Source organism: Pseudomonas mosselii (genome assembly GCF_005796105.1).
Lineage (GTDB): Bacteria > Pseudomonadota > Gammaproteobacteria > Pseudomonadales > Pseudomonadaceae > Aquipseudomonas > Aquipseudomonas mosselii_C.
Genome location: NZ_VAUO01000005.1, coordinates 111147 through 167991, shown reverse-complemented (window position 1 = coordinate 167991; position 56845 = coordinate 111147). Strand labels below are relative to the sequence as shown.

54 protein-coding genes (2 of these 54 only partly in view) are annotated in these 56845 nt (G+C 62.4%); 24 read left to right on the top strand and 30 right to left on the bottom strand.

Annotated features, from left to right (window positions below; genetic code table 11):
- The 4 genes from FEM01_RS13035 to FEM01_RS13020 all read left to right on the top strand — a co-directional run.
- A protein-coding gene (locus FEM01_RS13035) for a YraN family protein (RefSeq protein ID WP_138219900.1) crosses the window boundary here: on the top strand, nucleotides 1–158 show its 3' end. Its footprint begins 214 nt before the window's first position; 158 of the gene's 372 nt are visible here — the last part of the coding sequence; its start codon lies beyond the left edge, outside the window; it ends in the stop codon at nucleotides 156–158.
- 88 nt (nucleotides 159–246) lie between these two features.
- A complete protein-coding gene (locus tag FEM01_RS13030; protein ID WP_138219899.1) occupies nucleotides 247–840 on the top strand; it encodes a phosphoheptose isomerase in 594 nt (197 codons plus the stop codon).
- Nucleotides 837–1415, top strand: a complete 579-nt coding sequence (locus FEM01_RS13025) for a BON domain-containing protein (RefSeq protein ID WP_138219898.1) — start codon at nucleotides 837–839, stop codon at nucleotides 1413–1415. The genes FEM01_RS13030 and FEM01_RS13025 overlap by 4 nt, the downstream gene beginning before the upstream one ends.
- A gap of 100 nt (nucleotides 1416–1515) precedes the next feature.
- A complete protein-coding gene (locus FEM01_RS13020; RefSeq protein ID WP_138219897.1) occupies nucleotides 1516–1731 on the top strand; it encodes a YgdI/YgdR family lipoprotein in 216 nt (71 codons plus the stop codon).
- Between the two features lie 50 nt (nucleotides 1732–1781).
- On the opposite strand, the gene FEM01_RS13015 is transcribed toward FEM01_RS13020, so the two are convergent.
- The 7 genes from FEM01_RS13015 to rplM all read right to left on the bottom strand — a co-directional run bounded on the left by FEM01_RS13015 (nucleotide 1782) and on the right by rplM (nucleotide 6634).
- A complete protein-coding gene (locus FEM01_RS13015; protein ID WP_138219896.1) occupies nucleotides 1782–2198 on the bottom strand; it encodes a ClpXP protease specificity-enhancing factor in 417 nt (138 codons plus the stop codon).
- 11 nt (nucleotides 2199–2209) lie between these two features.
- Nucleotides 2210–2833: a glutathione S-transferase N-terminal domain-containing protein gene (locus FEM01_RS13010; RefSeq protein ID WP_138219895.1), complete on the bottom strand. Its 624-nt coding sequence runs from the start codon at nucleotides 2831–2833 to the stop codon at nucleotides 2210–2212.
- A 119-nt stretch (nucleotides 2834–2952) separates the two neighbouring features.
- A complete protein-coding gene (locus tag FEM01_RS13005) occupies nucleotides 2953–3732 on the bottom strand; it encodes a cytochrome c1 (protein WP_138219894.1) in 780 nt (259 codons plus the stop codon).
- Entirely contained in the window at nucleotides 3732–4943 is a 1212-nt protein-coding gene (locus FEM01_RS13000; RefSeq protein ID WP_138220045.1) for a cytochrome b, read from the bottom strand. The genes FEM01_RS13005 and FEM01_RS13000 overlap by 1 nt, the downstream gene beginning before the upstream one ends.
- Nucleotides 4943–5536, bottom strand: a complete 594-nt coding sequence (petA, locus tag FEM01_RS12995; RefSeq protein WP_138219893.1) for a ubiquinol-cytochrome c reductase iron-sulfur subunit — start codon at nucleotides 5534–5536, stop codon at nucleotides 4943–4945. Before petA ends, FEM01_RS13000 begins: the two co-directional genes overlap by 1 nt.
- Nucleotides 5537–5798: 262 nt before the next feature.
- On the bottom strand, nucleotides 5799–6191 hold the full coding sequence (gene rpsI, locus FEM01_RS12990) for a 30S ribosomal protein S9 (RefSeq protein ID WP_003260797.1): 393 nt from the start codon (nucleotides 6189–6191) through the stop codon (nucleotides 5799–5801).
- A 14-nt stretch (nucleotides 6192–6205) separates the two neighbouring features.
- Entirely contained in the window at nucleotides 6206–6634 is a 429-nt protein-coding gene (gene rplM, locus FEM01_RS12985; protein WP_138219892.1) for a 50S ribosomal protein L13, read from the bottom strand.
- A gap of 260 nt (nucleotides 6635–6894) precedes the next feature.
- Here rplM and FEM01_RS12980 point away from each other — a divergent pair, with 260 nt between their 5' ends.
- Both FEM01_RS12980 and FEM01_RS12975 read left to right on the top strand, forming a co-directional pair.
- Nucleotides 6895–7935: an NADP(H)-dependent aldo-keto reductase gene (locus tag FEM01_RS12980; RefSeq protein WP_138219891.1), complete on the top strand. Its 1041-nt coding sequence runs from the start codon at nucleotides 6895–6897 to the stop codon at nucleotides 7933–7935.
- Between the two features lie 259 nt (nucleotides 7936–8194).
- Nucleotides 8195–9091, top strand: a complete 897-nt coding sequence (locus FEM01_RS12975; RefSeq protein ID WP_171030958.1) for a GlxA family transcriptional regulator — start codon at nucleotides 8195–8197, stop codon at nucleotides 9089–9091.
- A 112-nt stretch (nucleotides 9092–9203) separates the two neighbouring features.
- On the opposite strand, the gene zapE is transcribed toward FEM01_RS12975, so the two are convergent.
- The 3 genes from zapE to FEM01_RS12960 form a co-directional block, all read right to left on the bottom strand.
- A complete protein-coding gene (gene zapE, locus FEM01_RS12970; protein ID WP_138219890.1) occupies nucleotides 9204–10298 on the bottom strand; it encodes a cell division protein ZapE in 1095 nt (364 codons plus the stop codon).
- Between the two features lie 171 nt (nucleotides 10299–10469).
- Nucleotides 10470–11819: a tryptophan--tRNA ligase gene (locus FEM01_RS12965; protein WP_138219889.1), complete on the bottom strand. Its 1350-nt coding sequence runs from the start codon at nucleotides 11817–11819 to the stop codon at nucleotides 10470–10472.
- Between the two features lie 24 nt (nucleotides 11820–11843).
- Entirely contained in the window at nucleotides 11844–12479 is a 636-nt protein-coding gene (locus FEM01_RS12960) for an alpha/beta hydrolase (RefSeq protein ID WP_138219888.1), read from the bottom strand.
- A gap of 135 nt (nucleotides 12480–12614) precedes the next feature.
- On the opposite strand from FEM01_RS12960, the gene FEM01_RS12955 reads away from it, so the two are divergent.
- The gene (locus FEM01_RS12955; protein WP_138219887.1) at nucleotides 12615–13052 is read left to right on the top strand and encodes a YhcB family protein; all 438 of its coding nucleotides are present in this window, start codon (nucleotides 12615–12617) and stop codon (nucleotides 13050–13052) included.
- A 76-nt stretch (nucleotides 13053–13128) separates the two neighbouring features.
- Here the strand turns inward: FEM01_RS12955 and FEM01_RS12950 are convergent, their stop codons facing one another.
- Nucleotides 13129–14319 carry a methionine gamma-lyase gene (locus FEM01_RS12950; RefSeq protein WP_138219886.1) on the bottom strand — a complete coding sequence of 397 codons (1191 nt, stop codon included), beginning with the start codon at nucleotides 14317–14319 and terminating at the stop codon, nucleotides 13129–13131.
- Between the two features lie 127 nt (nucleotides 14320–14446).
- Between FEM01_RS12950 and FEM01_RS12945 the strand changes: the two genes are divergently transcribed.
- Complete coding sequence (locus tag FEM01_RS12945; RefSeq protein ID WP_138219885.1) at nucleotides 14447–14926, top strand: Lrp/AsnC family transcriptional regulator; 480 nt, start codon at nucleotides 14447–14449, stop codon at nucleotides 14924–14926.
- 155 nt (nucleotides 14927–15081) lie between these two features.
- Here the strand turns inward: FEM01_RS12945 and cysN are convergent, their stop codons facing one another.
- The 3 genes from cysN to FEM01_RS12930 form a co-directional block, all read right to left on the bottom strand.
- Nucleotides 15082–16983, bottom strand: a complete 1902-nt coding sequence (cysN, locus tag FEM01_RS12940; RefSeq protein ID WP_138219884.1) for a sulfate adenylyltransferase subunit CysN — start codon at nucleotides 16981–16983, stop codon at nucleotides 15082–15084.
- 15 nt (nucleotides 16984–16998) lie between these two features.
- Nucleotides 16999–17916, bottom strand: coding sequence for a sulfate adenylyltransferase subunit CysD (cysD, locus tag FEM01_RS12935; RefSeq protein ID WP_138219883.1), 918 nt, complete (start codon nucleotides 17914–17916; stop codon nucleotides 16999–17001).
- A gap of 150 nt (nucleotides 17917–18066) precedes the next feature.
- Nucleotides 18067–18825: a Nif3-like dinuclear metal center hexameric protein gene (locus tag FEM01_RS12930; RefSeq protein WP_138219882.1), complete on the bottom strand. Its 759-nt coding sequence runs from the start codon at nucleotides 18823–18825 to the stop codon at nucleotides 18067–18069.
- Nucleotides 18826–19096: 271 nt separating this feature from the next.
- Between FEM01_RS12930 and algW the strand changes: the two genes are divergently transcribed.
- Nucleotides 19097–20257 carry a Do family serine endopeptidase AlgW gene (algW, locus tag FEM01_RS12925; RefSeq protein WP_138219880.1) on the top strand — a complete coding sequence of 387 codons (1161 nt, stop codon included), beginning with the start codon at nucleotides 19097–19099 and terminating at the stop codon, nucleotides 20255–20257.
- A 186-nt stretch (nucleotides 20258–20443) separates the two neighbouring features.
- Here the strand turns inward: algW and FEM01_RS12920 are convergent, their stop codons facing one another.
- The 4 genes from FEM01_RS12920 to FEM01_RS12905 form a co-directional block, all read right to left on the bottom strand.
- Nucleotides 20444–21208, bottom strand: coding sequence for an amino acid ABC transporter ATP-binding protein (locus FEM01_RS12920; RefSeq protein ID WP_138219878.1), 765 nt, complete (start codon nucleotides 21206–21208; stop codon nucleotides 20444–20446).
- Between the two features lie 10 nt (nucleotides 21209–21218).
- Complete coding sequence (locus FEM01_RS12915; protein ID WP_138219876.1) at nucleotides 21219–22316, bottom strand: amino acid ABC transporter permease; 1098 nt, start codon at nucleotides 22314–22316, stop codon at nucleotides 21219–21221.
- A gap of 10 nt (nucleotides 22317–22326) precedes the next feature.
- A complete protein-coding gene (locus tag FEM01_RS12910; RefSeq protein ID WP_138219874.1) occupies nucleotides 22327–23505 on the bottom strand; it encodes an amino acid ABC transporter permease in 1179 nt (392 codons plus the stop codon).
- A gap of 67 nt (nucleotides 23506–23572) precedes the next feature.
- The gene (locus tag FEM01_RS12905; RefSeq protein ID WP_138219873.1) at nucleotides 23573–24601 is read right to left on the bottom strand and encodes an amino acid ABC transporter substrate-binding protein; all 1029 of its coding nucleotides are present in this window, start codon (nucleotides 24599–24601) and stop codon (nucleotides 23573–23575) included.
- A gap of 337 nt (nucleotides 24602–24938) precedes the next feature.
- Between FEM01_RS12905 and FEM01_RS12900 the strand changes: the two genes are divergently transcribed.
- Both FEM01_RS12900 and rhlB read left to right on the top strand, forming a co-directional pair.
- A complete protein-coding gene (locus FEM01_RS12900) occupies nucleotides 24939–25595 on the top strand; it encodes an alpha/beta hydrolase (protein WP_138219871.1) in 657 nt (218 codons plus the stop codon).
- A gap of 92 nt (nucleotides 25596–25687) precedes the next feature.
- A complete protein-coding gene (gene rhlB, locus FEM01_RS12895; protein ID WP_138219869.1) occupies nucleotides 25688–27136 on the top strand; it encodes an ATP-dependent RNA helicase RhlB in 1449 nt (482 codons plus the stop codon).
- Between the two features lie 56 nt (nucleotides 27137–27192).
- Here the strand turns inward: rhlB and moaE are convergent, their stop codons facing one another.
- From moaE to moaC, 3 genes are read right to left on the bottom strand one after another with little or no spacing between them, the layout of a single operon-like run.
- The gene (gene moaE, locus FEM01_RS12890; protein WP_138219867.1) at nucleotides 27193–27639 is read right to left on the bottom strand and encodes a molybdopterin synthase catalytic subunit MoaE; all 447 of its coding nucleotides are present in this window, start codon (nucleotides 27637–27639) and stop codon (nucleotides 27193–27195) included.
- Between the two features lie 2 nt (nucleotides 27640–27641).
- Entirely contained in the window at nucleotides 27642–27887 is a 246-nt protein-coding gene (moaD, locus tag FEM01_RS12885) for a molybdopterin converting factor subunit 1 (RefSeq protein WP_138219865.1), read from the bottom strand.
- On the bottom strand, nucleotides 27887–28357 hold the full coding sequence (gene moaC / locus FEM01_RS12880) for a cyclic pyranopterin monophosphate synthase MoaC (protein ID WP_138219863.1): 471 nt from the start codon (nucleotides 28355–28357) through the stop codon (nucleotides 27887–27889). The genes moaD and moaC overlap by 1 nt, the downstream gene beginning before the upstream one ends.
- Nucleotides 28358–28659: 302 nt before the next feature.
- Between moaC and FEM01_RS12875 the strand changes: the two genes are divergently transcribed.
- Nucleotides 28660–31077: a TonB-dependent receptor plug domain-containing protein gene (locus tag FEM01_RS12875; protein ID WP_240791752.1), complete on the top strand. Its 2418-nt coding sequence runs from the start codon at nucleotides 28660–28662 to the stop codon at nucleotides 31075–31077.
- Between the two features lie 72 nt (nucleotides 31078–31149).
- On the opposite strand, the gene FEM01_RS12870 is transcribed toward FEM01_RS12875, so the two are convergent.
- Both FEM01_RS12870 and FEM01_RS12865 read right to left on the bottom strand, forming a co-directional pair.
- Nucleotides 31150–32544, bottom strand: a complete 1395-nt coding sequence (locus FEM01_RS12870; RefSeq protein WP_138219860.1) for a PhoH family protein — start codon at nucleotides 32542–32544, stop codon at nucleotides 31150–31152.
- A 365-nt stretch (nucleotides 32545–32909) separates the two neighbouring features.
- Nucleotides 32910–34028 carry a polysaccharide deacetylase family protein gene (locus FEM01_RS12865; protein WP_138219858.1) on the bottom strand — a complete coding sequence of 373 codons (1119 nt, stop codon included), beginning with the start codon at nucleotides 34026–34028 and terminating at the stop codon, nucleotides 32910–32912.
- A 137-nt stretch (nucleotides 34029–34165) separates the two neighbouring features.
- Between FEM01_RS12865 and yaaA the strand changes: the two genes are divergently transcribed.
- Nucleotides 34166–34945 (top strand): peroxide stress protein YaaA, encoded by a 780-nt coding sequence (gene yaaA / locus FEM01_RS12860; protein WP_138219856.1) that lies wholly within the window; start codon nucleotides 34166–34168, stop codon nucleotides 34943–34945.
- A gap of 17 nt (nucleotides 34946–34962) precedes the next feature.
- Here the strand turns inward: yaaA and FEM01_RS12855 are convergent, their stop codons facing one another.
- From FEM01_RS12855 to FEM01_RS12825, 7 genes are all read right to left on the bottom strand, one after another.
- Nucleotides 34963–36198 (bottom strand): efflux RND transporter periplasmic adaptor subunit, encoded by a 1236-nt coding sequence (locus FEM01_RS12855; RefSeq protein ID WP_138219854.1) that lies wholly within the window; start codon nucleotides 36196–36198, stop codon nucleotides 34963–34965.
- Entirely contained in the window at nucleotides 36191–37639 is a 1449-nt protein-coding gene (locus tag FEM01_RS12850; protein ID WP_138219852.1) for a TolC family protein, read from the bottom strand. The genes FEM01_RS12855 and FEM01_RS12850 overlap by 8 nt, the downstream gene beginning before the upstream one ends.
- Nucleotides 37632–38807, bottom strand: coding sequence for an ABC transporter permease (locus FEM01_RS12845; RefSeq protein WP_138219850.1), 1176 nt, complete (start codon nucleotides 38805–38807; stop codon nucleotides 37632–37634). The genes FEM01_RS12850 and FEM01_RS12845 overlap by 8 nt, the downstream gene beginning before the upstream one ends.
- Nucleotides 38797–39471, bottom strand: a complete 675-nt coding sequence (locus tag FEM01_RS12840) for an ABC transporter ATP-binding protein (protein ID WP_138219848.1) — start codon at nucleotides 39469–39471, stop codon at nucleotides 38797–38799. The genes FEM01_RS12845 and FEM01_RS12840 overlap by 11 nt, the downstream gene beginning before the upstream one ends.
- Nucleotides 39471–40259 (bottom strand): hypothetical protein, encoded by a 789-nt coding sequence (locus tag FEM01_RS12835; RefSeq protein ID WP_138219846.1) that lies wholly within the window; start codon nucleotides 40257–40259, stop codon nucleotides 39471–39473. Before FEM01_RS12835 ends, FEM01_RS12840 begins: the two co-directional genes overlap by 1 nt.
- Before the next feature lie 36 nt (nucleotides 40260–40295).
- On the bottom strand, nucleotides 40296–41084 hold the full coding sequence (locus FEM01_RS12830) for a hypothetical protein (protein WP_138219845.1): 789 nt from the start codon (nucleotides 41082–41084) through the stop codon (nucleotides 40296–40298).
- An 89-nt stretch (nucleotides 41085–41173) separates the two neighbouring features.
- Complete coding sequence (locus FEM01_RS12825; protein ID WP_240791751.1) at nucleotides 41174–41644, bottom strand: hypothetical protein; 471 nt, start codon at nucleotides 41642–41644, stop codon at nucleotides 41174–41176.
- Nucleotides 41645–42523: 879 nt separating this feature from the next.
- Between FEM01_RS12825 and FEM01_RS12820 the strand changes: the two genes are divergently transcribed.
- The 11 genes from FEM01_RS12820 to FEM01_RS12770 form a co-directional block, all read left to right on the top strand.
- Nucleotides 42524–43840, top strand: a complete 1317-nt coding sequence (locus tag FEM01_RS12820; RefSeq protein ID WP_138219843.1) for a nucleotide sugar dehydrogenase — start codon at nucleotides 42524–42526, stop codon at nucleotides 43838–43840.
- Nucleotides 43841–43911: 71 nt separating this feature from the next.
- Entirely contained in the window at nucleotides 43912–45393 is a 1482-nt protein-coding gene (locus tag FEM01_RS12815) for a glycosyltransferase family 2 protein (protein WP_416781447.1), read from the top strand.
- Nucleotides 45394–45428: 35 nt separating this feature from the next.
- Nucleotides 45429–46595 carry an alginate biosynthesis protein Alg44 gene (locus tag FEM01_RS12810; protein ID WP_138219840.1) on the top strand — a complete coding sequence of 389 codons (1167 nt, stop codon included), beginning with the start codon at nucleotides 45429–45431 and terminating at the stop codon, nucleotides 46593–46595.
- A 147-nt stretch (nucleotides 46596–46742) separates the two neighbouring features.
- Nucleotides 46743–48143 (top strand): alginate biosynthesis TPR repeat lipoprotein AlgK, encoded by a 1401-nt coding sequence (gene algK, locus FEM01_RS12805; RefSeq protein WP_138220042.1) that lies wholly within the window; start codon nucleotides 46743–46745, stop codon nucleotides 48141–48143.
- The gene (locus FEM01_RS12800; protein WP_138219838.1) at nucleotides 48140–49618 is read left to right on the top strand and encodes an alginate export family protein; all 1479 of its coding nucleotides are present in this window, start codon (nucleotides 48140–48142) and stop codon (nucleotides 49616–49618) included. Before algK ends, FEM01_RS12800 begins: the two co-directional genes overlap by 4 nt.
- An 18-nt stretch (nucleotides 49619–49636) precedes the next feature.
- Nucleotides 49637–51196, top strand: coding sequence for a mannuronan 5-epimerase AlgG (gene algG / locus FEM01_RS12795; RefSeq protein ID WP_138219836.1), 1560 nt, complete (start codon nucleotides 49637–49639; stop codon nucleotides 51194–51196).
- Between the two features lie 19 nt (nucleotides 51197–51215).
- Nucleotides 51216–52661, top strand: a complete 1446-nt coding sequence (locus tag FEM01_RS12790; RefSeq protein WP_138220041.1) for an alginate O-acetyltransferase — start codon at nucleotides 51216–51218, stop codon at nucleotides 52659–52661.
- Between the two features lie 7 nt (nucleotides 52662–52668).
- Nucleotides 52669–53772 carry a mannuronate-specific alginate lyase gene (locus FEM01_RS12785; protein ID WP_138219834.1) on the top strand — a complete coding sequence of 368 codons (1104 nt, stop codon included), beginning with the start codon at nucleotides 52669–52671 and terminating at the stop codon, nucleotides 53770–53772.
- 217 nt (nucleotides 53773–53989) lie between these two features.
- The gene (locus FEM01_RS12780) at nucleotides 53990–55447 is read left to right on the top strand and encodes an MBOAT family O-acyltransferase (RefSeq protein ID WP_138219833.1); all 1458 of its coding nucleotides are present in this window, start codon (nucleotides 53990–53992) and stop codon (nucleotides 55445–55447) included.
- Nucleotides 55448–55457: 10 nt separating this feature from the next.
- Nucleotides 55458–56615, top strand: a complete 1158-nt coding sequence (locus tag FEM01_RS12775) for an alginate O-acetyltransferase (RefSeq protein ID WP_138219831.1) — start codon at nucleotides 55458–55460, stop codon at nucleotides 56613–56615.
- 20 nt (nucleotides 56616–56635) lie between these two features.
- Nucleotides 56636–56845, top strand: partial view of an alginate O-acetyltransferase AlgF gene (locus FEM01_RS12770; protein ID WP_138219829.1) — the 5' portion only. Its footprint extends 438 nt past the window's final position; the window shows 210 of its 648 coding nt (coding positions 1–210); it begins with the start codon at nucleotides 56636–56638; its stop codon lies off the right edge, out of view.

The following is a 56845-nucleotide window of genomic DNA, read 5'->3' as shown; positions in this document are numbered from 1 at the left end:
GGCGCAAGCAGAAGCGTCTGGTGCTTGCCGCCAACCTTTTCCTGCAACATGAACCCCGCTGGGCCGCCCACCCCTGCCGCTTCGACGTTGTCGCCCTGCAGGGCCAAGGGCATGCTGGGCAACCGCTCCTTTGGCTCAAAAACGCCTTCGAGTGCTGAACCCATACCGATTTTTTTGCTCTATGTTTCGCGGGCTGGTCCTTGTTGCGCGTAGCAAAGGCCACCGCCCCTCTTAAGGTCACACCAGATGGACATGCAATCCCGAATTCGCCGGCTATTCCAGGCCAGCATCGACACCAAGCAACAGGCAATGGACATCCTGGCACCTCACATCGAGCAGGCCAGCCTGGTCATGGTCAACGCCCTGCTCAGCGAGGGCAAGATCCTCACCTGTGGCAACGGCGGCTCTGCCGGCGACGCTCAGCACTTTTCCTCGGAGTTGCTCAACCGCTTCGAGCGCGAGCGTCCGAGCCTGCCAGCCATCGCCCTGACCACCGACAGCGCCACCCTCACCTCGATCGCCAACGACTACAGCTACAACGAAGTCTTCTCCAAGCAGATCCGCGCCCTGGGCCAACCCGGCGACGTTCTGCTGGCGATCTCCACTAGCGGCAACTCGGCCAACGTGATTCAGGCGATCCAGGCCGCACATGACCGCGAAATGATTGTCGTAGCATTGACCGGACGTGACGGCGGCGGTATGGCTTCGCTGCTGCTGCCCGAGGACGTGGAGATTCGCGTGCCCTCTTCGGTCACTGCACGTATTCAGGAAGTCCACCTGCTGGCGATCCACTGTCTGTGCGACTTGATCGACAGCCAACTGTTCGGGAGTGAAGAATGATCCCCAAGCACCTCGGCCTGATAACCCTGACCCTATGCCTGAGCATTTCTGGCTGCAGTTCGGTACTGACGTCGGCCCGCGACTCACCCATCGAGGATGACCGTGGCACCCGCACCATCGGCAGCAAGATCGACGACTCGCTGATCGAAACCAAGGCGGCGGTCAACATCGCCAAGGCCAACCCGGACCTGGACACCGGCTCGCACATCGTTGTCAGCAGCTACAACGGCGTCGTGCTACTGGCCGGCCAAACCCCGCGCGCCGACCTCAAGGCCCTCGCCGAGCAGACAGCCAGCCAGGTTCAACGGGTCAAGAAAGTCCACAACGAACTGCAAGTCATGCAGCCCTCCTCGATCCTGGCGCGTAACAACGACGCCTGGCTGACCACCAAGATCAAGACCCAGATGCTGGCTGACGCCAATGTCCCTGGCTCGCGCGTCAAAGTGATTACCGAGAATGGCATCGTCTACCTGCTGGGCCTCGTGACCCAGCGCGAAGGCAACGCCGCCACCAGCGTGGTACAGGGTGTTTCCGGCGTGCAGAAGATCGTCCGTCTGTTCGAGTACATCGACTGATTTCATCATTGCCGTACAGGCCCGCCCTTACAATCTGTCGCAAGGGCGGGCCCACCCGCACTGATCCCGAAACACACCTTGAAACCCCAGGATACCCACCATGAACAAGCTCCTGCCTGCCCTGCTGATCGGCGCATTCGCCACCCTGGCCGGCTGCTCCACCCCGAGCATCATCACCCTCAACGATGGCCGCGAACTGCAGACCACCGACACCCCCGAGTTCGACCGCCATTCGGGCTTTTACGAGTTCAAGCAACTCGACGGCAAGCTGAACCGCGTCAACAAGGACCAGGTGCAGAGCATCAAGGACCTGTAAGCCCAAACGGCAGACACAAAAAAGGCGATCCAACTGGATCGCCTTTTTTGTTACTTGACCACCTTCAGGCTGGGTCGGCCACTTGGGCGCGGCGGCTCTGGCGGAACATCGTCACCTGGCTGCACATCATCGCCTGGCAGATCGCCTTCATCATCGGCAGGCTCAAGTTCGAAGACCATGCCCTGACCGTTCTCCCGAGCATAGATGCCCATGATCGCGCCGACAGGCACGAAGAGCGAGTGGGAAACCCCACCAAAACGCCCCTCGAAACTCACGGCGTCATTGTCCATGTGCAAGCTGCGCACGGCGCTAGGGGAGATGTTCAGGACGATCTGACCATCACTGGCGAAACCTTGGGGCACCTGGACTGCCGGAAAATCGGCATTGACCAGCATATGCGGCGTGCAATCGTTGTCGACGATCCACTCGTACAGTGCTCGAACCAGATAGGGGCGACTGGAGTTCATCAACGGGTCCTCTATACCTTGCGCATTTCGCGTTCTGTAGCGGACAGGCTCGCCTGGAAAGGCTCGCGGGCGAACTGTCGCTCCATGTAATCCAGCAGCGGCTTGGCCTGCCGCGGCAATTCGATCCCCATCAGCGGCAATCGCCAGAGGATGGGCAGTAGACAGCAATCGACCAGGCTTTGCTCCTCGCTCATGAAACACGCCATCTCGCCAAACAAGGGCGCCACGCCGGTCAGGCTTTCGCGCAGCTCCTTGCGCGCCTGGACGCGCGCCGCTTCGCTGCTGCGCGCATCGAGCAGGGTATCGACCAGCCTGCACCAGTCACGCTGGATACGGTGAATCAGCAGGCGAGTGTTACCCCGCGCCACCGGGTACACCGGCATCAGGGGCGGATGTGGGTAGCGTTCTTCGAGGTACTCCATCACCACGGTCGACTCGTACAGCGCCAGGTCACGGTCGACCAGTGTCGGCACACTGCCGTAGGGGTTCACTTCCACCAGTTTGGGCGGCAGACGATTGGCGTCGACATCGATGATCTGTACTGCCACGCCCTTCTCGGCGAGCACCAGGCGTACCCGGTGGGAGTAGTGATCAGCGGGATCGGAATAGCAGGCTAACCTGTTGGTTGCGCCCATGTAGCGCCTCCTCGCACGGGATGCTTTGTAAAACTCTAAATGAAAACGCGCCCGGCTTCCCCTAGCAATGCTGCTTGGGGGAAGCCGGGCGCGTTCAACTACCAGAAACTACTGCGTGATCAGTGCACGTCCTTCCAGTATTCGCGCTTGAGCAAGTAGGCGAACACGAAGAAGAAAGCCAGGAACAGCAAGACATAGGTGCCGATGCGCTGACTTTCCAGTTTGACCGGGTTGGCCGAATAGGCCAGGAAGGTCACCAGGTTCTTGACCTTCTCGTCGAACTGCTCGGTGGTCAGGGTACCGGATTTCTCTTCCACGGTCAGCTGGTCACACGCTTCATGGGTCAGCGGGCTGCCCGTCAGCGGATCGAACTGCTTCTTGCCATCGATCACCGTCTGCACCTGCTTGCAACCGATCACCTGGTTACCCTGCAGCCCCACCAACACGTTCGGCATGCCCACGTTCGGGAATACCTTGTTGTTCACCCCCCAGGGGCGCGATTTGTCCTCGTAGAAACTGCGCAGGTAGCTGTACAGCCAGTCGTTGCCACGCACACGGGCAACCAGCGTCAGATCCGGCGGTGCAGCGCCGAACCAGGTCTTGGCATCGTTGGGCTGCATGCCAATCTGCATGTGATCGCCGATCTTGGCGCCGGTGAACACCAGCTTCTCCAGCATCAGTTCATGAGGAATGCCGAGGTCATCGGCAACCCGCTCGTAACGCTGGAACTTGGCGCTGTGGCAGCCCATGCAATAGTTGGCGAAGGTGCGCGCACCGTCTTGCAGGGCGGCTTTGTCAGTCAGGTCGATATCGACCTTGTCCAGCTCCAGGCCATGCTCGGCAGCGAAGGAAAGGCCAGGCATCAGTGCCAGCAACAGTACTGCAATCAACTTTTTCATCAGCCAGTCACCCTTTCCGGAACCGGTTTGGTCTTCTCAAGCCTTGTGTAGAACGGCATCAGCAGGAAGTAGGCGAAGTACAGCACCGTGCACACCTGCGACAGCAAGGTACGCCCAGGCGTCGGCGCCAGTACCCCCAAAATACCCAGGATGACGAAGGCCACGCAGAACACCAACAGCCAGACCTTGCTCAGCCAGCCCTTGTAGCGCATGGAGCGCACGGGGCTACGGTCGAGCCAGGGCAACACGAACAGTACGGCGATAGCGGCCCCCATGGCGATCACGCCGAACAGCTTGTCAGGCACTGCACGCAAGATCGCGTAGAACGGTGTGAAGTACCAGACCGGCGCGATGTGCTCAGGCGTCTTGAAGGCGTTGGCCTGCTCGAAGTTCGGTTTTTCCAGGAAATAACCCCCCATTTCCGGGAAGAAGAACACCACGGCACAGAACACGAAGAGGAACACCACCACACCCACGATGTCTTTTACGGTGTAGTACGGGTGGAACGGGATACCGTCGAGCGGAATGCCGTTTTCGTCCTTTTTCTTCTTGATGTCGACACCATCGGGGTTGTTCGACCCCACTTCATGCAGCGCCAGGATATGCAGGACCACCAGGCCAAGGATCACGATAGGTAGAGCAACCACGTGCAAGGCGAAGAAGCGGTTCAAGGTGATCCCCGAGATCAGGTAGTCACCGCGAATCCATTGGGTGAGGTCACCGCCAATCACCGGAATCGCACCGAACAGCGAGATGATCACCTGGGCCCCCCAGTACGACATCTGGCCCCAAGGCAGCAGGTAACCCATGAACGCCTCGGCCATCAGCGCCAGATAGATCAGCATGCCGAACAGCCACACCAACTCACGGGGCTTCTGGTAGGAGCCGTACAGCAGCCCACGGAACATGTGCAGATAGACCACGATGAAGAACGCCGAAGCACCAGTGGAGTGCAGGTAACGCAAGATCCAGCCGTATTCAACGTCACGCATGATGTACTCGACCGAGGCGAACGCCTCTTCGGCCGAAGGGGTGAAACTCATGGTCAGCCACACACCGGTGACGATCTGATTGACCAGCACCAGAAGCGCCAGAGAGCCAAAGAAGTACAGGAAGTTGAAGTTCTTGGGCGCGTAGTACTTACTCAGGTGGTCTTCCCACATCTTGGTGGCGGGGAAGCGCGCATCGATCCACTCCATGAACTTGCTCATCATGCTTTCTCCTGGTCGACGCCGATGACGATGACATCGTCCGACTCGTACGAGTGCGGCGGCACAGGCAGGTTCAGCGGTGCCGGCTGGGACTTGTAGACGCGCCCGGCCAAGTCGTAGTGCGAGCCATGGCAAGGGCAGAAGTAGCCCCCGACCCATTTCGGGCCAAGGTCGGCCGGAGCGACTTCAGGACGGAAGGTGGGCGAGCAGCCCAGGTGGGTGCACAGGCCGACGAGGATGAGGATCTCGGGTTTGATCGAACGCACTTCGGGATCGACATAGGCCGGTTGCACCGAGGCCTTGGACTGTGGATCGGAAAGATCGCCCTCGATCTTCTTGAGATTCCCGAGGATCTCCTGCGTTCGCCGCACGATGAATACAGGCTGGCCACGCCATTCGGCGACCATCTGTTGTCCCGCTTCGACCTTGGCAATGTTGACCTTCACCGGTGCACCGGCCGCCTTGGCCTTGGCACTGGGAAACCATGACCCCACGAACGGTACCGCTGCCCCCACTGCCCCCGCCGCCCCGACCACGGATGTCGCGGCTACGAGGAAGCGGCGCCGGCCTGCGTTGACGCCGTCATTGCTCATTCAGTCCTCTCCCATCAGCTTGCTTGGCCTGTTGAAACAGGCATCTCTTTAGGTACGTCTGTGGCACTAAAAATTGGCCGCCATGGTAAGAAACAAAACCACACACTGACAAGGTGATTACCCGCCAGACGAGCTACAACCCTCGCTTTGCTTGATCTGCGTCTATGTGGCAACGTGTCACGGACATGCTGACAGGTTAGTCGAAGCCATAAAAAAAGCCCGGTTCCAAGGAACCGGGCTTTTTTTGACTGCCGAAGCGGTATTAACGCTTGGAGTACTGAGGACGCTTACGCGCTTTACGCAGACCCACTTTCTTACGCTCGACTTCACGAGCGTCGCGGGTGACGTAACCAGCACGACGCAGAGCGCCACGCAGGGTTTCGTCGTATTCCATCAGAGCGCGGGTGATACCGTGACGGATCGCACCAGCTTGACCGCTAACACCACCACCGGAAACGGTGACGTAGATGTCGAACTTCTCAACGGTCTCGGTCAGTTCCAGCGGCTGGCGAACAACCATGCGAGCAGTTTCGCGGCCGAAGAACACGTCCAGAGAACGGTTGTTGATGGAGATGTTACCGGTGCCCGGACGCAGGAAAACGCGTGCGGTTGCGGTCTTGCGACGGCCAGTGCCGTAGTTTTGAGTCGCCGACATAATGAACTATCCCGTTAGATCTTCAGTTCTTGAGGCTGCTGAGCAGTGTGTGGGTGAGCTGCACCCGCGTACACTTTCAGCTTGCGGTACATGTCGCGACCCAGCGGGTTCTTCGGCAGCATGCCTTTGACCGCGGTTTCGATGACACGCTCAGGGGCCTTGGCGATCAGCTTCTCGAAGCTGATTTCCTTGATACCGCCCGGGAAGCCGGAGTGGGAGTAGTACATTTTGTCCGAGGACTTTGCACCAGTTACACGAACCTGCTCGGCGTTGATAACGACGATGTAGTCGCCGGTGTCAACGTGAGGGGTGTATTCTGCTTTGTGCTTGCCGCGCAGACGCAGAGCGATTTCGGTAGCCAGACGACCCAGGGTCTGACCAGCGGCGTCGACTACGTACCAGTCGCGCTTTACTGTTTCTGGTTTAGCAGTAAAAGTTTTCATTCTCTAAAGCCTCAGAGGCCGCCCAGCGAAAATAGACGGCGAATCTTACTGGATAGTGCACAGCTTGCCAAGGGCAGGCGCGCAGCCTCACACGGACGCAAGTTGGGGGCTCGGGTCGGAGCGTCCAGTGTTCGACAAAGGTTTCCTCATTCGTGGTGGTGCATCACTTCCGCCACGCGAAGAGCTGCAGAATTATCCAGATTGCACGAAAAATATCAACCTGCTTTTATGGGCATCTTTGCCAAGGAGAGTCCTCCCCGATGCAAACCCGCAAGCTCGGCCGTACCGACCTCAACGTCAGCGCCCTGTGCCTCGGCACCATGACCTGGGGCGAGCAGAACACTCAAGCAGAGGCTTTCGAGCAAATCGCCCTGGCCAAGGGCCACGGCATCAATTTCATCGACACCGCCGAAATGTACCCGGTGCCGCCGCGCCCCGAGACCTATGCCGCCACCGAGCGCATCATAGGCAACTGGTTCACCGCCAACCGCGACCGTGACGACTGGATCCTAGCCAGCAAAGTCGCTGGCCCTGGCAACGGCATCAGCCACATCCGCGACGGCCAGCTCAAGCACAACCGCCAGCACATCGTCGCAGCGCTCGACGCAAGCCTCGAGCGCCTGCAGACCGACCGCATCGACCTGTACCAGTTGCACTGGCCCGAACGCAGCACCAATTTCTTCGGCAAGCTCGGCTACCAGCACCTGCCCAACGACCTGTTCACCCCCCTGGAAGAAACCCTCGAGGTGCTCGACGAACAGGTCCGTGCCGGCAAGATCCGTCACATCGGCCTGTCCAACGAAACGCCCTGGGGCACGATGAAGTTCCTGCAACTGGCCGAGGCGCGCGGCTGGCCAAGGGCGGTGTCGATCCAGAACCCCTACAACCTGCTCAACCGGAGCTTCGAAGTAGGCCTGGCGGAGGTCGCGATCCGCGAACAATGCGGATTGCTGGCCTACTCGCCGCTGGCGTTCGGCATGCTCTCGGGCAAGTACGAAGATGGTGCCCGCCCAGAGAACGCACGACTGACCCTGTTCAGCCGCTTCGCCCGCTACTCCAACCCGCAAACGGTGGCGGCGTGCAGCCGCTACGTGCAGGTGGCCCGCGAGCATGGCCTGGACCCGGCACAGATGGCCCTGGCCTTCGTCACTCGCCAGCCGTTCGTGACCAGCAACATCATTGGCGCCACCACGCTTGCGCAGCTGCAAAGCAACCTCGACAGCCAAGCGCTGAACCTCAGCGACGAGCTACTGGCGGCGATCGAGGCGATTCATCAGGCGCAACCGAATCCGGCGCCCTGAAGGCAGGCCAAGCTTCAAGCTGCAAGTGCCAAGACAGAGCGGTCGTACCACGGCCAGCTTTTTTCTTCTCGCTTACCGCTTGAAGCTTGCAGCTCGCGCCAAAACATAAGACGATCCAGCCGGTGTTTGACCACTATCCCTTATAAGAACAATGACAATGATGTTTACCCAACCCCCCGCGTCGCTGCGGCGCGTCAGCATCCTGGCCATTGATAACGTGTTCGCTTCGACACTGATGCAGGCCAAGGACTTCTTCCACCTGGCCAGCCTGCGCTACAGCAAGCAACTGGGCCTGGGCCTGCAACCGATGTTCGAAATCGGCCTGGTGAGCCCGGACGGCCTGCCGGTGGACAGTTTCAGTCGTGTGCAGTTACCGGTGGACGGTGGCCTGGACGATGCCGATGTGATCATTCTCCCGGCGTTCTGGGACGACTTCGACAACCTGCTGCAACGCTACCCGCAGGTGCTGCCTTGGCTGCGCGCCCAGCACGCGCGTGGCGCTGTGCTGTGCGCCGAGGCCAGCGGGGTGTTCTGGCTGGCTGAGTCCGGTCTGCTCGATGGCAAGGAAGCGACCACCTACTGGCGCTTCTTCGCCAGTTTCCAGGAGCGCTTTCCCAAGGTCCGGCTGAATCAGGACAAGCACCTGACCGACGCCGACAACCTGTACTGCGCCGGTGGAACCACCTCAGCGTGCGACCTGTATATCTATTTGATCGAGCGCTTCTGTGGCGCCAACGTGGCCCGTGCCGTGGCCCGCGATATCCTCTACGAGGTGCAGCGCAGCTATACGCCGGGGCGCATGGGTTTTGGCGGGCAAAAGCTGCACCAGGACCTGATCATCCTGCAGATCCAGCATTGGCTCGAAGAGCATTTCGCCGACAAGTTCCGTTTCGAGGACGTGGCGCGCAACCACGGCATGAGCATTCGCAACTTCATGCGCCGCTTCCAGAGTGCCACCGGCGACAAGCCGCTGCACTACCTGCAACGGCTGCGGATCGAGACTGCCAAGGGCCTGCTGTCGAGCACGCGCAAGAGCATCAAGACGATCAGCTATGAGGTGGGCTACGACGACGCGAGTTTCTTCGCCCGCTTGTTCCGTCAGCATACGGAGCTGTCGCCGAACCAATATCGGCAGCAGTTCATGCAGGAGGCCTAGGGCCTCCTGAAGCTGCAAGTTGTGAGCTGCAAGCTGCAAGAAAAAGCGAAAAGCCAGAGCAGATCGCGGTCTGCTCTGGCTTTTTCTTGTAGCTTGCAGCTTCGAGCCGCCCTCAGGGCTTGTGCGCCCGCGCCAGGAACTCGTGGGACTGCATCTCCAACAAGCGGCTCAGCGTGCGCTGGAACTCGAAGCTCAGGCGCCCACCGGTATACAGGTCCTTCAACTCCACCTCGGCCGAGATGATCAGCTTGACGTTGCGGTCATAGAACTCGTCGACCATGTTGATGAAGCGGCGCGCGATATCATCGGTGGCTACGCCCATCTGTTCCACGTTGCTCAACAATACAGCATGGAAAATCTTACCCAGCTCGATGTAGTCGTTCTGGCTACGCGGCCCATCGCACAGGGCACGGAAGTCGAACCAGGCCACGTCGTCGCATGTGCGTAGGGCTTGGATCGGGCGGTTTTCGATCATCAGCACGTCGTTCTCGACCGCCTGGGTGCACTCCGGCGTCAACGCCTTGAAGCTCGCGCGCAAGCTCTGGTGCGCGGCATCGTCGAGCGGGAAATGGAACAGCTCAGCCTGCTCCAGGTGGCGCAGACGGTAATCCACGCCACTGTCCACGTTCACCACATCGGTGTACTGCTTGATCATCGCGATCGCTGGCAGGAAGCGCGCACGCTGCAGGCCATCCTTGTACAGGCCATCCGGCACGATGTTGGAAGTAGCCACCAGCGATACGCCGTTCTTGAACAGCTCTTCCATCAACGTACCGAGGATCATCGCATCGGTGATGTCCGAGACGAAGAACTCATCGAAACAGATCACCTTGGCTTCCTGGGAGAAGCGCTTGGCGATGAGGGTCAAAGGATTCTTCTCGCCCTTGAGGGTCTTCATCTCTTCGTGCACACGCTTCATGAAGCGGTGGAAGTGCGTACGCATCTTCTCTTTGAACGGCAGCGCTTCGAAGAAGGTATCGACCAGGTAGGTCTTGCCTCGCCCTACCCCACCCCAGAAGTACAAGCCCTTGACCGGGACCTGCTCTTTCTTGCCGAACAGCTTGCCGAACACGCCCGGCTTGTTGTTCTGCGCCGCGACCAGGTCGTCGTACAGGCGCTGCAAGTGACGCACCGCAGTTTCCTGCGCCGCGTCATGGAAAAAGTCGGGACGTTTCAGATCTGCTTGATAGCGTTCTAAGGGAGTCATGATTCGTTAGCGAGGCAACAAAAAACGGGCCGTCACTGTAGCGACCGGCCCGCCTTATAGCAATGATACATGCGGCCATTTGACTCATCGGCCGCAATACGCCTGCCCTGTAGGAGCGGCCTCGTGCCGCGAAAGGGCCGCAAAGCGGCCCGAGCACCTACCGCAGATGCGTCACTCCTGGGCCGGCTGCAGCGCGTCGCGCAGGCTCTGCACCGCCGCATCACGCGCATCGCTGCTGGCGAACTGCGGCCCCTCGGCCACTTGCTCGCCGCCCAGCCACAGGCTGAAGCCCAGGCCGTCGACGCGCACATCGACCTCACCGCCCTGCTGCAATTGCTTGCTCACCGCACCTGCGCTCTTGCCGTCGGCAAAACTGCGCGACAGCAGCAACTGTTCGCCGTCGGCGGCCAGCAGGCGGAAGCGGAAGCTGCCGTCGTCATCGCGGAAGCTCACGAAACGGGCGCTCTTGGCAGCCTTCTTCTTCACCTCAGCATTGGCCTGCACGCTACTGCGGAACGAGCGCAGGCCCACCGCTTCACGCAGTTGCTCGAGGAACGGGGTAGCGGTCTTGCGCGCCTTGGCGGCACCGGCCAGGAGGATGTCTTCCAGATCCGACGGGCGGGCAATCAACTGATGGTAGTGCTCGCGTTTTTCGGCGAGCTGCCCATCGAGCAGTTGGAACAGGCGCTGCTTGGCTTCACCCCAGCCCAAGCCTTGCAACAGCTCTTCGCGGAACTCCGCGCACTGCGCCGGGGTGGAGAAGGCTTGGAACAGGGTGAACAGGTGGGCGTTATCTGGATCTTTCGCCTCACCCGGGGCACGCGAATCGGTGACGATGCGCGAGATGGCGTCCTTCATGTCCTTGGCGCTGGTGAACAACGGGATCGTGTTGTCATAGCTCTTGGACATCTTGCGACCGTCCAGGCCCGGCAGCGTCGCCACGCTCTCCTCGATCACCGCCTCTGGCAGGGCGAAGAAGTCCTTGCCCTGGCCGAACAAGTGGTTGAAGCGCTGGCCGATGTCGCGGGCCATTTCCACGTGCTGGATCTGGTCGCGGCCCACCGGCACCTTGTTGGCGTTGAACATCAGGATATCGGCGGCCATCAGCACCGGGTAGCTGAACAGGCCCATGGTCACGCCCGCATCCGGGTCTTCACCGGCCTCGACGTTCTTGTCCACCGACGCCTTGTAGGCGTGGGCGCGGTTGAGCAAGCCCTTGGCGGCGACGCAGGTCAGCAGCCAGGTAAGCTCGGGGATTTCCGGGATGTCGGACTGGCGGTAGAACGTGACCTTGTCAGGATCCAGGCCGCCAGCCAGCCAGGTAGCGGCGATTTCCAGACGCGACCGCTGGATCCGCAGCGGGTCGTCGCACTTGATCAGCGCATGGTAGTCGGCCAGGAAGTAGAACGAGTCGGCACCGGGCTGCTGGCTGGCGAGAATCGCCGGACGGATGGCCCCGGCGTAGTTGCCCAGGTGCGGAGTGCCGGTGGTGGTGATACCGGTGAGGATGCGCGTGGTCATGGTGTTCGCTTATTCAGGCTTGGCTCAATTCGAAAGGCGCGGCAGCAGCAGATCCTTCAGATCGGTCAGCTTGCCATGGAAGAAGTGTCCGCATTCTGCCACTTTCAGCAGCTCGTGGGGGCGCGACAGGGCGTCAGACCAATCGTATACCAGCTGTGGATCGACGACCTCGTCGGTGTCAGGCTGAACCACGGTCAGGGTCACGCCCTCAGGCAGCGGGAACTGCTCGGTCAGGCGCATCACCGCCGGCGCGATCATGAACAACTGCTGTAGCGCGACACCCTCGGCCTCCAACTGGCCGGCCAGGCTCGCGGCGACGAAACCACCGAACGAGAAGCCCATCAGCACCAGTGGCAACTGCGGATGCTGCTCACGCAGCCAAGCCGCAGCCGCTTGGGCGTCGGCCACTTCACCGGCGCCCATGTCGTGGCTGCCAGCGCTCTGGCCAACACCGCGATAATTGAAGCGTAGCGTCACGTAGCCAGCATCGCGGGCGGTGCGTTGCAGGGTCGAGACTACCTTGTTGAGCATGGTGCCGCCCTGGACCGGGTTGGGATGGCAGATCAGCACCGCGCCACGGGCGTCGGCCACGTCCAGGTACAAGGCTTCCAGCGGGCCGCTCGGGCCATCGATGAACAAGGGTGTTTCGCGGATAAGCAAGGCACTACTCCGTGACCTCGGGAAGGGTCGACTCGTCTAGCTGAGGAATTCTGTTCTGATTTGCGATCGCTCGCGGTATACAGCGCAGGTCTGAGCCGTTAACGTAAAGCAAAGCCGTTTATAGAGGAAGGACTCGTGGAACACTCGCTCCTTGTTTGGTTGCTGCCGACCCTGGCACTGGTCGTCGGTGTCGTCGTTGGTTTCGCGCTGGCCCGCCTGCTGCCCAATGCGGCCCCCAGCAATACACAGCGCCAGCTGGATGACATCCAGCAGCGTTTCGACACGTATCAGAACGAAGTGGTCACCCACTTCAACAGCACTGCCTCGCTGGTGCGCAAACTGACCCAAAGCTATCAGGACGTTCAGGATCATCTGGCCGATGGTGCAAACCGCCTGGCCCTGGACGAACTGACTCGTCAGCGCCTGCTGGCCTCCTTGCATTCCGAAGCCGCCCAGGGTCAGCGCGACCGCCTGACGCCGCCGAAGGACACTGCCGAAGTGCCGCGCGACTACGCACCTAAGGTGCCAAACTCGCCGGGCATGCTCGACGAGAGCTACGGCCTCAAGCGTTGATGCAGCGATAGACCAAAAGGCCGCGCAAGCGGCCTTTTTCATGGGTCAAATTCACGATCAACCCGCACAACACCGCTCAACACACCTTCAGCGCCTGCCCCACATCCGCCAGCAAGTCCTCGATATCCTCCAACCCCACGGACAAGCGCACCAGCCCCTCCGAAATCCCGTGCTCAGCCCGCTGATCGGGCGTGTAACTGGAGTGGGTCATGCTCGCCGGATGCTGTGCCAGCGACTCGGCATCACCCAGGCTCACCGCCCGACTGAACAGTTGCAGCGCATTCATGAAGCGCCGCCCCGCCGCAATGCCACCCTTGAGCTCGAACGCGATCATCCCGCCTGGCAGACGCATCTGCCGCTGGGCCAGCGCATGCTGGGGGAAAGACGGCAGGCCTGGATAGCGAATCAGCTCGACCTGCGCTTGGCGTGCCAGGTAATCAGCCATCTGCTCGGCATTCTCGCAGTGGCGATCCATGCGCAGGGCGAGGGTCTTGATACCGCGCATCAACAGCGACGCATCGTGCGGCGACAGCACCGCGCCGGTCATGTCCTTGAGCCCCTCCAGGCGGATCCGGTCGATCAACGCCTTGCGCCCGACCACCAGCCCTGCGGTGATATCACCGTGGCCAGACAGGTACTTGGTCGCCGAATGCACCACCAAGTCTGCCCCAAGCTCCAGCGGCCGCTGCAGGTAAGGCGTGCAGTAGGTATTGTCGACCACCAGGGTCAGATCACAACCATGCACCGCCTCGGCCACGGCAGCGATATCCACCATCTGCATGTTGGGGTTGGCTGGCGTTTCGAAGTAGATCACCCGTGTTTTAGGGGTAATGGCTGCCTTGAGTGACTGTACATCGTTCAAGTCGACATGCCGGATCGTCACGCCGAACGCGCCGATACCGTGGTGCATGAAAGCGAAGGTGCAGCCATACAGTGTACGCCCGACGATCAACTCATCCCCGGGACGCAGCAAGGTCCACAGGGTCGCGGTGATCGCGCCCATCCCCGAAGCCAGGGCCAGGGCAGCCTCCCCGCCTTCGAGCGAGGCCATGCGCTGCTCCAGCAGGGCCAAGGTGGGGTTGGAGATGCGGCTGTAGAAATGCCCACCCTCCTCACCAGCAAAGCACGCCGCGCCGTACTCGACACTGGGAAAGGCATAAGTCGCGGTCTGGTACACCGGCGGCACCAGAGCACCGCCGTGCGAAAGCGGGTCGTAGCCGTGGTGGATGGCCCGCGTGGAAAAACCAGTGGAGTGGGAGTCGTCCATGCCAACAGCCTCTGAGGGTTTGTTATAAGCTTATGCCACTAACCCGCCGCGATTTTTCCAATTTTGCCCCGTGAATCGCGGCTGCTCGGCAATCAAAACAATAAAAAACCCGACTGGAGGGCAAGACATGCCTTCGACCCTCGACCGTACCGACCGCGCTTTGCTCGCTGCCCTGCAAGACAACGCGCGCCTGACCATCGCCGAACTCGCCGACCAGGTCGCCCTGACCACATCGCCGTGCTGGCGGCGGGTCAAGCTGCTGGAGGACAACGGCTACATCACCGGCTACCAAGCCGTGCTCTCGCCCAAGTCGCTGGGCTTCGGCATCACGGCGTTCGTCAGCATCATGATGGAGTCGCACACCAAGGACATGGCCCTGGCGTTCGAGCAGCGGCTCATGGAAATTCCCGAAATCGTCGCCTGCCACAACATTTCAGGCCGCTATGACTTCCTGCTGGAGATCCTGGCGCGGGATCTGGAGTCGTTTGGCGAATTCACCCGGGAGGTGCTGCAGCGACTGCCGGGGGTGAAGGAGATCTATTCGAGCTTTTCGTACAAGGCGGTGAAGGAGCGGCGAGTGATTCCGGTATCGGAAAAGCATATTTGAGAAACCGATGCTTCGGACCTGATCCATCACCCGGTATCCGACACGCAACGTTGCGCCCAGGTAAGGCATTGCACAAGACCGGAGCCTCCCTACACTGGGAGTGGACACAAAACAAAAACCCCGCCGAAGCGGGGTTTTCATTACGACCCTAGCGGTTAGATCGCGCCGCGCTGACGCAGCACATCCAGCACCAGCTTCACGCCTTCATCAACGCTGACCGACTGGGTGTCGATCACCAGGTCCGCATCCAGCGGCACGTCGAACGGGAAGCTTTCGCCCGGAATGTTGTCGCCACCGGCAGCGTACAGGCCTTGCGGATCGCGCTCGCGGCAGGCCAGCGGGGAGGCCTGGACGTAAACGGTCACCAGGCGCTCCTTGCCAATCAGCGCCTTGGCCTGTTCGCGGCCTTCGGCATCCGGGGCGACGAACGCTGCCAAGGTCAGCAGGCCGGCTTCGTTGAACTGGCGCGCCACATGGGCGGCGCGGCGCCAGTTCTCGGTGCGACCAGCGCGGTCTTGCGGCAGGCCTTTGTTCAGGTCGTGGCGCAGGTTCTGGCCATCGAGCACGTAGACCGCACGGCCCATGTCGAACAGCTTGCGCTCCACGGCGTAGGCCAGGGTGCTCTTGCCCGCGCCGGACAGGCCGCTGAACAGCACGGTGGCTGGCTGCTGGCCGAAACGCAGGGCGCGCTCTTCGGTGGAGACGTGGGCCAGCTTGCCGTGCTGACCGCTGCTACCGTGCGGCAGCACCGGAGGCGCGATGATCATGCCGGCGCCGACGGTGCCGTTGGTCAGGCGGTCGATAACGATGAACGCGCCCGTGGTGCGGTTGCTCTCGTAGCCGTCCAGGGCGATGGCGCTGTCCAGCGAAACCTTCACCCGGCCAATCTCGTTCAGTTGCAGGGCACTGGCAGCGCCCTGCTCCAGGGTGTTCACATCGACCTTGTGGGTGATGCTGGCGATCGAGCCTGGCACGTAGCTGGTGGCGCGCTTGATGTCGTACTTCTTGCCTGGGAGCATCGGCTCCTCGGCCATCCACACCAGCATGGCGTCGAACTGGTCGGCCACCTGCGGCACGTTGTCGGCATGCACCAGCAGGTCGCCACGGGAGATGTCGATCTCGTCTTCCATGGTCAGGGTGACCGCCTGGCCTGGGCCTGCGTTCTCCAGCTCACCTTCGTAGGTGACGATCGACTTGACCCGGCTGCTCTTGCCCGACGGCAGCACGACGATTTCATCGCCCTTGTGCACCACGCCACCGGCGATGGTACCGGCGAAGCCACGGAAGTTCAGGTTCGGGCGGTTGACGTACTGCACCGGGAAACGCAGGTCGGTGACGTTGCGGTCGGCGGCGATCTCGACGGTCTCGAGGATTTCCATCAGCGCCGGCCCGGTGTACCACGGCGAACGCTCGCTGCGGTTGACCACGTTGTCGCCCTTGAGCGCCGACATCGGTACGAAGTGCAGGCTCGAAGGCTTGAGGTTGATGCCCTCGGCAAACTTCAGGTAGTCGGCCTTGATGGACTCGAACACCTGCTCGTCGAAGTTCTTCAGGTCCATCTTGTTGATGGCCACGACGATGTGCTTGATGCCCAGCAGGGACGCGATGTAGCTGTGGCGGCGGGTCTGGGTCTGCACGCCGTAGCGGGCATCAACCAGGATGATCGCCAGGTCACAAGTGGACGCACCGGTGGCCATGTTGCGGGTGTACTGCTCGTGGCCCGGGGTGTCGGCGATGATGAACTTGCGCTTGGCGGTGGAGAAGTAGCGGTACGCGACATCGATGGTGATGCCCTGCTCGCGCTCGGCCTGCAGGCCATCCACCAGCAATGCCAGGTCGACTTCCTCGCCCGTGGTGCCGGATTTCTTGGAGTCGCGGGTGATGGCCTCGAGGTGGTCCTCGTAGATCATCTTGGAGTCGTGCAGCAGGCGCCCAATCAGGGTGCTCTTGCCGTCATCCACGTTGCCGCAGGTCAGGAAGCGCAGCAGTTCTTTGCGCTCGTGCTGGGCCAGGTAGGCGAGGATATCCTCGCTGATCAGATCAGATTGGTGCGACATGGAGTAACCCTGAAATTAGAAGTAGCCCTGACGTTTCTTGTCTTCCATGGAGCCTGCGCCATCGTGATCGATGACCCGGCCCTGACGCTCGGAAGTACGCGTCAGCAGCATTTCCTGAATGATGTCGGTCAGCGTTTCGGCCTCGGACTCGACAGCGCCCGTCAACGGGTAGCAGCCAAGGGTACGGAAACGCACCTTCTTCTTGACGATGCGGGCTTTCTCTTCCTCGGACAGGTGCTCGAGGATACGTTCGTCGTCGATCATGATCAGGGTGCCGTTCTTCTCGATGACTTCACGCTCGGCAGCGAAGTACAGCGGTACGATCGGGATGCCTTCGAGGTAGATGTACTGCCAGATGTCCAGCTCGGTCCAGTTCGACAGCGGGAAGACGCGAATCGATTCGCCCTTGTTGACCTTGCCGTTGTAGATGTTCCACAGCTCCGGGCGCTGGTTCTTTGGGTCCCAGCGGTGCTTGCTGTCGCGGAACGAGTAGACGCGCTCCTTGGCGCGGGACTTCTCTTCATCGCGACGCGCACCACCGAAGGCGGCATCGAAGCCATGCTTGTCCAGCGCCTGCTTCAGGCCCTGGGTCTTCATGATGTCAGTGTGCTTGGAACTGCCATGGGTGAACGGGTTGATGCCCTGCGCCACACCCTCAGGGTTGACGTGAGTGATCAGATCCAGGCCCATGTCCTCGACCATCTTGTCGCGGAAACGGTACATCTCCTGGAATTTCCACTGGGTATCGACGTGCATCACCGGGAACGGCAGCTTGCCTGGGAAGAAGGCCTTGCGCGCCAGGTGCAGCATGACCGCGGAATCCTTGCCGATCGAGTACAGCATCACCGGGTTATCGAACTCGGCGGCCACCTCGCGGATGATGTGGATGCTCTCCGCCTCCAGCTGTTTCAAGTGCGTCAGATTGTCGACCATGGCTACTCACGTAAAACGATCTTATGGACGGCCTGCGGGCCGTGTTCGAGCGAGCCACTTTATCACAGCGCCTGATTCTATTTAGACGGCGAGCTAGATCGAAACAATCTAACCATATGACTGGGGGTTTGGCTCAAGCCCACGGAGGGCTTAGATAGGATTGGGACAGTCGATGAACAGATGCTCCAGGGCGAATCGGCGCGCTAGGTATTCGCCCAGCGCCTGCACGCCATAGCGCTCGGTAGCGTGGTGCCCGGCGGCGATGAAACTGATACCGTTCTCACGCGCGCTGTGGAAGGTCTGCTCGGAGGCCTCGCCGCTGATGAACAGGTCAACGCCAGCGGCGATGGCCGTATCGATATAGCCCTGCCCACCGCCTGTGCACCAGCCGACCCTGCGGATCATCTGCTCGCCTTCGATGAGCAGCGGCTCACGCCCCATCGCCTCCTGCACCCGACGGGCGAAGTCGCGCGCCGAGAGCGGTTCGGCCAGCGACCCTACCAGGCCGACGACCTTGGGATTGGCAGGATCCAACGGTCCTTCGACGGTAATCTCCAACTGCCGCGCCAGTTGCACGTTGTTACCGACGTCCGGGTGTACGTCCAGCGGCAGGTGGTAGGCCAGCAGGCTGATATCGTGCTTGAGCAGGGTTTTCAGGCGGCGCTGCTTCATGCCGGTGATGCAAGGGTTTTCGCCCTTCCAGAAATACCCGTGATGGACCAATACCAGGTCTGCATCCGCCTCGACCGCGGCATCCAGCAGTGCCTGGCTGGCGGTGACGCCGCTGACGATACGGCTGACCTGCGGACGGCCCTCGACCTGCAAGCCATTGGGGCAGTAGTCCTGGATCTTCGCGCTGCCCAGGTAGCGCTCGGCTTCCTCGACCAGGGTATTGAGGGCGACGGCCATGAAAATCTCCTCGAAATCTGCGTTTTTGCGGGTTTCAACACCCGTATAATGGCCGCCATTATGGGCCGTCGCCGACCTCGGGGGAACCGCTGCCAGGTTCTCCGTACACCGCGTACACTCGCCCCCATGCCACGCTTGCGGGCGCCGTGGGCCGGGCTTGCGCGATGATATCGCAAGCCGTCGCCGCCCGACTTTTTCAGGTGTATCATCGCGCGCGCTTGCGCCCTGGGCCGCACTGAAGCGGCCCGCGCCCTACTTCCAGGACTCGTTCATGTTCAAGGCTCTGCGTTACTTCGGCTGGCCCCTGCTTACCGGCGTACTGATCGCCATCCTGATCATCCAGCGTTTCCCGCAATGGGTCGGCCTGCCGAGCCAGGACGTCAACCTGCAGCAGGCGCCACAGACCACTCGCATCATGCAGGGCCCGGTGTCCTACGCCGATGCCGTGACACTTGCCGCCCCAGCGGTGGTCAACCTGTACACCACCAAGGTGGTGAACAAGAGCACCCATCCACTGTTCGAAGACCCCCAGTTCCGCCGCTTCTTCGGTGACAACCTGCCTAAGCAGAAACGCTGGGAGTCGAGCCTGGGTTCGGCGGTGATCATGAGCCCCGAAGGCTACCTGTTGACCAACAACCACGTTACCAGCGGCGCCGATCAGATCGTCGTTGCCCTGAAGGATGGCCGCGAAACCCTGGCTCGGGTCATCGGCAGCGACCCGGAAACCGACCTGGCGGTACTGAAGATCGACCTGAAGAACCTGCCAGCGATCACCATCGGCCGCTCCGACACTATTCATATCGGCGACGTCACCCTGGCCATCGGCAACCCATTCGGGGTTGGCCAGACCGTGACCATGGGCATCATCAGTGCCACAGGCCGCAACCAACTGGGCCTTAACAACTACGAAGACTTCATACAGACCGACGCGGCAATCAACCCGGGCAACTCGGGCGGCGCGCTGGTCGACGCCAATGGCAATCTGGTGGGCATCAACACGGCGATCTTCTCCAAGTCTGGCGGCTCCCAGGGCATCGGCTTCGCCATCCCGGTCAAGCTGGCACTGGAGGTGATGAAGTCGATCGTCGAGCATGGCCAGGTGATCCGTGGCTGGCTCGGCATCGAGGTGCAGCCGCTGAGCCAGGAACTGGCCGAGTCGTTCGGCATGCAGGGGCGTCCGGGCATCGTGGTGGCAGGGATCTTCCGCGACGGGCCGGCTGCGCATGCGGGCCTACAGCTAGGCGATGTGATTTTGAGCATCAACGGCGAACCGGCTGGCGACGGACGCAAGTCGATGAACCAGGTGGCACGGATCAAGCCGACCGACAAAATCACCATCGAGGTGATGCGCAACGGCAAGCAGATCAAGTTGATCGCCGAGGTGGGGCTGCGTCCGCCACCGGCGCCGGTGACTGCGCAGGAAGAGAAGTAAGCACATTGCCTGGGGCTGCTGTGCAGCCCTGTAGGAGCGGCCTTGTGCCGCAATGGGGCGCGTAGCGGCCCCAAGGATTCAGCTTCGCAGCCAATACCCCCGGGGCCGCTTTGCGGCCCTTTCCGGCCGGTCCGGCGCCCCGGCAAGGCCGCTCCTACAGTTGATCGTGTCAGCTACCCATTCGCATCAATGCAGGATCTGGCTCAGGAACAGCTTGGTCCGATCACTGCGCGGCCGGTCGAAGAAATCATCCGGCGCGGCCTGCTCGACGATCTCGCCTTTGTCCATGAAGATCACCCGGTTCGCTACGGTGCGGGCAAAGCCCATCTCATGGGTCACGCAGAGCATGGTCATGCCGTCTTCGGCCAGGCTGACCATGGTGTCGAGCACCTCCTTCACCATCTCCGGGTCCAGCGCCGAGGTCGGCTCGTCGAACAGCATGATCTTCGGCTTCATGCACAGTGCCCGGGCAATCGCCACGCGCTGCTGCTGACCACCGGACAACTGCCCCGGATACTTGTTTGCCTGCTCTGGAATGCGCACGCGCTCAAGGAAGTGCATGGCGATTTCCTCGGCCTTGCGCCGCGGCATCTTGCGCACCCACATCGGCGCCAGGGTGCAGTTTTCCAGGATGGTCAGGTGCGGGAACAGGTTGAAGTGCTGGAACACCATGCCCACCTCGCGGCGGATGGCCTCGATCTGCTTGAGGTCGTTGGTCAGCTCCACGCCATCGACGACGATGCGCCCTTGTTGATGCTCCTCCAGCCGATTGAGGCAACGGATGGTGGTGGACTTGCCCGAGCCCGATGGCCCGCACAGCACGATGCGCTCGCCCTGACGCACGTTCAGGTTGATGTCCTTGAGCACGTGGAACTGGCCATACCACTTGTTCACGCCCTGCATCTGGATGATGCCTTCGGGGCCGGCAGGCTGCTTGATCGCTTCACTCATTTCGAAACTCCTAACGCTTGTGGCCAGTGTCCAGCTTGCGCTCCAGGTGCATGGAGTAGCGGGACATACCGAAACAGAAAATCCAGAACACCAGGGCCGCGAACACGTAGCCCTCGGTAGCCATGCCCAGCCAGGCCGGGTCTGCGGCGGCTTGCTTGACGCTGTTGAGCAGGTCGAACAGGCCGATGATGATCACAAGGCTGGTGTCCTTGAACAGGGCGATGAAGGTGTTGACGATACCGGGGATCACCAGCTTGAGCGCCTGGGGCAGGATGACCAGGCCCATCGCCCGCCAGTAGCCCAGCCCCATGGCAGCGGCTGCTTCGTACTGGCCCTTGGGGATGGCCTGCAAGCCACCGCGCACCACTTCGGCGATGTACGCCGACTGGAACAGGATCACGCCGATCATCGCCCGCAGCAGCTTGTCGAAGCTCATGCCTTCTGGCAGGAACAGCGGCAGCATCACCGAGGACATGAACAGCACGGTGATCAACGGCACGCCGCGCCAGAACTCGATGAAGGTCACGCAGACCACCTTCACCGCCGGCAGGTTGGAGCGCCGCCCCAGCGCCAGCAGGATACCCAGCGGCAAGGCGCCGACGATGCCCACAGTGGCGATCACCAAGGTCAGCATCAAGCCGCCCCATTGGCTGGTGGACACGTTGTCGAGCCCCAGCGCACCGCCGTGCAGCAGGGTGTAGGCGATGATCGGGTACAGCACCAGGAAACCCAGGCCGTATACCGCCTTGCGCGGGAAGCGCTTGATGAACAACGGCGCAGCACCGAGCACCGCCAGCCAGACGGTCAGATCGACCCGCCAGCGCAACTCTGCCGGGTAGTAGCCGTACATGAACTGACCGAAGCGTTGTTGCACGAACACCCAGCAGGCGCCTTCCTTGGTGCAATCGGCACGGGTGGTGCCCACCCAGTTGGCGTCGATGAACGCCCATTGCACCAGCGGCGGCACGATCAGCCACACCAGGTACAGCGCGAACAACGTCAGCAGTGTGTTGAGCCAGTTGGAGAACAGGTTCGCCCGCATCCAGGCGAGCACGCCCACGGTTTTCACCGGTGGCGGCATATCAGGTTTGAAAACATGGGCTGTCACGGTTGGACCCTCACCGCTCGATCAGCGCGATGCGCTTGTTGTACCAGTTCATCAGCAGCGAAATGCTGATGCTGATGGCGAGATAGACGCTCATGGTGATGGCGATCACCTCGATGGCCTGGCCGGTCTGGTTGAGCACGGTACCGGCGAACAGCGAGACCATCTCGGGGTAGCCGATACCGGCGGCCAGCGAGGAGTTCTTCGCCAGGTTCAGGTACTGGCTGGTCAGCGGCGGAATGATCACCCGCAGCGCCTGCGGGATGATCACCTTGCGCAGCGTCGGGCCTTCGCGCAGCCCCAGCGAGCGGGCAGCCTCGGTCTGGCCGTGACTGACCGAGCGGATGCCCGAGCGCACGATCTCAGCGATGAACGCGGCGGTATAGATGGTCAGCGCCAGGGTCAGGGCCAACAACTCGGGGATCAGCACCCAGCCGCCAACGAAGTTGAAGCCCTTGAGTTCAGGCATTTCCCAATGCACCGGGCTGCCGAACAGCGCAGCACACACCCCGGGGATACCCATGAACATCAGCAGGCCGACCCAGAACTTGTGGAATGGCTCGCCGGTCTGCTCGAAGCGTTGGTTGGCATAACGCACCATCACCGCGATGGCGACGATCGCCAGCAGCAGCGCCACCACGAACGGCCAGAAGCCCTCGGCCATCGAGGCGCCGGGCATGTTCAGGCCACGGTTGCTGATGAAGAAGGTGTCGTCGATATTGATGCTGCCGCGCGGCCCCGGCAGGGTGAGGAACACCGCGAAGTACCAGAACAGGATCTGCAGCAGTGGCGGGATGTTGCGGAAGGTCTCCACGTACACCGTGGCCAGCTTGTTGATCATCCAGTTCGGGGACAGGCGTGCCACGCCGATGATGAAGCCCAGCAAAGTGGCCAGGATGATGCCGATGAAGGTGACCAGCAGCGTGTTGAGCAGGCCGATCAGGAACACCCGGGCGTAGCTGTCCGATTCCACGTAGGGGATCAGGTGCTGGGCGATGCCGAAGCCCGCGCTGCGCTCGAGGAAGTCGAAGCCGGAGGTGATGCCCCGGTGTTGCAGGTTGGTTTGCGTGTTATGGAACAGGTACCAGCCCAGGCCGACCACGAAGACCACCGTGACGATCTGGAACAGCCACGCGCGCACCCGTGGATCGCTCAGGGAAAAACCCTTTTGTGCGCCGATTCGATTTTGCATGAAGTGCCCCGGAAAGAAGGGATTCGAACGACCCGCGGCGGCAGGGTGCCGCCGCGGGGAGCAGCCATCAGCGCACAGGAGGCGCGTACTGGATGCCGCCGTTGTTCCACAGGGCGTTCAGACCACGGTCGATCTTCAGGTCGGTGCTCTGGCCCAGGTTCTTCTCGAACACTTCGCCGTAGTTGCCGACTTGCTTGACGATCTGCACGACCCAGTCCTTCGGCAGCTTCAAGTCCTTGCCATACTCGCCGTCACCACCCAGCAGACGGGCGACATCCGGGTTCTTGGTGGACTTGGCTTCAGCCTCGACGTTCTTCGAGGTGACGCCAGCCTCTTCAGCGTTGAGCATGGCGAAGAGGGTCCACTTGACGATGCTGAACCACTCCTCGTCGCCCTTGCGCACGACCGGGCCCAAAGGCTCCTTGGAGATGGTTTCCGGCAGCACGACGTACTCGGTCGGGGCGGCGAGCTTGGAGCGCTGGGCGAACAGCTGCGACTTGTCCGAGGTCAGCACGTCGCAACGGCCCGACTCCAGCGACTTGGCGCTCTCGTCGGAGGTGTCGAAGGTGATCGGGGTGTACTTGAGGTTATTGGCACGGAAGAAGTCCGAGACGTTCAGCTCGGTGGTGGTACCGGCCTGGATACAGATGGTCGCGCCGTCGAGTTCCTTGGCGCTGGAGACGCCGAGCTTCTTGTTGACCAGGAAGCCTACGCCGTCGTAGTAGGTGACGCCGGCGAACATCAGGCCCATGCCGGCATCGCGCGAGCTGGTCCAGGTGGTGTTACGCGACAGCACGTCGACTTCGCCGGACTGCAACGCAGTGAAGCGCTCCTTGGCGTTGAGCTGGCTGAACTTGACCTTGGTGGCATCCCCGAAAACGGCGGCGGCCACGGCGCGGCACACGTCGGCGTCGATGCCGACGATCTTGCCTTGGGCGTCAGGTACCGAGAAGCCCGGCAGACCATCGCTCACGCCACACTGGACGAAGCCCTTCTTCTTCACCGCATCGAGTGTGGCGCCGGCCTGGGCGAAGCTGGTGGCGCCCAGCGCGGCGGCAGCGGTCAGGACTGCCAGGGTGGTTTTCAACATCTTCATTCACAACCTCCAAATCGCTCTTGTTGTACGAGCCGGAATTGCACCGCACCCTTATGAGGCGCATCCGACCCCTTGTTGGCTTGTTCTTGGGTCAATTGGCGCAATGAGCTGTTCTGTGACAGCCTTCGAATCATACGAAGAGGTGTTACCTATACAGGTCCACCCATTCGCATGAGTCAAGACATAGCAAAGCGCGTACCACAGTCGAAGGCTTAAGCGATTAAGCGGGAGTCAAGTAGGAAAAGTTGTAGAGTTGCGACATCTTTTTCTGGCATTAACCCTCCCTGCCTTCTTTTTACGCACTTAATGTGAACGCACGCACTTTTTCGGAGCAGTGATGACCCAACCGTTGATTCTCGAACCCCAGCAAACCGCAGACGCATGTGTGATCTGGTTGCACGGCCTGGGCGCCGACCGTTACGACTTCCTACCGGTCGCCGAATTCATGCAGGAACGCTTGCCCAGCACCCGGTTCATCATGCCCCAGGCCCCTACCCGCGCAGTGACTATCAACGGCGGCTATGCCATGCCCAGTTGGTACGACATCAAGGCCATGACCCCGGCCCGGGCAATCGATGAAGCGCAACTGGACGAGTCGGCCGAGCAGGTCATCGCGCTCATCAAGGACGAGCAAGCCAAGGGCATCAGCCTGTCGCGGATCTTCCTGGCGGGCTTCTCCCAAGGCGGGGCCGTGGTCCTGCACACTGCTTATATAAAGTGGCAAGAGGCGCTGGGCGGGGTGATTGCCTTGTCGACCTACGCGCCGACCTTCAACGATGCCCAGCAACTGAGCGCCTGTCAGCAGCGCACCCCGGCGCTGTGCCTGCATGGCGTGCATGACCCGGTGGTGATTCCGTCGATGGGCCGCACTGCGTTCGAATACCTCAACACCTGGGGCGTGGCCGCGCGTTGGCACGAGTACCCGATGGAGCACGAAGTGGTGGTCGAAGAACTCAGCGACATCCACGCCTGGCTGAGCAAGCAGTTGCAGTGAGCCTGTAGTCCGTCGCGCCTGCCACTACGCCGCGCCCGTTTCTTGCATTACACTGCCCGGCGTACATTCCTTAATCAGTTGACGAGACGACCGTGCTCAAGGCACTCAAGAAAATATTCGCCAAGGGTGACGCCGCCGAGCCTGTCCCCGTGACCGCACCCACACCCGCTGCGCAACCGGCGCCAGCTGCCGCGCGCACGCCCGCCAAGCCGAAGCCACCGAGCAAGCCACGCGGCGAGGCAAAACCCACGCAGGCCGCGCCCAGCGAGCCGGCCGCCGCGCCCAAGCCGCGCCGTGAGCGCAAGCCCAAACCCCAAGCCAGCCTGTGGAAGCCCGAGGACTTCGTGGTCGAGCCTCAGGAAGGTAAGACCCGTTTCCACGACTTCAAGCTCTCCAACGAGCTGATGCACGCCATCCACGACCTGGGTTTCCCCTACTGCACGCCTATCCAGGCACAGGTGCTCGGCTATACCCTGCGTGGCCAGGACGCCATTGGCCGTGCCCAGACCGGCACCGGCAAGACCGCTGCGTTCCTGATCTCGATCATTTCGCAACTGCAGCAGGTGCCACCGCCCAAGGAACGCTACATGGGTGAACCGCGGGCGCTGATCATCGCCCCGACCCGCGAGCTGGTGGTACAGATCGCCAAGGATGCCGCCGCACTGACCAAGTACAGCGGCCTGAACGTGATGAGCTTTGTCGGCGGCATGGACTTCGACAAGCAGCTCAAGGCCCTGGAGGCGCGTCACTGCGACATCCTGGTGGCCACACCGGGCCGCCTGCTGGACTTCAACCAGCGCGGCGAGGTGCACCTGGACATGGTCGAGGTGATGGTACTGGACGAAGCCGACCGCATGCTCGACATGGGCTTTATCCCCCAAGTCCGGCAAATCATCCGCCAGACCCCACCCAAGAGCGAACGCCAGACCCTGCTGTTCTCGGCCACTTTCACCGACGATGTGATGAACCTGGCCAAGCAGTGGACCACCAACCCGGCCATCGTCGAGATCGAGCCGGAAAACGTGGCCAGCGAGACGGTCGAGCAGCACGTCTACGCCGTGGCCGGCAGCGACAAATACAAGCTGCTGTACAACCTGGTGACGCAGCACAAGTGGGAACGGGTGATGGTCTTCGCCAACCGCAAGGACGAGGTGCGCCGCATCGAAGAGAAACTGGTGCGCGACGGCATAAACGCCGCTCAGCTGTCGGGCGATGTGCCGCAACACAAACGCATCCGCACCCTGGAAAACTTCCGCGAAGGGCGCATCACCGTGCTGGTGGCCACCGATGTCGCTGGCCGGGGTATCCACATCGATGGCATCAGCCACGTGATCAACTTCACCCTGCCGGAAGACCCGGACGACTACGTGCACCGCATCGGTCGTACCGGCCGGGCCGGCACCAGTGGGGTGTCGATCAGCTTTGCCGGCGAAGATGATTCCTACCAGTTGCCGGCAATCGAAGAGCTGCTGGGGCGCAAGATCAAATGCGAAATGCCACCGGATGAGTTGCTCACGCCGGTCCCGCGCAAACACCACTGATCGGCGCTCCGATTTACCCGCGAACCGGGGCTCAGCCCCGGCCATCGCTCAACAATCTACCACCGCTGCGCCGCATCTTGGTCACTCTGCTTGCCTTCGACCCACCGGGGCCCTTCCTGGGTATTTTCTTTCTTCCAGAACGGCGCCCGGGTCTTGAGGTAATCCATGATGAAGTTGCAGGCATCGAACGCCGCCTGCCGGTGCGCGCTGGCGACCCCGACGAAGACGATCGGCTCGCCCGGCTCCAGCGCCCCGATCCGGTGCAGCACCTCGACCTTGAGCAGCGGCCAGCGCCCTTCGGCTTCGACCACGATCTTGGCCAACGCCTTCTCGGTCATGCCCGGATAGTGCTCGAGGAACATCCCTGCCACCTCGCGACCGTCGTTGAAGTCACGCACATAGCCGACAAAACCCACCACCGCCCCGACGCCGACGTTGGCGGCGTGCATGGTATTGACCTCCAACCCCGGATCGAAGGCAGATTGCTGAACCCGTACGCCCATGTTCAGCCTCCGGTCACCGGTGGGAAGAAGGCCACCTCATCGCCGTCCTCAAGCGGTTCGTCGAGCCTGCACAGCTCTTCGTTGCGCGCACACATGAGGTTCTGCTCGGCCAGCAGTGCATAGTGCCCGCCCTTGGCTACCAAGGTCTGGCGCACATCGTCGAGCACCGCGAATTCACCGTCGAGGCGTTCACCATCGAGCCCGAGTAGTTCGCGGTAGCGCGCGAAATACAGCACCTTGATCTTCATCAGCCCTGCACCTTGTAGTGGCCGCTCTTGCCGCCCGTCTTCTCCAGCAGGCGCACCTGTTCGATGACCATGCCCTTGTCCACCGCCTTGCACATGTCGTAGAGAGTCAACGCGGCAACGCTGGCGGCGGTCAGCGCTTCCATCTCCACGCCAGTCTGCCCGGCCAGCTTGCAGCGCGCGGTGATATGCACCGTCTGCTCATCTTCGGCGACCAGCTCGACCTTGACGCTGGTGAGCATCAGCGGGTGACACAGCGGGATCAGGTCGCTGGTCTTCTTCGCCGCCTGGATGCCGGCGATACGCGCCACGGCGAACACATCGCCCTTGGGGTGTTGGCCATCGACGATCATACGCAGCGTGCTGGGCAACATGCGCACACGCGCCTCGGCGATCGCCTCGCGGGCGGTCACGGCCTTTTCGGTGACGTCGACCATGTTGGCGCGCCCCTGGGAATCAAGATGGGTCAGCACTGCTTTGCTCCTGGGAAGGGAGCCTGAAGTTTAAACCCGCCGGTCAAGTTCCCGCATAAAAATATTGCCGCCAGGCTGGGCCGGCACAGCGACACATAAAATGCAAAAATATAATTTCAAACTAACAATAAAATTACTATTTTCGATAATTAGCTTATTCTAAAAAAACACTTCCAAAGATTTTTTTATAGGATTAAGTTCGCTTAACCAGCCGGTCCCACCTGCCGTCCCTTCCCTCGAACACGCTTTTCAGCTGCACCCTCGCCACGGGCCAGTGCCAGGCTTAATGAATGAGTTCTGACATGCCAGCAACCGCCTCTTCGATACATCGCCACACACTCACCCTGTCACTGCTACTCGCAGCCATCCCCACCGCCAGCCACGCCGCGAGCGAAGACACCCAGCTCGGCACGGTCACGGTGATTTCCACCGGCGTGCGCGGCCAGGAGCGCACACTGGCCGACAGCCCGGCGCCGATTGACGTGATCAACAGCGAACAACTGCTCAAGACCGGGCGCGCCGAGCTGTCTGAGGCGATTTCCAAACTGCTGCCGTCGTTCAACTTCGGCACCAACATCGCCGGCTACAACTCGGTGACCCGGCCCTTGAGCAACCGCAGCCTGGGTCCTGCCTACACCCTGGTGCTGGTCAACGGCAAACGCCGCCACAATGGCGCCACCGGCCAACGCGGGTCGATCGACAACAGTGGCGCCAATGCCGTGGATATCGACCTGATACCGGTCAGCGCGGTCGACCATATCGAAGTGCTCAAGGACAGCGCCGCCGCGCAGTATGGGTCCGATGCCGTGGCCGGGGTGATCAACATCATCCTCAAGTCCAGCAGCGCCGGCGGGCATGTCGAGAGCAGCTACGGCAAGCTGTTCTCCGGCCAGGGCGAAACCCTCAAGCTGGCAGGCGACCAAGGCTTCAGCCTCGGCGAGGGCGGTTTCCTGCATCTATCGGCCGATGCCCGCAAACGCGGCAACGCCTCGTGGAACGACAAGGCCGACGGCAGCGTACGGGCCTTCCAGGACCCCGCCAAGGAAGCGGCCTGGAACCGCGAGGCCATCAAGAACGGCGACCCCGACCTCAAGGCGTTCAACGTCGCCTACAACGCCGAGCTGCCGCTGGACGACCTGACCCTGTACTCGTTCTCCACCTATGGCGAGCGTGATGCCGAGGCGGCCAACTATTTCCGCCTGCCTACCGGCAGGGCAGCAGTCCCCGAGGTGTTTCCCGACGGCTACTATCCGCTGAACAACATCAAGGACCGGGACTACCAGTTCCTGTTCGGCGCCAAGGGCCTGGCAGCAGAGTGGAACTGGGACCTGAGCACCACCTACGGGCGCAACAACGTCCACCACTCCAGCGACCTGAACATCAACCCCTCGCTGGGCACTGCCTCGCCCACCCGCTTCGACAACCTGGCCACGTTCCGCTTCGAACAGTGGGTAAACAACCTGGACATCACTCGCCACTACGACAGCCTGTTCGACCTCACCTCGCCGGTACAGGTGTCGGCAGGCCTGGAGCATCGCTGGGAGCGCTTCAGCACCTTCGCTGGCGACCCAGCGGCCTACCTGACCGGCACCTACCCTGCCGCCTCCGGCGCGCAGGCGGCGGTGACCATCCGCCCGGAGGATGAAGTCAGCCTGATCCGCAACAACTATGCGGGCTACCTGGACCTGGGCTTCGACCTTACCGAACGCTGGTTCCTCGATGTTGCCGGGCGCGTGGAACACTACGATGACGACTCGGGCAATACCTTCGGCCTCAAAGTCAACTCGCGCTACGAACTGACCGACACGGTGGCTGTACGCGGTACCGTCGGCACAGGCTTTCGCGCCCCCTCGCTGACCCAGATCGGCTACACCGTGGCAGACAACCGAGTCGCCACTGACGTCAACGGCAACGTGGTGCCTGCGGTCACCCGCCTGACCCCCTCCGGCAGCGCACTGGCCAAGGCGCTGGGCGGCGATGACCTCAAGCCCGAAAAATCCCGCAACCTGGGCCTGGGCCTGACCTGGCAACCGGCGCCACGTACCAGCATCACCGCCGACGCTTACCTGATCGACATCGATGACCGCATCGCCCTGACCACCAATATCTACGACCAGGGCAACGGCGTCATCAATGCCATCCTTGCCGCCCAGGGCGTGGCGCCGGGGACCTGGGTCAACTACTACACCAATGCCTTCGATACCCGCACCCGTGGCCTGGACATCGTCGCCGACCACACCACCGCGCTCGGTGCCTGGGGCGATGTGCGCTGGAACCTGGCGTTCAACTGGAACAAGACCACCATCGAAGGCACCCGCGACACCCCAGCCGCACTGGCCAACTCCGGGGTGAACGTGGTGGGTCGAGACCGTGAAGGCGACTTGACCGAAGCCTCGCCCAAGACCAAGTGGATCATCGGCGCCAACTGGAAGATCGCCGACCTCGCCGTCAACCTGCAAACCACCCGCTATGGCGCGGTCAAGACCCTGGCCGTCAATCCCAGCGGCGACCGCAGCTTTGGCGCGAAATGGATCACCGACCTGGATGTGAGCTACACCTTCGGCGAGCACCTGACCGTCAGCCTGGGCGGCACCAACATCTTCAACGAGCGCCCGGACGATCATGCGGTGTACAGCGCCCTGGGCCTGGCGCCTTATGGCAACCCGCCCTTCTACCCAGGTGGGGGCTATTGGTACACCAAGCTTGCGTATGACTTCTGAGCAAACAGGGGCCGCGTTGCGGCCCCAGTTGGCTCAGGCCAGGCCGGGCGGGAACCGTCCGGCCTGGAAGGTCTACAGGTGCGACTCGGCGTACTCGGCCAGGACCGAGCGCGGCACACCCTGTAGGGTAATGTGCACGCCGTGGGGGAAGTCCTTGAAGCGCTCGGTCAGGTAGGTCAGGCCCGAGCTGGTCGCGGACAGGTAGGGGGTGTCGATCTGCGCCAGGTTGCCCAGACAGACCACTTTCGAGCCGGATCCTGCACGGGTGATGATGGTCTTCATCTGGTGAGGCGTGAGGTTCTGGCACTCGTCGATCAGGATCAGGCTCTGCTGGAAGCTACGTCCACGGATGTAGTTCAACGACTTGAACTGTAGTGGCACCCGTTCGAGGATGTACTCGACACTGCCGTGGGTGCTCTCGTCATCCATATGCAGCGCTTCGAGGTTATCGGTGATAGCGCCCAGCCAAGGCTCCATCTTCTCAGCCTCCGTGCCCGGCAGGAAGCCGATCTCCTGGTCCAGCCCCTGCACGCTACGAGTGGCGATGATACGGCGGTAACGCTTGCTGACCATGGTCTGCTCGATGGCCGCAGCCAGCGCCAGGATGGTCTTGCCGGAACCGGCGGCGCCGGTCAGGTTGACCAGGTGGATATCCGGGTCGAGCAAGGCGAACAGCGCCAGGCTCTGGTGGATATCACGCGGCTTGAGGCCCCAGGCCTCCTGGTGCAGCAGCGGCTCCTGGTGCAGGTCGAGCAGCAGCAGTTCGTTCTCGCGTACGCCCTTGATCCAGCCAACGAAGCCTTGTTCGTCGATGATGAACTCGTTGATGTGCACCGCCGGCAGGCTCTCGAGCAACTGCACGCGATGCCAGGTACGACCCCGTTCCTGGCGGGTGTCGACCTTGCTGACGCGGTCCCAGAACGAACCGCTGACCGAGTGGTAGCCCTTGGACAGCAAGGACACGTCGTCGACCAACTGGTCGGTGCTGTAGTCCTCGGCAGCGATCCCGCAGGCGCGCGCCTTCAGGCGCATGTTGATGTCCTTGGTGACCAGGATCACGTCCAGGTCGGCACGCTTGGCGCGCAAGTCCAGCAGCTGGTTGATGATGATGTTGTCGGCGAGGTTTTCCGGGAGCAGGCGATTGGGCTCGTTGCGCGTGCTCATGAGAATGGACAGGAAACCCTTGGGCCCGCTCTTGCCACGCTGGATCGGCACGCCCTGCTCGACATCGCTGGGCGACGCATCACCGAGGGTCTGGTCGATCAGGCGGATGGCCTGGCGGCAGTCGGCGGCGATGGTGTGTTTACCGGTCTTGAGCTTGTCGAGTTCCTCCAGCACCGTCATCGGGATGGCGACGTGGTGCTCCTCGAAGTTGAGCAAGGCGTTAGGGTCGTGAATCAGGACGTTGGTATCGAGCACATACAGGATTGGCTGGGTGGAGGAAGGGTTGCGTCCTTGGTCATCCATACTCGGTCACCTTATGTGATAGCGACACGGCGCGAACTGCTGCACCGCAGAGTGACCGCCGTTCTCCCCGTATCCGCGTCGTTACGGGCGGGGAGCGCACCTGACAGGAGGGCCTGGATGACGCCACCTGTCTGCAGGATTCGGCTGTCTGACTCCTTGATACCGCAAAAAGCATGACCGAAAAAAGTCTTTTTACGCATTGGTGAAGTTTATTTTTCGGAATGACGAACAGGGCTTGGCGCGGGCGCCGGGCAGGAATAAAGTCAGAGGTCAGGCGATGGCGATGCGTATTTTCCAAATCCGATTACCAGGCCCTTGCGTGTGATGCACGTGAAGTGACCGAGGCTCGACACCCGCCGCCCGCGCTACTCCCGCTCCCCGTACGCCTTGCACTCCTCCCAGCCGATCCCGCTCTGCGCCGTGTGCTGCAACAGCCATTGCAGCGCAGGCTGCGCCTTGGGCAGGCCATCACGGAACTGGATCACCCCCTTGCGCCACAGCAGCATCAAAGTCAGCACCCGCTGCGCCGACGCCTGCGCGCTCAGCGGCCCGTCATCCTGTGCATCGATATCCCACAGCGACACACGCAGATCCTGGCTGGCCATGAACGCCTCGCCATCCGCGCGGCGTTGGCCATAGGGTGGGCGGAACAGCGGCACGTACTGTTCAGGCAGCTCGGCCTGCACCTGGGCCTGGCTGCGCCGCAGCGAATCCTGCCAGCCCTGCCACTGGGCATGCGAACGGTACTCCCAGCCCTGGATGCCTACGCAGTGCTCGGCATACAACTGCGTCACGGGCCCTGTATCGCGGCGTTGCTGCAAGCGCTTGCCGAGCACGAAGAAAATGCCGTCGAGCTTCTGCCGACGCAGGTAGTCAGTCAGCACGTCGGTGCTACCCCCCTCGGCGCTCGGCCCGCCCACGAACGTCAGCAGGAACATGCGGTCGTTGAGCGCTTCACCATTGCGCTCGCGGCTGGAGAGCTTTTCCACCTCGCTGCTGGTCTGCGGGAACACCGCCGCCTTGCGCAGTTGCTCGTTCAAATAGCGCACATGGAACTGATGGCTGGGTTCGACCCAACCTGTATAGAACGTGCCGACATCGCTGGCGAACGTAGCCGATTGCGTGCGCAGGTCGGCCATCGACGTTACTGGATAGCAGAACGATGCATCCTGCTCGCAACTGCGCTGGGCCTGCTGGTAGCTGGTCCACAAGCGCTGCCACATGCGCGCGCGCAGCGCGCGGATCACCGTCAGGTTGACCTGCTTCAAGCCGAGCCGGGTGGCCAGCGCCTGTTCGTCGAGCATCTCGCTTTCGTGCAATACCCGCGCGAACGACAGGATCTCGGCCCGCGAGGCCACGTCGAACAACGCCGGGCTGTCGAGCTTTTCCGGCCACAGCTCGCGGTCGAAGCTGACGAAGTCCGCCGGGGCGGCCTGCGCGCCGACGCTGAGCAGCCCGGCCAGCAAGGCAATAGCGATACGCACGATGAACGATCTCCCTGAGAGGCATGGCGCGCACTATAGCGCGCCACTGCTTGATGGTCCGTGACTATCGTCGGCATAGTTTGGCGTTGCTCGGCCAGCCCCGTAGAATCGCCCTTACGATTACAGGAGCCGAACCGATGCTGACGGTGATTTCCCCCGCCAAGACCCTCGACTACGACACCCCGCCAGTCACCCAACGCCACACCCTGCCGCAATACCTGGACGATTCCCAGGCACTGATCGCGCAGCTGCGCGAGCTGTCGCCGGCGCAGATCGCCGAACTCATGCACCTGTCCGACAAGCTCGCCGGCCTGAATGCCGCGCGCTTTGGCAGCTGGACCCCGGACTTCACCCCGGCCAACGCCAAGCAGGCGTTGCTGGCGTTCAAGGGGGACGTGTACACCGGGCTCGATGCCCAGACCCTGAGCGAAGACGACTTCAGCTACGCCCAGGACCACCTGCGCATGCTCTCGGGCCTGTATGGCCTGCTGCGCCCGCTGGACCTGATGCAGCCTTACCGCCTGGAAATGGGCACCAAGCTGGCCAACGCCCGTGGCAAGGACTTGTACGCGTTCTGGGGCACGCGCATCAGCGAATGGCTGAACCAGGCGCTGGCCGAACAAGGTGACGATGTGCTGCTGAACCTGGCCAGCAACGAATACTTCAGTGCCGTGAAAAAGAACGTATTGAAGGCCCGGGTGATCGACGTCGACTTCAAGGACCTGAAGAACGGCCAGTACAAGATCATCAGCTTCTACGCCAAGAAGGCGCGCGGCATGATGAGCCGCTTCGTGATCGAGCAACGCATTAACGATCCCGAGCAGCTCAAGGGCTTCGACGTGCAGGGCTACTACTACAGCGCCGAGCAGTCCAAGCCGGATCATCTGGTGTTCCTGCGCGACCACCCGGCCGAGTGACCTGCCCTGGGGCGGATTCACTGCCCCTCCGGCAACAGCACTTCACCCGCCGTCAGCCCGCTGACCTCGACGCCCTGCGCGACGCTTTGCCCCAGTTGCACGGGCACCGGCCTCGGCGCCTCGCCGGGGTGCGCACGAAACAGCACGTAGGCGCCACCGGCTGCGTCGCTGCGCAGCACCTGGGCGGGCAAGGCGATGCCCTGTTCGTTGCGATACAGCAGCACGCTCACCTGCGCACTCATGCCCGGTCGAACGCCCTGCGCCGACAAGTCGGGCTGCGCCGGTAGCGTCACCAGCAGGTCGAACCATGCGCCCTGCCCTTCATCCTCGCGGGCCTGTAGCCCGAGGGACGCTACCTGGCCCGGCAACACCTGGCCGGCAAACCCTTCACCTGTGACCTGTACCGACATCCCTTCATGCAGCAGGCCCAAGTCGCCCTCCTGCACCGTAGCAGCCACTTGCAAGCGCTCAAGTTCCACCAACGCCAACAGCGGCATGCCCTGACTGAGCAACTGCCCCGCCTGCGCCAACTGCCCCGGTTGCTGGCCGTCGCCGACGGGCCTTGCCACCAGGCTGGCAAACGGCGCCACCAGCGTCGCGCGAGCGCGCAAGGCAAGCAGTGCAGCGTGGCGAGCCTGGGCGTTGGCCAGCTCCATTTCAGCGATCTGCAAGGCCTCACCTTGCCCGCGCGCGCGGGTCAGGCGCAGTTCATCGTCGGCGCTGGCCAGCTCCTGGGCTTGGGCACTGACCTGCTGCTCCAGGTTTTCCACCTCCAAGCGTGCGACGATGCCTTGCTCGTACAGCCTGCGCGTGGCCGCCAGGGTCGCCTGGTTGGCGCTCAAGGTGCGCCGCGCGGCCACCTGCGCACGCAGCGCCCGGGTGACCTCCGGGCCGGACGCCCAGGCCTGCAAGCTGCGTACCGCGCTACGCGCCTTGAGCCGCTCGGCCTCGGCCTGGCGCAGTTGGATGTCAAGTTGCGCGGTATCGAGCACCGCCAGCGTCTGCCCGGCCTGCACCCGCTCCCCCACCTGCACCGGCAACGCTTGCACCACGCCCTCGAACGGCGCCGCGACGGTAACCCGCTGCGCCGCCTCGATACGCCCGACCAACCCCAGCCGCCGCTCGAGCAGTTGCGGGGCGACCGGCAACCAACGCTGCTCCACCTGCCCCTGGCGTGGCGCAGGCCATGCCCACCACAAGCACAGCCCGGCCAACAGCACCAGCATCACGGCGACGATCCGGTATCTAGTCATCGAGCGTCACATCCCAGCTGTCCAACGTGGTGCCCAGCGTGAGGTCGAGGTCGGCCTGGGCGTCAAGATACGCAATCAACGCTTCAAGCCGTGCGTTCTGCGCATTGCGTAAGTCGCTTTCGAAGCTCAGCACCTGGAAATTACTCGACCTGCCGCTCTCCAGCTTTTGCTGCTCGATCTGCAACTTGCGCTGCGACAACGCTTCGGCACGCCTGGCAATCTCCAGCTGGCGCCAGCGCACCTGAAGGCTGCGCAGCGCATCGAGCACCTGGCGTTGCAGTTCCTGGCGCGCGGCATCGAGCTGCAACTGCTGACGGGCCTGGTTGACCTCGGCGCGCACCAGCTCCTGGCGGCGGGTCAAATCACCAATCGGGATGACCAGCTCTAGCCCCAGGTAGTGCTCCCAGGCCTTTTGCTCGCCGGGGCGCTCGCGCGACTGGCTGGTACCGGCCACCAGCGCCAGGTCCCAGCGCTGCGCATCGCGGGCCAGGTGCAGGTCGAGTGCGGCCTGCTGCCCGGCGATCAACTGCATCAGGTAGGCCGGTTGCAACGCCTCGGCCCGGGCCTGGGCCTGCTGCGGATCGATGTGTACCGGTTGCGCCTGCGTCGCCTCGGTGGCGCGCAGCGGCGTGCCCAGGTCCAGGGCCAGTGCCTGCAACAGCGCCAGGCGGCTGGCTTGCAGTTGGTTGCGGCTGTCTTCCAGGGCCAGTTCCTGGCTGGCCACCTCGGCCTCGGTCTGCACGATATCGAAAGCGGCCATGCGTCCGGCCTCGATCATCGCGCGGTTGACCTCCAGCAAGCGGTTCGAACGCCCCAAGGCGTCGCTGGCAATGCGCAACTGTTCCTGGGCACGCAACAACTGGCGGTACAACGCGATGACGCCGGTAATGGTCCGCGCCACGCTGTCCTTGAGCGCAAGGCGGTTGCCTTGTTCGGCCAATTGCGCCTGGCGCAAGGGGGCCTCGGCAACCTGGGGGCCAGCGCCACGCAGCAGGGGCTGAATGAGCGTGAGGTTGGCGCCATCGCGATAGCGCGGACCGAGACGGTCGGCGCGATGCTGGCCGTACGCCCAGTCCAGGCTCAGGCGCGTGCCATAGCGCGTCAGCAGGCTGGCGGTAGGCGCAACTTCTGCGTCGCGATAGCGGTCCTGATGGTTACGATTGGCCAGGTAACGCGCCTTGAGTGCCAACTGCGGGGCGAAGCGGTCACGGGCGACTTTCAGGTCGAACTTCTGCGCGATGCGTTCGAGGTAATCGCTGCGAATCGTACGATTGTCACGCAACGCCAGGGCGATGGCATCGTCCAGGCCAAGCGCCACCTCCTCGCCCTGCGCCCTGGCATGGGCAAGCGCCGATACCGGGCCGGCCTGTCCCGGCGGCTCTTGAGCCAGCACCGCGACCGACACCCACAACAGCCACAGGCAGCCGCGCCGCTCAATCATCACGCAGCGCCGCCACCGGTTGCAGGCGCGCCGCCGCCAACGCGGGCTGCAAACCGAAGAACACACCGATGGCCAGCGCGCTGCCGACGCCCAACGGCAGCGCTTGCGGGTCACTCACAAAGCGCCAACCCGATCCATGCGCGAAGCCCCACGCCGCCAGCACCCCAAGCAGCGCGCCGAGCACCGCGCCCAGCAACGCCAGGCAAATCGCCTCCAGCAGAAACAGCCAGGCGATATCCACAGGCCGTGCGCCCAATGCCATGCGCACGCCAATTTCGCGGCGGCGCTCGGCAACGCTCATCAGCATCACGTTCATCACACCGACACCGCCCACCAGCAAGGCGATAGCGCCCAACCCGGCCAACAGCCAGGTGAATACCTGCGACTGGCGCGCCATGCCCTCGAGCAATTGGCGCGGCAACAACATTTCGACCTGCATCGACTCAAGCCCCGCGCGCAACGCCTGCTCCAACGCGGCAGCGGCGGCCTGTACCTGGGTCGCGTCTTGCGCCAAGGCAATCACCACGCTGGGCTGGGCCTGTGCGACCAGGCGGCGCAGGCCAGGCAAGGGCATCAGCAGCGCATCGTCCACCGCCACCGGCAGCATCGGGTTGTAACCACGGGGCGCCAGGCGCCCCACCACCTCGAACACGTAGCGACCCAGCCGCAAGTGATCGCCGACCTGCGCGCCGAGGCGCGTCGCCAGATCCGCCCCGAGCACGACGTAAGTGCTGCCATCGTCATGCGCCGACAGCAGACGCCCGTCGGCCACCTCGAACCCCAGTACCTCGGCCAACGCCGGTGTGCTCCCCGCCACCATCACCGACGCGTCCTGCCCGCGCAGGCGGGCGTCGGCCACGCTCATCGCCAGCGGCGCGGCGATGCGTATATACGGCACGCGGTCCAGTGCCGGCATCGCCTGCGCAGACCGGGTGCCGGCCTCGGCCGGGATCAGGTTGGCGACCATCAACTCGCTACCCATGCCCTGGAACAACTGCCTGGCGTGGGCCGCCGCGCTGTGGCCAACGTTGAGCAGCGCCACTACCGCCGCACAACCGACGGCGATGCCGAGCAGCGCCAACCAGGCCCGGCGCCCGGACAGGCGCAAGCTGGCCAGGCTCTCGCCGATCCGTCGCGACCAGCTCGGGCCGTAGCGCTCAGGCCGCATGCAGCTCACGCACCCGCCCATCGCGCACCTCGAGGCGACGGGCCATCTGCTGCGCCATGCACGGGTCGTGGGTGACCATCAGCAAGGTGACGCCGCGCTCACGGTTGAGCGCCTTGAGCAGGCACAAGATATCGTTGGCGGTTTCGCCGTCGAGGTTGCCGGTAGGCTCGTCGGCCAGCAGCAGGCGCGGTTCGGTCACCAAGGCGCGGGCAATCGCCACCCGTTGGCGCTGCCCGCCAGACAGCTGCGCCGGTCGATGCGCCAGCCGCGCCTGCAAACCCACCGCCTGCAATTGCAGACGCGCCGCCGCCTGCGCCTGGAGCAGCCCGATGCCGCGATAGCACAGCGGCAGGGCCACGTTGTCCAGCGCCGTCAGGCGTGGCAGCAGGTTGAAGCTCTGGAACACGAAGCCCAGCAAGCGATTACGCAAGATCGCCCGCTGCGCAGCCGAGGCCGAGGTCGTGTCGTGCCCGTCGAGGACCACGCGCCCAGCGCAGGGTTGGTCCAGCAGGCCAATGAGATTGAGCAACGTGCTCTTGCCCGAGCCGGAAGGGCCGACGATCGCGCAACTTTGCCCGGCAGGGATGACCAGCGAGATATCCTCGAGCACGGCCTGATCGCCCAGGTAACGGCTGACGCCCTCCAGGGTGACGCTGTCGGCCATCAGTTAGGAGCCTTGCCGGGGTGATCGGCGACAGGATCGGGTTGTTCAGGGGTGACCGGGGGCTCAGCGGGTTTCCATTCGTTGGCGAGCATGTCGATCAGGGAGGTGTTGAAGGTGGGCCAGTCAATTTCCTGTGCTTCCATCTGCATCATGATGCTGGTTTCATAACCCGCCAGTAACTGAGCTTCCTCGATAGCTGGCAGAGCTTTGTAGTACGAGAGAATTTCCTTTAACCCCTCGTCATTTCGGCCGGTCAATTGGCGCTCAACTTCCATTTTTTGAGTAATGTAGACCGACCATTTTTCGTAGCGTCCGCTAAGTTCCGTCGCTGCGGCGTGCCGTTCGTTGACAGTAAATTCACCACCTTCGTCATAGGTGATAAAAGTCAGCTGCTCGTGGGTCAGGTCGGCGAATGGGTTCTTTGCTTTTCCATTCGCAAAGTCTGTCGCCTGTTGCGCACGCGCCAACAACTCAGGGTCATCGGTATTCGGCCGGTAGTTGTCATAAGACAATTTATTGAATACGTAACTGCTGCCGAAAACCTTATCCAGAATTTTTTTCGCCAACACTGAAAGCTCATCTCGAGTGAGGTTTTGATCACGTTCAGCGGCACGCTGCGCAGCTGCACTCAGCTGCTGCGAGAGCGCTGAAAGTTTTAACTCGTCTGCACTCTCCTCAGGGCGAGGTTTCTCTGCCTGTGCCGACTCCAACACCTCGGCACTCCGACGCACTACAGTTGCGCCCTGTACATGGCTTTGCGTTGCTGTGTTCAGATTGATACCGCTCATTCGTTCACACTCCTGCCACACCGGCGTCTGAAGCCGTTATTTATCCAGCACGTGCTCAGGCTGGCCGTTTTTCTCTTTGATATCAGTAGGCTGGGGGCCGAAGAGGTCTTTTTCCGCGCCCCATTCATTGGCGAGCATATCGATCAAGGAGGTGTTGAATTCAGGCCACTCGACCTCATGCATGGCAAGCTGCATCTTGATATTGGCTTCGTAATTTCCGTACTGCGCCACTTCGATACGCGGGAGCGAGTTATAAAAATCAAGAATTTCATGCAGACCTTGGTCGTTGCGCCCTGTTTGCCGGTACTCAGCGCCCATTTTGTCGATGATGTATCTCGCCCATTCATTGTGCTGATCGGTTCGTTCGGCGCGCGCCGCCCTGCGCTCATTAATGGTAAATGCGCCGCTTTCGTCATAAATGATCAAGCTTAGCTGCTCACGGCTTAACCCTTTGAAGGGGTTGTCCCCTCGACCTGTTGCAAAGGCATTGGCCTGGCGCGCACGCTCAAGCAACTCGGGGTCATCCGTATCCGGCAAGAAGTTATCGAAAAAGTCCTTCGCGAGCAGATAAGCATCCCCTCCAATCTTATCGAGAACCTTCGACGCAAAATCCGCCAGTTCCTTGCGCGATAGCGAAGCATCCCTGGCCGCAGCGCGCTCCGCAGCAGCAGCCAATTGCTTGGCGAAGCTCGAAAGTTCAACCTCCGGCTGCGCACTTTCATCAAGTTCTTTGCTCTCAACCACGGCGCTGCTTTCTGGCGATCGCCTAACACCGGAAACGGAAGAAAATTGACTGCGCACATTAATATTTCCGATGTTTTCCAAAACCGAACCTCCTTGAAAGCAGAGTATGTAATGACTGCACTTCGCCACTCAGCAGCGAAGTGCAGGAGGTGCTACTTCAATACGGCGTATTACTTCATAGTGAACTCAACAGCCCACGAGCGATCAGCGTTGGTCCGGGTGATGTTCGCGGTACACGTTGCGCCGCCACTGGGCGTGGCGGTTTTGGTCCACTGCGGTTGAGTGATACCGCCGGGCAGCATTCGCATCTGGAAAGTCGTACCGAAAGCGCAGGTTTTACTGCCGATGGTGTAGCGCACCATTGCAGCGTTTACATCAGGACTGATTACCCGTTGAACCTTTGCATAGGTCATCGCGCCAGCATCCACTTTTTGATCCGGCTTTGGGTCTGCAATCTGATACGTACTGCTTTCGTTGGATGTCACCATTTTCAGGTTGGCTGGCTGACTCCCCAGGTTCTTGAACGTCACCTCCACCAACGGTCCAGCCTGAACCGCCCCAGCTACCAGCAGCGAAACCGCTGCAAAAACACTCTTCACGCTTGTCTTCATTTTTTGACTCTCATGATTGTCCCTGTTCATGGATCGAGACACCCGGCACCAAACCCAATCCGCCCACTTCGCTCCCTCTCCCTGGACGAACCTGCCCGGCCTCTCAAACGGCTCGCTGGCATTCGGCGCGAGCCCGTTCGCATCCGGCGCCCCGTATGGGTGCACATCGCCCCCCATCCCGAACCCCGAACGCCACCAAAATAGCCAATTTTCAGGCGTCAAAAAACAAACATTGCGTTCCTTATAGCCAGCCGCCATAAGACCGTTCGTACGTTTTTTGACGAATTTTGAAAAATTTTTTCACATGATGGCGCGAAGCCATCTCGGCAGGGTTTTGCCCTTTATATACGGGGGTGAAACTAAGCAGTGCCATCAAAGTGAAAGTATTTCTCACTGAAAAAATATTTAGAAATCTTTCATGTGTGCGCAACCCAGTTCGGAACTTCTGCCTGGGCGCATCGCTCATAGCACCCGTAACGAGTTTCAAGCGTGCAACGTGAGAGATGACTTACAGATGACAAACGGCCGGTATCCACGACCGGTCCAGAAACTCAGGCAGGCACAACGGGACCCCCCGAAGACCGTGCCAAACAAGGAGAAACGCGCCCCTTACTAATCGTCCTAGTGGTTGATTTCAAAAGGTTTTTTACGTTTGAAAGAACAAGCACAGCAGGTCGCCAAGTGCCTCCTGCAATAAAGACGGCTGCATAATAGGGCACGCCTTTTTAATACTGGCCTTTAACTGCCAACTTAGAGTGCATAACGTTTTGCGCTCCAGATTTATTCATGCCTGCGCTCGGTGAAGTGTGTGTTCGCACTGGCACCGTGCGCCCGAAAACTGCTGGTCAATCAACCCGGTCGGCTCTTGCGAGCAAGGGCTGGCGTGATTAAACACACGAGGTGAATGCGATGCGAATCAGCATCTTTGGTTTGGGTTATGTGGGTGCAGTCTGTGCAGGTTGCCTGTCGGCACGTGGCCATGACGTGATCGGTGTGGATGTGTCGCGCACCAAGATCGACCTGATCAACCAGGGCAAGTCGCCCATCGTCGAACCCGGCCTGGAAGCACTGCTGCAACAAGGCCTGGCCAACGGCCGCCTGCGCGGCACCACCGACTTCGCCGAAGCCATCCGCGCCAGCGACGTCTCGATGATCTGCGTCGGCACCCCGAGCAAGAAGAACGGCGACCTGGGCCTGGAGTACATCGAATCGGTGTGCCGCGAAATCGGCTACGTGCTGCGCGACGCCACCCGCCGCCACACCATCGTGGTACGCAGCACCGTGCTGCCAGGCACCGTGAAGAACGTGGTCATCCCAATCCTGGAAGATTGCTCGGGCAAGAAGGCCGGCGTCGACTTCGGCGTGGCGGTGAACCCTGAGTTCCTGCGTGAAAGCACCGCGATCAAGGACTACGACCACCCGCCAATGACTGTCATCGGCGAGCTGGACAGCGCCAGCGGCGACGTACTGCAAAGCCTCTACGAAGAACTCGACGCTCCGGTGATCCGCAAGCCGATCGAAGTCGCCGAGATGATCAAGTACACCTGCAACGTGTGGCACGCCACCAAAGTCACCTTCGCCAACGAGATCGGCAACATCGCCAAGGCGGTCGGCGTCGATGGCCGCGACGTGATGGACGTGGTCTGCCAGGACAAGGTGCTGAACCTGTCGCAGTACTACATGCGCCCTGGCTTTGCCTTCGGCGGCTCGTGCCTGCCCAAGGACGTGCGCGCTCTCACCTACCGCGCCGCCAGCCTCGACGTGAAAGCGCCGCTGCTCGACTCGCTGATGCGCAGCAACGAGTCCCAGGTGCAGAACGCCTTCGACATCATCGAAAGCCACGACAAACGCAAGGTCGCGCTGCTCGGCCTGTCGTTCAAGGCCGGCACCGACGATTTGCGCGAAAGCCCGCTGGTCGAGCTGGCCGAGCGCCTGATCGGCAAAGGCTACGAGCTGAACATCTACGACCAGAACGTGGAATACGCCCGCGTGCATGGCGCCAACAAGGAGTACATCGAGTCGAAGATCCCGCACGTCTCGTCCTTGCTCAACGCCGACTTCGAACAGGTCGTGGGCGACGCCGACATCATCGTGCTCGGCAACCGTGACGAGAAATTCCGTGCCCTCGCCCAGCAGGCGCCGGCCGGCAAGCAAGTGATCGACCTGGTCGGCTTCATGACCAAGCCGACCTGCACCACCAGCCGTACCGAAGGCATCTGCTGGTAACCCCGGTCGGGCGGCGCGTCCCTCCCCAGCGCGCCGCCCTCCCTACCCTGAATTCTCGACGGATGCCGAACATGCAAAGGTTCCAGACCCTGCTGCTGCAGTGCGCCGGGTGGCTGCTCTACATGAGCCTGCTCATGCTGATCGCCCTGGCTCTGCCCAGCGATATCTTCGACTCGCAGTCCAAGCACTTCATCTTCCTGGTCGGCGCTGTCGGCATCTGGCGCTACTCCATGGGCGCCACGCATTTCATCCGCGGCATGATCTTCCTGTACATCGTCTACCCCTACCTGCGCCGCAAGGTACAGAAGCTGGGCAAGGACGCCGATCCGTCACACGTGTTCCTGATGGTCACCAGTTTTCGGATCGACGCCTTGACCACCGCGCAGGTATACAGCTCGGTGATCCGCGAGGCGATCAACTGCGGCTACCCGACCACCGTGGTCTGCTCGCTGGTGGAGATGAGCGACGAACTGCTGATCAAAAGCCTGTGGGCCAAGTACAACCCGCCCGAGCACGTCACCCTGGACTTCGTACGCATCGCCGGCACCGGCAAGCGCGACGGCCTGGCCTACGGATTCCGCGCCATCTCGCGGATGATGCCGGACGATAACGCGGTTGCAGCGGTGATCGACGGCGACACCGTGCTGGAGCCGGGCGTGGTACGCAAGACCGTGCCGTGGTTCAAGCTCTACCCCAACGTCGGTGGCCTGACCACCAACGAATTCTGCGAAGTGCGCGGCGGCTACATCATGAGCGAGTGGCACAAGCTGCGCTTCGCCCAGCGCCACATCAACATGTGCTCGATGGCCCTGTCCAAGCGCGTGCTGACCATGACCGGGCGCATGTCGATGTTCCGCGCCACCGTGGTGACCAACCCCGAGTTCATCGCCGACGTCGAAAGCGACTCGCTGATGCACTGGCGCCTGGGCCGCTTCAAGTTCCTCACCGGCGACGACAAGTCCAGCTGGTTCAGCCTGATGCGCCTGGGCTACGACACCTTCTACGTGCCAGACGCGGCCATCAATACCGTAGAGCACCCGCCGGAGAAGAGCTTCATCAAGGCCAGTCGCAAGCTCATGTACCGCTGGTACGGCAACAACCTGCGGCAGAACTCCCGCGCCCTGGGCCTGGGCCTCAAGCGCCTGGGGCTGTTCACCAGCATCGTGCTGCTCGACCAGCGCGTGTCGATGTGGACCAGCCTGCTGGGGCTGACCGTGGCGGTGATCGCCAGCTTCAAGTTCGGCCTGCAGTTCTTGCTGGTGTACCTGCTGTGGATCGGCATCACCCGCCTGATCCTCACAGTCATGTTGCTGTGCTCGGGCCACAACATAGGCCCAGCCTACCCGCTGATTCTCTATTACAACCAGATCGTCGGCGCGCTGATGAAGATCTACGTGTTCTTCCGTCTCGACAAGCAGTCCTGGACCCGCCAGCCAACTGCCCTCAAGCGTGACCTCGCCAGCTTTCAACAATGGTTCAACACCTGGTCCTCGCGGACCATGACCTTCTCGGCCGCGAGCATCTTCGTCGCCGTGCTGTTCATGGTCGTGTGAGCCACCCCGGATCGGATAACAGGAACGAAATCGCCATGAATACCGCCGTGAACGTCAATGTCGTGCATGAGTCCGAAGCGCAGCGTCAGCACGCCCGGGTCCGTATCCCCGCCAAGCTGCGCTACCGCGACGCGAATAACGAGGCGCAAGAAGTAAAGGTCGACGACCTGTCCGCTGGCGGCCTGTCGTTCCACGCCAAGAGCGCCCTGCCGGTGGACCACGTGATGCGCGGTCGCTTGCAGTTCGTGGTGGACAACCTGGGCCTGTCGATGGACGTGGAGTTCCTGGTGCGTACCAGCAACCCACAAACCGGCCGTACCGGTGCCGAGTTCCAGAACCTCGAACCGCGCGACATCGCCACCTTGCGCCACATCATCACCACCCACCTGTCCGGTGAGCTGATCAGCGTGGGCGATGTGCTCAGCACCCTGCAACGCGACAACTTCACCAAGGCGCGCAAGCAGCGCGATTCCGGTTCGGGCCTGTCGGCGTTCGGCCGTCTGCGGGCGGTCACCGTGACTGCTGGGGTGTTCGCCCTGGGCCTGGTCGCCTTCGGGTTCGTCGCCAAATCGCTGTACGGCCTGTACTTCGTCAGCCACGCCGAAGCCGGCGTGGTAGCGGTGCCGACCACCCAAGTCACCATGCCCCGTGACGGCAGCGTGCAGAGCCTGGTGGAAAGCGGCGCGAGCGTGGCCAAAGGCGCACCGCTGGCCACCTTCAACACCAGCATGCTCGACCTGCTCAAAGGCCACCTGGACGATTCGCAGCTCGAGCCTGCGAAAGTCGAGGAACTGTTCGGCAAGCAACTCTCCGGCACCCTCACCAGCCCGTGCGATTGCGTGGTGTCGCGCCAACTGGTGGATGACGGCCAGTACGCCAGCAAAGGCCAGCCGGTGTTCGCCCTGGTGCCTCGCACCACCACCCCGACCATCGAGGCACGGTTCAGCTATCGCCAGTTCGACGAAGTCAAGCCAGGTACTCGGGTCAACTTCCAGATCGCCGGCGACGACGAAGTGCGCAGCGGCCACATCGTCGGCAGCCAGAGCCTGGACACTGAAAACCTGGCGTCCGACATCCGCGTGCAGATCAAGCCTGACGAAGGCCTGCCAGCCGAACTCGCCGGTCGCCCGGTTTCGGTCAACAGCGACCGTGGCCCTTCGCTGAACTGGCTGATCGACAAGGCCGTGGCCCGCGGGCTGTAAGAGGACCGATCGATGAAACCTTTCAACCGTGTTCCTGCTGTGGGGGCAGTGTCGCCTGGATCGCGGCACAAGACCGCGCCTGCCCTTATCGACTCGGTCCCTGTAGGAGCGGCCTTGGGCCTCGATCGAGCGCGCAGCGCTCGCCCGATGACATGGTGCGCCCTGGCCGCCGCCATCACCCTGGCCGGCTGCGCCGGCTTGCCCGACCAGCGCCTGGCCAATGAAGCGCTCAAGCGTGGCGATACCGCCACCGCCGAGCGCAACTACAAGGCCCTGGCCGACCTGGGCTACAGCGACGCGCAAGTGGGCCTGGCCGATATCAAGGTCGCCACCCGCGACCCGGCCAAGCTCAAGGAAGCCGAAGCCACCTACCGCGCCGCCGCCGCCACCTCACCGCGAGCCCAGGCACGCCTTGGGCGCCTGCTGGTGGCCAAGCCTGACAGCACCCAGGCCGAGCGCGAGGAAGCCGAAACCCTGCTCAAGCTGGCCGCCCAGCGTGGCGAGGGCAATACCTTGATCCCGCTGGCAATGCTCTACCTGCAATATCCGCAGAGCTTCCCCAACGTCAATGCCCAGCAGCAGATCGACCAGTGGCGCGCCGCCGGCAATCCCGAGGCAGGCCTGGCCCAGGTGCTGCTGTACCGCACGCAAGGCACCTACGACCAGAACCTGGCCGAGGTGGAGAGGATCTGCAAGGCAGCGCTCACCAGCACCGACATCTGCTACGTCGAGCTTGCCACCGTCTACCAGAAGCGCGCCCAGCCCGACCAGCAGGCCGCCCTGCTCGCCCAGCTCAAGTCGGCCTATGCACGAGGCACCGTACCGGCCAGCCGGGTCGACAGCGTCGCCCGCGTCCTGGCCGACCGCAGCCTTGGCCAGACCGACGAAAAAACCGCCAAGGACCTGCTCGAGCAGGTGGCCCCGGCCAACCCGGCGTCCTGGGTCAGCCTGGCGCAGTTGCTCTACGACTTCCCCGAGCTGGGTGACACCGACCAGCTGATGGCCTACATCGACAAAGGCCGCGAGGCCCAACAGCCACGCGCCGAGCTACTGCTGGGGCGGCTGTACTACGAAGGCCGCAGCGTGCCTGCCGACGCCGCCAAGGCCGAGCAGCACCTGCAAGCCGCCGCCCAGGCTGGCGAAGTGAGCGCCGATTACTACCTCGGCCAGCTCTACCGGCGTGGCTACCTGGGCAACGTCGAGCCGCAGAAAGCCGTCGACCACCTGCTGGCCGCTGCCCGTGGCGGGCAGAACAGCGCCGACTATGCGCTGGCCCAGCTGTTCAGCGAAGGCCACGGGATTCGCCCGATGCCCACCAACGCCTGGGTGTTCGCCCAGTTGTCGCAGACCAACCCGACGCCGCAGTCGACCGAGCTTGCCCAGCAGCTCGACCAGCAACTGACGCCTGAGCAACGCAACCAGGCCCAGCAGTTGCTGATGCAGGAACAGAAAGCCCGCGTGAGCCTGTTCCAGGGCGCCAACAGCACCCTGGCCCTGGAAGCCCTGCAAGACGATGAAACAGCGGTAGATGCCGAGGACTCGCTATGACGCTCAACCCCTTCGTGAAGGCCGGCATCGGCCTGAGTTTCGCCTTGTTGTGGTCGCTGCCGACCCTGGCTGCTGAAACCGCAGCGAAGAACTTCGGCCTGGAAGTGAAGATCACTGGCCAGTCCGAGGACGACCGTGACCTGGGCACCCGCTCCGGCGGCGACGTCAATGGCCTGGGCCTGGACCTGCGCCCGTGGGTGTACGGCGAGCGCGGCAACTGGAGCGCCTATGCCATGGGCCAGGCGGTCGCCGCCAGCGACATCATCGAGACCGACACCCTGCGCCAGAACGACGACGGCACCACCACCGACAGCGGCGACGACAGCCGCAAGCCGGACAAGAGCTACCTGGCCATGCGCGAGTTCTGGATCGGCTACAGCGGTCTGACCGCCTACCCCGGCGAGCAACTGCGCCTGGGCCGCCAGCGGCTGCGCAGCGACGATGGCATGTGGCGCGACACCAACATCGAGGCGCTCAACTGGACCTTCGACACCACACTGCTCAAGGCCGACCTGGGCGTGGCCCAGCGCTTTAGCGAGTACCGTACCGACCTCACCGAGCTGGCCCCGGAAGACAAGGACCGCACCCACCTCTACGGCAACGTCGCCGCGCAGTGGACTCCCGGCCACTGGGTCGGCCTGCGCGCACACCACACGCATGACAGCGGCAGCCTCAAGTCCCCTGGGGAAACCGTCGACGCCCTGGACAAGACGCGCACCGGCGACCTCACCTGGCTGGGCCTGGAGGCCAACAGCGACGCCTACAACTGGCGCAACGACCACACCGTCAACTACTGGGGCAGCGTGACCTGGCTGACCGGTGATCGCGACCGCCTCAGCACCACCCAGGTCGGCAACGACCAGGTGGCCACCGGCAAGCAGAGCGGCGACGTCAACGCCTGGGCCACCGACCTGGGTCTGCGCCTGCGCCTGAATCCCAATTGGCAGGTCGGTGCAGCCTATGCCCGAGGCAGCGGTGGTGGCGGCGACGACGGCTCGAACAACTTCGAGCAGACCGGCCTTGAAAGCAACCGCTCCAACTTCACCGGCACCCGCTCACGCGTGCACCGCTTCGGCGAGGCTTTCCGTGGCGAGCTGGGCAACTTGCAGGCAGCCACCCTGTTCGCCAGCTGGCAGTTGCGCGAGGACTACGACGCCAGCTTCATCTACCACAAGTTCTGGCGTGTCGACGGCAAGCAGAACATCGGCTCCAGCGGCATCAACGCAGTGGTCGACGACGGCGGCGTGAACCGTCCGCTGATCCAGGGCGAAAAAGACCTGGGCCAGGAAATGGACGTGGTCGTCACCAAGTACTTCAAGCAAGGCCTGTTGCCGGCTTCGCTGAGCCAGTCGATCGACGAGCCGTCCGCGCTGGTGCGCCTGCGCGCCGGTGTGTTCAAGCCCGGCGATGCCTATGGCAAAGAGGCCGACTCGTACATGCACCGCGCCTTCGTCGACGTGATCTGGCGCTTCTGAAGCCGGGAGAGGACCGTTATGAACCTGCACCCGAACCTTCGCCACAGCCTGCTGGCCAGCGCCTTGCTGCTGGCCAGCGGCCTGGCCGTCGCTGCCGAGCCGGCGGTGATCGCCAAAGAGCTGCAACAGGCCAAGACCTACACGGTCGCCAGCGCGCCCATCGAGCCGCTGCAAATGGATCCGCCCAAGCTGCCTGACCTGTCCGGCTACACCGCCGAGGCGGTGCAGCAGAAGATCGACCGCAGCCACAAGGCCAAGGTCAGCGTGCGCCGCATGCTCCAGGAGGACACCCTCAAGGAGTTCATCGGCGGCGACAACAAAGGCGCCGAATGGGTACGCCGCCAGCACGGTATTCCCCAGGCGATTTTCGTCGACGACGGGCATATCGACCTGGTGGAACTGAGCAAGAAAGTGCCCAGCCAGTACCTGCGCGAAACCGCGCCGGGCGTGTACCTGGCGCGCCTGCCGATCGTGGTAGGACGCAAGGGCGTGCTGGAGATCGACGGCAAGGTCAAGGAGCTGCGCCTGTCCCAGGAAGGCGGATCGTTCATCGTCAACGACGGCAAGCTGTTCGTACGCGACACCCAGGTCACTGGCTGGCGCGAGCAGGCCAACGGCCCGGCGACCTTCCGCTCGCCTGACGAATTCCGCCCGTTCCTGCTCAGCTGGGGCGGTACCGAGACGTACATCGTCAACAGCAAGATGGCCAGCTTTGGTTACAACAAGTCCAAGTCGTACGGTGTGAGTATTTCCCAGTACACCCCGAACATGGCCAAGCAGATGGGCCGCAGCGAGCCCACCGGCTGGATCGTCGGCTCTGAATTCAGCGACATGTGGTATGGCTTCTACTGCTACGAGACCCGCGATTTCGTGGTCAAGGACAGTACCTACCGCGACAACATCGTCTACGGCATCGACCCCCACGACCGTTCGCACCGCCTGATCATCGCCGGCAACACGGTGTACGGCACCAAGAAGAAGCACGGGATCATCGTCTCGCGCGAGGTCAACGACAGCTGGATCATCAACAACAAGAGCTTCGACAACAAGCTCTCGGGCGTGGTGATCGACCGTAACAGCGTCAACAACCTGATCGCCTACAACGAGATCTACCGCAACCACACCGACGGCATCACCCTGTACGAAAGCGGCGACAACCTGATCTGGGGCAACAAGCTGATCAACAACCGTCGTCACGGCATTCGCGTGCGCAACAGCGTGAACATTCGCCTGTACGAGAACATCGCCATGGCCAACGGCCTGGTCGGCGTGTACGGGCACATCAAGGACCTTTCCGACACCGACCGCGACATCGCCCTCGACCCGTTCGACACCAAGGTGTCGCTGATCGTGGTTGGCGGCGAGCTGGCCGCCAATGGTTCCGGCCCGCTGTCGATCGACTCGCCGCTGTCGGTGGAACTGTACAAGGTGTCGATGCTGATGCCACGCAAATCCAGCGGTATCAGCCTCAATGGCGTGCTGGGCGAGCGCCAGGACGAAATCCTCGACCTGCTGGTGCGCCAGCAAAAGGCTGTGCTGATCGACCCGGTCGAACGCCAGACCGAAATGATCGACTAAGGAAGCCCAGACCATGACCATGAACATGAACATGATGAAACTGCTGGGCCTGTCCGCCGCCCTCCTGGCCATCAGCCAGGGCGTGCGTGCCGAGGACGTCAAGGCCCCGACCTTCAGCGCCGAGCCATGCTGCCAGCTGTGCCCTGAAGCACACGATGCCAGCCGCTACACCACCCGCTACCAGCAGAACTTCACCACCCTGGTGCAAGCCCAGGGCGACTGGCTGTTCCGCACCCGCGAAGACCTGCGCACCGAATTCGACACCACGGCGCTGGGCTACAAGCGCCTGCAGCAGGTACACGACGCATTCAAGAAGCGCGGCGTGGAACTGGTGGTGGTGTACCAGCCAACTCGCGGCCTGGTGAACCGCAACATGCTCAAGCCCGAAGAAAAAGCCGCCTTCAACTACCAGAAGGCACTGCACAACTACCAGGCCATGCTGCAGCGTTTCGCCAAGATGGGCTACAACGTCCCCGACCTCTCGCCGCTGACCAACGAGCAATTGGCCGCCGCCGACCAAGGCAAAGATTTCTACTTCCGCGGCGACCAACACTGGACCCCCTACGGCGCCGAGCGTGCGGCGAAGATCGTGGCCGATACGGTACACCGGATGCCGGCCTTCGAAGGCATTCCACGCAAGGAATTCGAGACCCACAGGTCTGGGCGCATGGGCAAGACAGGCACCCTGCACAACGTTGCCGGGCAACTGTGCGGCACCAGCTACGCGGTGCAGTACATGGACCAGTTCGCCACCGAACCTAAAGGCGGCGCCAGCGGCGGTGACGACCTGTTCGGCGACGCCGGCAATGCCCAGATCACCCTGGTGGGCACCAGTCACAGCGGCAAGAACTACAACTTCTCGGGCTTCCTGGAGCAGTACATCGGCGCCGATGTGCTCAACGTCGCCTTCCCCGGCGGCGGTCTGGAAGGCTCGATGATCCAGTACCTGGGCAGCGAGGAGTTCCAGAAGAACCCACCGAAGATCCTCATTTGGGAATTCTCGCCGCTGTACCGCCTGGACCAGGAAACCATCTGGCGGCAGATCCTCGCGCTGCTCGACGACGGCTGCGACGACCGCCCGGCGCAATTGAGCGCCAGCGCCACCCTCAAGCCTGGCAAGAACGAGCTGATGGTCAACGGCAAGGGCGGCGTGATCAAGGACCTGGTCAACCGCAACCACCAGATCGACATCCGCTTCGAGGACACCTCGGTGAAAGTCCTGCAGGCCACCCTCTGGTACCTCAATGGTCGTCACGAGGACATCAAGATCGAGAAGCCCGAGACCTCCGACACCGACGGGCGCTTCGTCTTCCAGATGCGCGAAGACGAGGACTGGGCAGGCCAGAACCTGCTTGCCCTGGAGGTCCAAGGGCCGGAAAGCGGCACCCAGAAAGTCGAAGCGAAACTGTGCAAACGCAACAACTTCGCCAGCCCCGCGCAGCACACCGCGCAAGCTGGCCAGTGAGGCGATCATGAACCGTTCAATCCGCTCGTTCGCACCCGCCCTGCTCGCCCTCGCCCTGTTCGGCGGAGCCGCGCAGGCCGCGCTGGTGCCCCCCCAGGGCTACTACGCCGGGATCGAAAAACCCAAGACCGGCGATGGCAATTTCAGCTGCGAGGCCGCGCCCAAGCCGTTCACCGGCCCCCTGCAATTTCGCAGCAAGTACGAGGGCTCCGACAAAGCCCGCGCCACCCTCAACGTCGCGTCGGAAAAGGCCTTTCACAATGCCACCGCCGACATCACGACCCTCGAACGGGGCGTCAGCAAGATGGTCGGCCAGTACATGCGAGACGGCCGTGCCGCGCAGCTCGACTGCGTGCTGACCTGGCTCGACACCTGGGCGCAGGCCGATGCGCTGGAGTCCACCGACTTCAACCACACCGGCAAGTCCATGCGCAAATGGGCGCTGGGCAGCATGAGTGGTTCGTGGCTGCGCCTGAAGTTCTCCAACGCCAGGCCACTGGCCGCGCACCAGGCCCAGGCCAAGGAGATCGAACAGTGGTTGGCGCGCCTGGCCGAGCAAACCGTGCGCGACTGGAGCGACCTGCCGCTGGAGAAGATCAACAACCATAGCTATTGGGCTGCATGGTCGGTGATGGCCACCGCCGTGGCCACCGACCGACGCGACCTGTTCGACTGGGCGGTGAAGGAATACAAGATCGGCGCCAACCAGGTCGATGAACAAGGCTTCCTGCCCAACGAAATCAAGCGCAAGCAGCGTGCCCTGGCCTACCACAACTACGCCCTGCCGCCGCTGGCGATGATCGCCACCTTCGCCCAGGCCAACGGCGTGGACCTGCGCGCCGAAAACAACTTCGCCCTGCAACGCCTGGGCGAAGGTGTGCTGGCCGGGGCTCGCGATCCTGTGCATTTCAGCACCCGCGCTGGCGCCAGGCAGGACCTGAAGGACCTCAAGGTCCAGAGCAAGTACGCCTGGCTGGAGCCGTGGTGCGCGCTGTACCACTGCGTTGGCGATACCGCTGAACGCAAGCACGAGATGCAGCCGTTCAACAGCTTCAGGCTCGGCGGCGACATGACCCGGGTCTACGACCCGAGCGCGGAGCAAAAGAAGTAACGCAAGACCTGATGACCAGAGCAACTCTGTGGGAGCGGGCTTGCCCGCGAATGCGATCGATCTGACAACGCTGCTGCGGCGACTGACGCATTCGCGGGCAAGCCCGCTCCCACAGGGGATCGCCTGGCCATGTACTAACTAGGTGACCTTCCACGTTTTCGTGGGGGGTTTGGGGGGCGCTGTGCCCCGGATGCTGTGCACAACAAGGAGAACCGGGATGGTCTTCTCGTCCAACGTGTTCCTGTTCCTGTTCCTGCCGGTTTTCCTCGGCTTGTACTACGTGAGCGGAAACCGCTATCGCAACCTGCTGTTGCTGGTTGCCAGCTACATCTTCTACGCCTGGTGGCGGGTGGACTTCCTCGCCCTGTTCGCCGGGGTGACCCTGTGGAACTACTGGATCGGCCTGAAAGTCGGCGCCGCCGGGGTACGCACCAAACCCGCACAACGCTGGCTGCTGCTGGGGGTGGGGGTCGACCTGTGCATCCTCGGCTACTTCAAGTACGCCAACTTCGGGGTCGACAGCCTCAACGCGATCATGACCTCGATGGGCCTTGAGCCCTTCATCCTGACCCACGTGCTGCTACCGATCGGTATCTCGTTCTACATCTTCGAGTCGATCAGCTACATCATCGACGTGTACCGCGGCGATACCCCGGCCACACGCAATCTGATCGACTTCGCGGCGTTCGTGGCGATCTTCCCGCACCTGATCGCAGGCCCCGTGCTGCGCTTCAAGGACCTGGTCGACCAGTTCAACAACCGCACCCACACCCTGGACAAGTTCTCCGAAGGCTGCACCCGCTTCATGCAGGGTTTCATCAAGAAAGTCTTCATCGCCGACACCCTGGCGGTGGTGGCCGACCACTGCTTCGCCCTGGAAAACCCCACTACTGGCGACGCCTGGCTGGGTGCGCTGGCGTACACCGCACAGCTGTACTTCGATTTTTCCGGCTACAGCGACATGGCCATCGGCCTGGGCTTGATGATGGGCTTCCGCTTCATGGAAAACTTCAAGCAGCCGTACATCAGCCAGTCGATCACCGAATTCTGGCGGCGCTGGCACATCAGCCTGTCGACCTGGCTGCGCGACTACCTGTACATCACCCTGGGCGGTAACCGCAAAGGCACCTTCAACACCTACCGCAACCTGTTCCTGACCATGCTGCTGGGCGGGCTGTGGCACGGCGCCAACTTCACCTACATCATCTGGGGCGCCTGGCACGGCCTGTGGCTGGCCATCGAACGCGCACTGGGCATCGACACCAACCCGCAGCGCTTCAACCCGATCAAGTGGGCCTTCACCTTCCTGTTGGTGGTGGTCGGCTGGGTGATCTTCCGCGCCGAGAACCTGCACGTGGCCGCCCGTATGTACGGCGCGATGTTCAGCTTCGGTGAATGGCAATTGTCGGAACTCAACCGCGCCAACCTCACCGGGTTGCAAGTGGCCACGCTGATCGTTGCCTACCTCACCCTGGCGTTCTTCGGACTGCGCGATTTCTACCGCAATGCCACCCCGGCCCCCAAGGCCACCCCGGTGCAGGTCAACGCCGATGGCTCGGTGGGCCTGGACTGGACGCGGATCATGACCCGCGCCCTGGTCCTGCTGCTGTTCATCGCCTCGGTGCTCAAGCTCTCGGCGCAGAGCTACTCACCGTTCCTCTACTTCCAGTTCTGAGGCCCCGATCATGAACCGGACACTTCGTATCACCTATTCGCTGTCGTTCATGGGCCTGCTGGTGGGCCTGGGCGTGTGGTCGCTCGGCGGGCTGGAAAGCTTCAACCGCACCACGCAGATGACCCTGCTCGACGGCAAGCTGGCCAAGGCCGCCGAAACCCACTACGACGCAGAGTTCCCGATCAAGCGCCTGGGCACCAACCTGTGGGCAGCACTGGACTACAAACTGTTCAACGAAGGCCGCCCAGGCGTGGTCCTGGGCCGTGAGCAGTGGCTGTTCAGCGACGAGGAGTTCAAGCCCAGCGTGGCTGCCGAGCAACAGATGCGCGACAACCTGGCGCTGGTGCGCGGGGTGCGCGACACCTTGCAACGCCAAGGCGTGCAACTGGTGCTGGCGATCATTCCGGCCAAGGCGCGGGTCTATGCCGAGTACCTGGGCAAGGAAACGCCGGCCAGCCTGCACGACGACTTGTTCAACCAGTTCCACGCCCAGGTGCGCCAGGCCAACGTGCTGGCCCCCGACCTGCTGGCACCGCTGGAGCAGGCCAAGGCGCGTGGCCAAGTATTCCTGCGCACCGACACGCATTGGACGCCGATGGGCGCCGAGGTCGTCGCCCAGGCCCTGGCCGACACCGTGCAGCGTCAGCAGCTGCTCACTGGCGAACCCCAGGCCTACGTCACCCAAGCGGGCGCCAGCGCGCCGTACAAAGGCGACCTGACCAACTTCCTGCCGCTCGACCCACTGTTCAGCGACCTGCTGCCGCCCCCGGACACCCTGCAGCAACGCTCGACACAGCCGGCACAGGCCGAGGGCGACGGCGACGACGCGCTGTTCGCCGACAACCAGATCCCGGTAGCGCTGGTCGGCACCAGCTACAGCGCCAACCCGCACTGGAACTTCCTCGGCGCGTTGCAGCAGGCGCTGCACAGCGACGTCGCCAACTATGCCGAGGACGGCCACGGCCCGCTGCTGCCGATGCTCAAGTACCTGCAAAGCGACGCCTTCAAGAACGCCCCGCCACAGGTCGTGGTATGGGAGTTCCCCGAACGTTATCTGCCAATGAAAAGCGACCTCAGCCGCTTCGATCCCCAGTGGATCGCGCAGCTGAAGAACACCCGTAAATCCGAAGAAAACCTGGCCCTGTCGTCCAATCGGACGGACCACTGAAGATAGAGAGGAACACGCACATGACCACCAAGACTTCCATTGCCAAAGCCCTCACCCTCGCCGCCGGCCTGTCACTGGCCTCGATGCAGGCCTTCGCCGGTGCCGATGCCGCACTGTACGGGCCGAGCGCACCGAAAGGCTCGACCTTCGTGCGCCTGTACAACGCCACTAACGCGCCGACCGCCGCCTCGGTCGGCAACACCCAGATCAAGCAGGTCGGCGCCCAGGCC

Bases quoted from the DNA above. Each gene is read 5' to 3' on its own strand.
- cysD (WP_138219883.1), bottom strand. From the start codon at position 17,916: ATGGTCGACAATCTGACGCACTTGAAACAGCTGGAGGCGGAGAGCATC.
- FEM01_RS12785 (WP_138219834.1), top strand. From the start codon at position 52,669: ATGAACCGTTCAATCCGCTCGTTCGCACCCGCCCTGCTCGCCCTCGCC.
- FEM01_RS12790 (WP_138220041.1), top strand. From the start codon at position 51,216: ATGAACATGAACATGATGAAACTGCTGGGCCTGTCCGCCGCCCTCCTG.
- FEM01_RS13015 (WP_138219896.1), bottom strand. From the start codon at position 2,198: ATGAACTCCAGTCGCCCCTATCTGGTTCGAGCACTGTACGAGTGGATC.
- FEM01_RS13010 (WP_138219895.1), bottom strand. From the start codon at position 2,833: ATGGGCGCAACCAACAGGTTAGCCTGCTATTCCGATCCCGCTGATCAC.
- FEM01_RS12835 (WP_138219846.1), bottom strand. From the start codon at position 40,259: ATGAGCGGTATCAATCTGAACACAGCAACGCAAAGCCATGTACAGGGC.
- moaD (WP_138219865.1), bottom strand. From the start codon at position 27,887: ATGAAGATCAAGGTGCTGTATTTCGCGCGCTACCGCGAACTACTCGGG.
- FEM01_RS12900 (WP_138219871.1), top strand. From the start codon at position 24,939: ATGACCCAACCGTTGATTCTCGAACCCCAGCAAACCGCAGACGCATGT.
- FEM01_RS12945 (WP_138219885.1), top strand. From the start codon at position 14,447: ATGCCTTCGACCCTCGACCGTACCGACCGCGCTTTGCTCGCTGCCCTG.
- FEM01_RS12775 (WP_138219831.1), top strand. From the start codon at position 55,458: ATGAACCGGACACTTCGTATCACCTATTCGCTGTCGTTCATGGGCCTG.
- FEM01_RS12850 (WP_138219852.1), bottom strand. From the start codon at position 37,639: ATGATTGAGCGGCGCGGCTGCCTGTGGCTGTTGTGGGTGTCGGTCGCG.
- zapE (WP_138219890.1), bottom strand. From the start codon at position 10,298: ATGACTCCCTTAGAACGCTATCAAGCAGATCTGAAACGTCCCGACTTT.
- FEM01_RS12825 (WP_240791751.1), bottom strand. From the start codon at position 41,644: ATGAACAGGGACAATCATGAGAGTCAAAAAATGAAGACAAGCGTGAAG.
- algW (WP_138219880.1), top strand. From the start codon at position 19,097: ATGTTCAAGGCTCTGCGTTACTTCGGCTGGCCCCTGCTTACCGGCGTA.
- FEM01_RS12910 (WP_138219874.1), bottom strand. From the start codon at position 23,505: ATGCAAAATCGAATCGGCGCACAAAAGGGTTTTTCCCTGAGCGATCCA.
- FEM01_RS12905 (WP_138219873.1), bottom strand. From the start codon at position 24,601: ATGAAGATGTTGAAAACCACCCTGGCAGTCCTGACCGCTGCCGCCGCG.
- algG (WP_138219836.1), top strand. From the start codon at position 49,637: ATGAACCTGCACCCGAACCTTCGCCACAGCCTGCTGGCCAGCGCCTTG.
- FEM01_RS13030 (WP_138219899.1), top strand. From the start codon at position 247: ATGGACATGCAATCCCGAATTCGCCGGCTATTCCAGGCCAGCATCGAC.
- FEM01_RS13020 (WP_138219897.1), top strand. From the start codon at position 1,516: ATGAACAAGCTCCTGCCTGCCCTGCTGATCGGCGCATTCGCCACCCTG.
- FEM01_RS12780 (WP_138219833.1), top strand. From the start codon at position 53,990: ATGGTCTTCTCGTCCAACGTGTTCCTGTTCCTGTTCCTGCCGGTTTTC.
- moaE (WP_138219867.1), bottom strand. From the start codon at position 27,639: ATGGGCGTACGGGTTCAGCAATCTGCCTTCGATCCGGGGTTGGAGGTC.
- FEM01_RS12800 (WP_138219838.1), top strand. From the start codon at position 48,140: ATGACGCTCAACCCCTTCGTGAAGGCCGGCATCGGCCTGAGTTTCGCC.
- FEM01_RS12875 (WP_240791752.1), top strand. From the start codon at position 28,660: ATGCCAGCAACCGCCTCTTCGATACATCGCCACACACTCACCCTGTCA.
- FEM01_RS13025 (WP_138219898.1), top strand. From the start codon at position 837: ATGATCCCCAAGCACCTCGGCCTGATAACCCTGACCCTATGCCTGAGC.
- FEM01_RS13005 (WP_138219894.1), bottom strand. From the start codon at position 3,732: ATGAAAAAGTTGATTGCAGTACTGTTGCTGGCACTGATGCCTGGCCTT.
- FEM01_RS12820 (WP_138219843.1), top strand. From the start codon at position 42,524: ATGCGAATCAGCATCTTTGGTTTGGGTTATGTGGGTGCAGTCTGTGCA.
- petA (WP_138219893.1), bottom strand. From the start codon at position 5,536: ATGAGCAATGACGGCGTCAACGCAGGCCGGCGCCGCTTCCTCGTAGCC.
- FEM01_RS12815 (WP_416781447.1), top strand. From the start codon at position 43,912: ATGCAAAGGTTCCAGACCCTGCTGCTGCAGTGCGCCGGGTGGCTGCTC.
- algK (WP_138220042.1), top strand. From the start codon at position 46,743: ATGACATGGTGCGCCCTGGCCGCCGCCATCACCCTGGCCGGCTGCGCC.
- FEM01_RS12920 (WP_138219878.1), bottom strand. From the start codon at position 21,208: ATGAGTGAAGCGATCAAGCAGCCTGCCGGCCCCGAAGGCATCATCCAG.
- FEM01_RS12950 (WP_138219886.1), bottom strand. From the start codon at position 14,319: ATGGACGACTCCCACTCCACTGGTTTTTCCACGCGGGCCATCCACCAC.
- FEM01_RS12855 (WP_138219854.1), bottom strand. From the start codon at position 36,198: ATGACTAGATACCGGATCGTCGCCGTGATGCTGGTGCTGTTGGCCGGG.
- FEM01_RS12930 (WP_138219882.1), bottom strand. From the start codon at position 18,825: ATGGCCGTCGCCCTCAATACCCTGGTCGAGGAAGCCGAGCGCTACCTG.
- rplM (WP_138219892.1), bottom strand. From the start codon at position 6,634: ATGAAAACTTTTACTGCTAAACCAGAAACAGTAAAGCGCGACTGGTAC.
- FEM01_RS12845 (WP_138219850.1), bottom strand. From the start codon at position 38,807: ATGCGGCCTGAGCGCTACGGCCCGAGCTGGTCGCGACGGATCGGCGAG.
- rpsI (WP_003260797.1), bottom strand. From the start codon at position 6,191: ATGTCGGCGACTCAAAACTACGGCACTGGCCGTCGCAAGACCGCAACC.
- yaaA (WP_138219856.1), top strand. From the start codon at position 34,166: ATGCTGACGGTGATTTCCCCCGCCAAGACCCTCGACTACGACACCCCG.
- FEM01_RS12870 (WP_138219860.1), bottom strand. From the start codon at position 32,544: ATGGATGACCAAGGACGCAACCCTTCCTCCACCCAGCCAATCCTGTAT.
- FEM01_RS12810 (WP_138219840.1), top strand. From the start codon at position 45,429: ATGAATACCGCCGTGAACGTCAATGTCGTGCATGAGTCCGAAGCGCAG.
- FEM01_RS12965 (WP_138219889.1), bottom strand. From the start codon at position 11,819: ATGACCACGCGCATCCTCACCGGTATCACCACCACCGGCACTCCGCAC.
- FEM01_RS12840 (WP_138219848.1), bottom strand. From the start codon at position 39,471: ATGGCCGACAGCGTCACCCTGGAGGGCGTCAGCCGTTACCTGGGCGAT.
- FEM01_RS12980 (WP_138219891.1), top strand. From the start codon at position 6,895: ATGCAAACCCGCAAGCTCGGCCGTACCGACCTCAACGTCAGCGCCCTG.
- FEM01_RS13000 (WP_138220045.1), bottom strand. From the start codon at position 4,943: ATGAGCAAGTTCATGGAGTGGATCGATGCGCGCTTCCCCGCCACCAAG.
- cysN (WP_138219884.1), bottom strand. From the start codon at position 16,983: ATGTCGCACCAATCTGATCTGATCAGCGAGGATATCCTCGCCTACCTG.